Annotated in this window: 52 protein-coding genes (2 of these 52 cut by a window edge); 25 read left to right on the top strand and 27 right to left on the bottom strand. The window is 71.3% G+C overall.

Features of this window, described 5'->3' with window-relative positions; all coding sequences use genetic code 11:
- The 6 genes in view from ABD793_RS17765 to cbiE are tightly spaced (at most 32 nt apart) and all read right to left on the bottom strand, a layout consistent with a single transcriptional unit that may run on beyond the window.
- Positions 1-857, bottom strand: the beginning of a protein-coding gene (locus tag ABD793_RS17765) for an arabinosyltransferase domain-containing protein (RefSeq protein ID WP_344861246.1). The gene continues 2,230 nt to the left of window position 1, outside the view; only the first 857 of its 3,087 coding nucleotides appear in the window; it begins with the start codon at positions 855-857; the stop codon falls past the left edge of the window.
- A 32-nt stretch (positions 858-889) separates the two neighbouring features.
- The gene (gene bluB, locus ABD793_RS17760) at positions 890-1,534 is read right to left on the bottom strand and encodes a 5,6-dimethylbenzimidazole synthase (RefSeq protein WP_344861244.1); all 645 of its coding nucleotides are present in this window, start codon (positions 1,532-1,534) and stop codon (positions 890-892) included.
- Complete coding sequence (locus ABD793_RS17755) at positions 1,531-2,259, bottom strand: cobalt-precorrin-6A reductase (RefSeq protein ID WP_344861242.1); 729 nt, start codon at positions 2,257-2,259, stop codon at positions 1,531-1,533. The genes bluB and ABD793_RS17755 overlap by 4 nt, the downstream gene beginning before the upstream one ends.
- Entirely contained in the window at positions 2,256-3,266 is a 1,011-nt protein-coding gene (locus ABD793_RS17750; RefSeq protein ID WP_344861240.1) for a Gfo/Idh/MocA family protein, read from the bottom strand. The genes ABD793_RS17755 and ABD793_RS17750 overlap by 4 nt, the downstream gene beginning before the upstream one ends.
- Entirely contained in the window at positions 3,263-4,024 is a 762-nt protein-coding gene (gene cobM, locus ABD793_RS17745; RefSeq protein ID WP_344861238.1) for a precorrin-4 C(11)-methyltransferase, read from the bottom strand. Before cobM ends, ABD793_RS17750 begins: the two co-directional genes overlap by 4 nt.
- Positions 4,021-5,175: a precorrin-6y C5,15-methyltransferase (decarboxylating) subunit CbiE gene (gene cbiE / locus ABD793_RS17740; RefSeq protein ID WP_344861236.1), complete on the bottom strand. Its 1,155-nt coding sequence runs from the start codon at positions 5,173-5,175 to the stop codon at positions 4,021-4,023. Before cbiE ends, cobM begins: the two co-directional genes overlap by 4 nt.
- 69 nt (positions 5,176-5,244) lie before the next feature.
- Between cbiE and ABD793_RS17735 the strand changes: the two genes are divergently transcribed.
- Genes ABD793_RS17735 through cobC form a run of 4 tightly spaced genes read left to right on the top strand, consistent with a single transcriptional unit; the run spans position 5,245 to position 10,253 of the window.
- Positions 5,245-7,287, top strand: coding sequence for a putative cobaltochelatase (locus ABD793_RS17735; RefSeq protein WP_344861234.1), 2,043 nt, complete (start codon positions 5,245-5,247; stop codon positions 7,285-7,287).
- Positions 7,287-7,901, top strand: coding sequence for a cob(I)yrinic acid a,c-diamide adenosyltransferase (cobO, locus tag ABD793_RS17730; RefSeq protein WP_344861232.1), 615 nt, complete (start codon positions 7,287-7,289; stop codon positions 7,899-7,901). The genes ABD793_RS17735 and cobO overlap by 1 nt, the downstream gene beginning before the upstream one ends.
- Positions 7,895-9,238: a cobyrinic acid a,c-diamide synthase CobB gene (locus ABD793_RS17725; protein ID WP_344861230.1), complete on the top strand. Its 1,344-nt coding sequence runs from the start codon at positions 7,895-7,897 to the stop codon at positions 9,236-9,238. The genes cobO and ABD793_RS17725 overlap by 7 nt, the downstream gene beginning before the upstream one ends.
- Positions 9,231-10,253, top strand: a complete 1,023-nt coding sequence (gene cobC / locus ABD793_RS17720; protein ID WP_344861228.1) for an Rv2231c family histidinol phosphate aminotransferase CobC — start codon at positions 9,231-9,233, stop codon at positions 10,251-10,253. Before ABD793_RS17725 ends, cobC begins: the two co-directional genes overlap by 8 nt.
- Before the next feature lie 16 nt (positions 10,254-10,269).
- Here the strand turns inward: cobC and ABD793_RS17715 are convergent, their stop codons facing one another.
- Positions 10,270-11,019 carry an adenosylcobinamide-GDP ribazoletransferase gene (locus ABD793_RS17715; protein WP_344861773.1) on the bottom strand — a complete coding sequence of 250 codons (750 nt, stop codon included), beginning with the start codon at positions 11,017-11,019 and terminating at the stop codon, positions 10,270-10,272.
- Positions 11,020-11,189: 170 nt separating this feature from the next.
- Here ABD793_RS17715 and ABD793_RS17710 point away from each other — a divergent pair, with 170 nt between their 5' ends.
- The gene (locus tag ABD793_RS17710; RefSeq protein WP_344861226.1) at positions 11,190-11,426 is read left to right on the top strand and encodes a hypothetical protein; all 237 of its coding nucleotides are present in this window, start codon (positions 11,190-11,192) and stop codon (positions 11,424-11,426) included.
- A 470-nt stretch (positions 11,427-11,896) separates the two neighbouring features.
- On the opposite strand, the gene cobT is transcribed toward ABD793_RS17710, so the two are convergent.
- Together cobT and ABD793_RS17700 are read right to left on the bottom strand one after the other, a co-directional pair.
- Positions 11,897-12,916 carry a nicotinate-nucleotide--dimethylbenzimidazole phosphoribosyltransferase gene (cobT, locus tag ABD793_RS17705; RefSeq protein ID WP_344861224.1) on the bottom strand — a complete coding sequence of 340 codons (1,020 nt, stop codon included), beginning with the start codon at positions 12,914-12,916 and terminating at the stop codon, positions 11,897-11,899.
- Between the two features lie 10 nt (positions 12,917-12,926).
- Positions 12,927-13,532, bottom strand: a complete 606-nt coding sequence (locus ABD793_RS17700; protein WP_344861222.1) for a bifunctional adenosylcobinamide kinase/adenosylcobinamide-phosphate guanylyltransferase — start codon at positions 13,530-13,532, stop codon at positions 12,927-12,929.
- A 36-nt stretch (positions 13,533-13,568) separates the two neighbouring features.
- Here ABD793_RS17700 and ABD793_RS17695 point away from each other — a divergent pair, with 36 nt between their 5' ends.
- A complete protein-coding gene (locus ABD793_RS17695; protein WP_344861220.1) occupies positions 13,569-14,507 on the top strand; it encodes a cobalamin biosynthesis protein in 939 nt (312 codons plus the stop codon).
- Positions 14,504-15,985: a cobyric acid synthase gene (locus ABD793_RS17690; RefSeq protein WP_344861218.1), complete on the top strand. Its 1,482-nt coding sequence runs from the start codon at positions 14,504-14,506 to the stop codon at positions 15,983-15,985. Before ABD793_RS17695 ends, ABD793_RS17690 begins: the two co-directional genes overlap by 4 nt.
- A 4-nt stretch (positions 15,986-15,989) precedes the next feature.
- Here the strand turns inward: ABD793_RS17690 and ABD793_RS17685 are convergent, their stop codons facing one another.
- Positions 15,990-16,631, bottom strand: a complete 642-nt coding sequence (locus tag ABD793_RS17685; RefSeq protein WP_344861216.1) for a response regulator — start codon at positions 16,629-16,631, stop codon at positions 15,990-15,992.
- Positions 16,625-17,722: a sensor histidine kinase gene (locus ABD793_RS17680; RefSeq protein ID WP_344861214.1), complete on the bottom strand. Its 1,098-nt coding sequence runs from the start codon at positions 17,720-17,722 to the stop codon at positions 16,625-16,627. Before ABD793_RS17680 ends, ABD793_RS17685 begins: the two co-directional genes overlap by 7 nt.
- Before the next feature lie 65 nt (positions 17,723-17,787).
- Here ABD793_RS17680 and ABD793_RS17675 point away from each other — a divergent pair, with 65 nt between their 5' ends.
- Positions 17,788-18,717: an ROK family protein gene (locus ABD793_RS17675; RefSeq protein WP_344861212.1), complete on the top strand. Its 930-nt coding sequence runs from the start codon at positions 17,788-17,790 to the stop codon at positions 18,715-18,717.
- A complete protein-coding gene (locus ABD793_RS17670) occupies positions 18,714-19,238 on the top strand; it encodes a P-loop nucleotide/nucleoside kinase family protein (protein WP_344861210.1) in 525 nt (174 codons plus the stop codon). The genes ABD793_RS17675 and ABD793_RS17670 overlap by 4 nt, the downstream gene beginning before the upstream one ends.
- Positions 19,239-19,344: 106 nt before the next feature.
- Here the strand turns inward: ABD793_RS17670 and ABD793_RS17665 are convergent, their stop codons facing one another.
- Positions 19,345-20,796 (bottom strand): glutamate synthase subunit beta, encoded by a 1,452-nt coding sequence (locus ABD793_RS17665; RefSeq protein WP_344861208.1) that lies wholly within the window; start codon positions 20,794-20,796, stop codon positions 19,345-19,347.
- Positions 20,789-25,321, bottom strand: a complete 4,533-nt coding sequence (gltB, locus tag ABD793_RS17660; protein WP_344861206.1) for a glutamate synthase large subunit — start codon at positions 25,319-25,321, stop codon at positions 20,789-20,791. Before gltB ends, ABD793_RS17665 begins: the two co-directional genes overlap by 8 nt.
- Before the next feature lie 493 nt (positions 25,322-25,814).
- Between gltB and ABD793_RS17655 the strand changes: the two genes are divergently transcribed.
- From ABD793_RS17655 to ABD793_RS17645, 3 genes are read left to right on the top strand one after another with little or no spacing between them, the layout of a single operon-like run.
- Positions 25,815-26,447 carry a YigZ family protein gene (locus tag ABD793_RS17655; protein ID WP_344861204.1) on the top strand — a complete coding sequence of 211 codons (633 nt, stop codon included), beginning with the start codon at positions 25,815-25,817 and terminating at the stop codon, positions 26,445-26,447.
- A 45-nt stretch (positions 26,448-26,492) separates the two neighbouring features.
- Positions 26,493-26,990 (top strand): hypothetical protein, encoded by a 498-nt coding sequence (locus tag ABD793_RS17650; RefSeq protein ID WP_344861202.1) that lies wholly within the window; start codon positions 26,493-26,495, stop codon positions 26,988-26,990.
- Positions 26,987-27,877 carry an SDR family oxidoreductase gene (locus ABD793_RS17645; RefSeq protein WP_344861200.1) on the top strand — a complete coding sequence of 297 codons (891 nt, stop codon included), beginning with the start codon at positions 26,987-26,989 and terminating at the stop codon, positions 27,875-27,877. Before ABD793_RS17650 ends, ABD793_RS17645 begins: the two co-directional genes overlap by 4 nt.
- Positions 27,878-28,357: 480 nt before the next feature.
- Here ABD793_RS17645 and ABD793_RS17640 read toward each other — a convergent pair whose 3' ends face one another.
- Together ABD793_RS17640 and ABD793_RS17635 are read right to left on the bottom strand one after the other, a co-directional pair.
- Positions 28,358-28,621 carry a hypothetical protein gene (locus ABD793_RS17640; protein WP_344861198.1) on the bottom strand — a complete coding sequence of 88 codons (264 nt, stop codon included), beginning with the start codon at positions 28,619-28,621 and terminating at the stop codon, positions 28,358-28,360.
- A gap of 117 nt (positions 28,622-28,738) precedes the next feature.
- Positions 28,739-29,227: an Lrp/AsnC family transcriptional regulator gene (locus ABD793_RS17635; RefSeq protein WP_344861771.1), complete on the bottom strand. Its 489-nt coding sequence runs from the start codon at positions 29,225-29,227 to the stop codon at positions 28,739-28,741.
- Between the two features lie 111 nt (positions 29,228-29,338).
- Between ABD793_RS17635 and ABD793_RS17630 the strand changes: the two genes are divergently transcribed.
- Positions 29,339-30,394, top strand: coding sequence for a Glu/Leu/Phe/Val dehydrogenase dimerization domain-containing protein (locus ABD793_RS17630; RefSeq protein ID WP_344861196.1), 1,056 nt, complete (start codon positions 29,339-29,341; stop codon positions 30,392-30,394).
- Between the two features lie 21 nt (positions 30,395-30,415).
- A complete protein-coding gene (locus tag ABD793_RS17625; RefSeq protein WP_344861194.1) occupies positions 30,416-33,223 on the top strand; it encodes an FAD-binding and (Fe-S)-binding domain-containing protein in 2,808 nt (935 codons plus the stop codon).
- A gap of 1 nt (position 33,224) precedes the next feature.
- Here ABD793_RS17625 and ABD793_RS17620 read toward each other — a convergent pair whose 3' ends face one another.
- Complete coding sequence (locus ABD793_RS17620; protein ID WP_344861192.1) at positions 33,225-33,800, bottom strand: TetR/AcrR family transcriptional regulator; 576 nt, start codon at positions 33,798-33,800, stop codon at positions 33,225-33,227.
- Positions 33,801-34,571: 771 nt separating this feature from the next.
- On the opposite strand from ABD793_RS17620, the gene ABD793_RS17615 reads away from it, so the two are divergent.
- The 3 genes from ABD793_RS17615 (at position 34,572) to ABD793_RS17605 (ending at position 37,613) form a co-directional block, all read left to right on the top strand.
- A complete protein-coding gene (locus ABD793_RS17615; protein ID WP_344861190.1) occupies positions 34,572-36,023 on the top strand; it encodes an MFS transporter in 1,452 nt (483 codons plus the stop codon).
- Between the two features lie 181 nt (positions 36,024-36,204).
- The gene (locus ABD793_RS17610; RefSeq protein WP_344861188.1) at positions 36,205-37,395 is read left to right on the top strand and encodes a cytochrome P450; all 1,191 of its coding nucleotides are present in this window, start codon (positions 36,205-36,207) and stop codon (positions 37,393-37,395) included.
- A gap of 2 nt (positions 37,396-37,397) precedes the next feature.
- Positions 37,398-37,613, top strand: coding sequence for a ferredoxin (locus ABD793_RS17605; protein WP_344861186.1), 216 nt, complete (start codon positions 37,398-37,400; stop codon positions 37,611-37,613).
- A gap of 89 nt (positions 37,614-37,702) precedes the next feature.
- Here the strand turns inward: ABD793_RS17605 and mtnA are convergent, their stop codons facing one another.
- Positions 37,703-38,668, bottom strand: a complete 966-nt coding sequence (mtnA, locus tag ABD793_RS17600) for an S-methyl-5-thioribose-1-phosphate isomerase (RefSeq protein ID WP_344861184.1) — start codon at positions 38,666-38,668, stop codon at positions 37,703-37,705.
- 119 nt (positions 38,669-38,787) lie between these two features.
- On the opposite strand from mtnA, the gene ABD793_RS17595 reads away from it, so the two are divergent.
- Positions 38,788-38,961, top strand: coding sequence for a hypothetical protein (locus tag ABD793_RS17595; protein WP_344861182.1), 174 nt, complete (start codon positions 38,788-38,790; stop codon positions 38,959-38,961).
- A 423-nt stretch (positions 38,962-39,384) separates the two neighbouring features.
- Here the strand turns inward: ABD793_RS17595 and ABD793_RS17590 are convergent, their stop codons facing one another.
- The 4 genes from ABD793_RS17590 to ABD793_RS17575 all read right to left on the bottom strand — a co-directional run bounded on the left by ABD793_RS17590 (position 39,385) and on the right by ABD793_RS17575 (position 43,377).
- The gene (locus ABD793_RS17590; protein ID WP_344861180.1) at positions 39,385-40,179 is read right to left on the bottom strand and encodes a PIG-L family deacetylase; all 795 of its coding nucleotides are present in this window, start codon (positions 40,177-40,179) and stop codon (positions 39,385-39,387) included.
- Positions 40,180-40,429: 250 nt separating this feature from the next.
- The gene (locus tag ABD793_RS17585; protein WP_344861178.1) at positions 40,430-42,016 is read right to left on the bottom strand and encodes a hypothetical protein; all 1,587 of its coding nucleotides are present in this window, start codon (positions 42,014-42,016) and stop codon (positions 40,430-40,432) included.
- Positions 41,992-42,762, bottom strand: coding sequence for an ABC transporter ATP-binding protein (locus ABD793_RS17580; RefSeq protein ID WP_344861176.1), 771 nt, complete (start codon positions 42,760-42,762; stop codon positions 41,992-41,994). Before ABD793_RS17580 ends, ABD793_RS17585 begins: the two co-directional genes overlap by 25 nt.
- 51 nt (positions 42,763-42,813) lie before the next feature.
- On the bottom strand, positions 42,814-43,377 hold the full coding sequence (locus tag ABD793_RS17575) for an ester cyclase (RefSeq protein WP_344861174.1): 564 nt from the start codon (positions 43,375-43,377) through the stop codon (positions 42,814-42,816).
- A gap of 74 nt (positions 43,378-43,451) precedes the next feature.
- Here ABD793_RS17575 and ABD793_RS17570 point away from each other — a divergent pair, with 74 nt between their 5' ends.
- Positions 43,452-44,108 carry a TetR/AcrR family transcriptional regulator C-terminal domain-containing protein gene (locus tag ABD793_RS17570; RefSeq protein ID WP_344861172.1) on the top strand — a complete coding sequence of 219 codons (657 nt, stop codon included), beginning with the start codon at positions 43,452-43,454 and terminating at the stop codon, positions 44,106-44,108.
- Positions 44,109-44,113: 5 nt separating this feature from the next.
- Here ABD793_RS17570 and ABD793_RS17565 read toward each other — a convergent pair whose 3' ends face one another.
- The gene (locus tag ABD793_RS17565; protein ID WP_344861170.1) at positions 44,114-45,886 is read right to left on the bottom strand and encodes a VanW family protein; all 1,773 of its coding nucleotides are present in this window, start codon (positions 45,884-45,886) and stop codon (positions 44,114-44,116) included.
- A gap of 92 nt (positions 45,887-45,978) precedes the next feature.
- Complete coding sequence (gene araD / locus ABD793_RS17560) at positions 45,979-47,697, bottom strand: L-arabinonate dehydratase (protein ID WP_344861769.1); 1,719 nt, start codon at positions 47,695-47,697, stop codon at positions 45,979-45,981.
- A gap of 134 nt (positions 47,698-47,831) precedes the next feature.
- Between araD and ABD793_RS17555 the strand changes: the two genes are divergently transcribed.
- From ABD793_RS17555 to ABD793_RS17545, 3 genes are read left to right on the top strand one after another with little or no spacing between them, the layout of a single operon-like run.
- Complete coding sequence (locus ABD793_RS17555) at positions 47,832-48,497, top strand: GntR family transcriptional regulator (protein WP_344861168.1); 666 nt, start codon at positions 47,832-47,834, stop codon at positions 48,495-48,497.
- Position 48,498: 1 nt separating this feature from the next.
- Positions 48,499-49,002 (top strand): metallophosphoesterase family protein, encoded by a 504-nt coding sequence (locus ABD793_RS17550; protein WP_344861166.1) that lies wholly within the window; start codon positions 48,499-48,501, stop codon positions 49,000-49,002.
- A gap of 18 nt (positions 49,003-49,020) precedes the next feature.
- Entirely contained in the window at positions 49,021-50,007 is a 987-nt protein-coding gene (locus ABD793_RS17545; RefSeq protein WP_344861164.1) for a PHP domain-containing protein, read from the top strand.
- A 39-nt stretch (positions 50,008-50,046) separates the two neighbouring features.
- Here ABD793_RS17545 and ABD793_RS17540 read toward each other — a convergent pair whose 3' ends face one another.
- Complete coding sequence (locus tag ABD793_RS17540; protein WP_344861162.1) at positions 50,047-51,111, bottom strand: aldo/keto reductase; 1,065 nt, start codon at positions 51,109-51,111, stop codon at positions 50,047-50,049.
- Between the two features lie 118 nt (positions 51,112-51,229).
- Here ABD793_RS17540 and ABD793_RS17535 point away from each other — a divergent pair, with 118 nt between their 5' ends.
- Positions 51,230-52,060 (top strand): helix-turn-helix transcriptional regulator, encoded by an 831-nt coding sequence (locus ABD793_RS17535; protein WP_344861160.1) that lies wholly within the window; start codon positions 51,230-51,232, stop codon positions 52,058-52,060.
- A 174-nt stretch (positions 52,061-52,234) separates the two neighbouring features.
- Here the strand turns inward: ABD793_RS17535 and ABD793_RS17530 are convergent, their stop codons facing one another.
- The gene (locus ABD793_RS17530) at positions 52,235-53,083 is read right to left on the bottom strand and encodes a chitosanase (RefSeq protein ID WP_344861158.1); all 849 of its coding nucleotides are present in this window, start codon (positions 53,081-53,083) and stop codon (positions 52,235-52,237) included.
- A 194-nt stretch (positions 53,084-53,277) separates the two neighbouring features.
- On the bottom strand, positions 53,278-54,450 hold the full coding sequence (locus ABD793_RS17525; RefSeq protein WP_344861156.1) for an epoxide hydrolase family protein: 1,173 nt from the start codon (positions 54,448-54,450) through the stop codon (positions 53,278-53,280).
- Positions 54,451-54,547: 97 nt separating this feature from the next.
- Between ABD793_RS17525 and ABD793_RS17520 the strand changes: the two genes are divergently transcribed.
- Positions 54,548-55,123, top strand: a complete 576-nt coding sequence (locus ABD793_RS17520; protein WP_344861154.1) for a CGNR zinc finger domain-containing protein — start codon at positions 54,548-54,550, stop codon at positions 55,121-55,123.
- 161 nt (positions 55,124-55,284) lie between these two features.
- Positions 55,285-56,151, top strand: coding sequence for a DsbA family oxidoreductase (locus tag ABD793_RS17515; protein ID WP_344861152.1), 867 nt, complete (start codon positions 55,285-55,287; stop codon positions 56,149-56,151).
- Here the strand turns inward: ABD793_RS17515 and ABD793_RS17510 are convergent.
- Positions 56,132-56,357, bottom strand: partial view of a winged helix-turn-helix transcriptional regulator gene (locus ABD793_RS17510; protein ID WP_344861150.1) — the 3' portion only. The gene runs 197 nt beyond the window's last position; the window shows 226 of its 423 coding nt (coding positions 198-423); its start codon lies beyond the right edge, outside the window — the gene reads right to left on this strand; it ends in the stop codon at positions 56,132-56,134. The two genes, ABD793_RS17515 and ABD793_RS17510, sit on opposite strands and share 20 nt — an antisense overlap.

The following is a 56,357-nucleotide window of genomic DNA, read 5'->3' as shown; positions in this document are numbered from 1 at the left end:
AACCAGCCGAACGGGGCCTCCGCGACACCGAACCAGCGGTGGTAGTTCGTCAGGAAGCCGGTGTGCTCGGTGACTCTGGCCATGGTCAGGATGTAGCCGTCGTCGGAGGTCACCGGACCGATGAACACCCATGCGCCGAGCGCGACGATCACCGCCGCGTCGCGGCCGGTCAGCCGCCACCAGCCGACCGGTGCCCAGCGGGGTGCGCGCCGGGCGAAGCCGGCGTCCATCCGCCACACCGCGATCAGGCAGCCGAGGAACGACAGCGCGGCGAGGATCCCGATGGTGAGCTTCAGCGCGGTCGGCGAGGTCTGGTAGCGGGTGTCCGGGGTGACCGAAACGTGCAGTCCGTCGATCGGGTCCCGCGCGGAGCTGATCGACGAATAGATGCCGACCACCCGTGGCCGCACGTCGCCGGTGGTGTGGAAGACCGTGGTGCCGCCGACGGCGAGGGTCATCTGGCTCGCGTCCGAGGTGAGGGTGACCGTGCAGCCCTCCTGCGGCAGCGGCTGCTGCGCGATCTGCTGTCCCTGGCTGGAGGCCAGCAGCACACCGTTGTCCACGCGCAGCTGCAGTCCGACGCCGTTGCCCGCGCGCGGGCCGGTGCGTTCGTCCGGGACGGTCGCGAAGAGCAGCGCCGGTCCGTTCGCGCGCGCGTCCAGCGAACGGACCGTGGCGCAGGGCAGATCGGCCCGCATCTCCTGTGCCCAGTACCCGGTCAAGGGCGCGTTGACGGACCGGGTGTCGGACGCGTTCGGCCAGACGACCTCGGCGGTGTCCTGCACGACCGGCAGGAACGGGTAGGCCAGGGCACACAGCGCCGAAAGCAACCCCAGCAGTACGGCAATCGGACGCATCAGAGGAAAACTAATGGGTGCTGACTTCGCGCTTACTTCGGCCCCTGGTCACGCTGGGTGAAACGGTCGTGGTGCACGACCTCGGGCAGCGGGACCCGGCGGCGCCAGCCGTGCCGTTCCAGGTCGGGCGTACCGGCGAGGGTGCGCACCGGGCCGACGCACAGCCAGGCGACCGGCCGGATCCCGTCCGGGATGCCGAGCAGCCCGGCCAGCACCGGTTCCCGGTAGAAACTCACCCAGCCCACGCCGAGTCCTTCCGCGGTCGCGGCCAGCCAGAGGTTCTGGATCGCCAGGCACACCGAGTACAGCCCGGCGTCCGCGATCGCATGCCTGCCGAGTACCGCCGGGGCACCGCGCTGCTCGTCGTAGGTGACCACGATGCCGAGCCCGGCTTCGCGGATACCCTCGATCTTGATCCGCGAGAACGTCTCCGCCCGCTCGCCCTCCAGCGACGCGGCGAACACGGCACGTTCCTCGTGCACGTGCCGGGCGAACGTCTCGCGCGTCCGGGCGTCCCGTACCAGGACGAAGTCCCACGGCTGGCTCAGCCCGACGCTCGGCGCGGCGTGCGCGGCGCCGAGCACCCGCGCGAGCACCTCCTCGGCCACCGGTTCGCCGGTGAACTCGCCACGCACGTCGCGGCGCCGGTGCAGGATTTCGTAAAACTGCTCGTTCATCGGTTCAGTGCCCATTTCACGGCTTCGGTCACTTCGGCGGTTTCGGTGGTGGACGGCCGGGGCGGACGGCGCACCACGAGCACCGGCAGGCCGAGTTCCCGCGCGGCGGTGAGCTTCGCGACGGTCATCGTGCCGCCACTGTCTTTGGTGACCAGCACGTCGATGCCGCGGCCGGTGATCAGGTCGCGCTCGGCGGGCACTTCGTACGGGCCTCGGGCGAGCAGCACTTCGTGGTGCCGCGGCAGTGGCGGACCGGGCGGGTCGACGCACCGGATCAGGAACCACAACGCGTCGAGTCCGGCGAACGCGGCGAGCCCCTGCCGTCCGCTGGTGAGGAACGCACGGGTGCCGAGGCCGGGCAGCACGGCGGCCGCCTCGGCGAGATCGGCGGCCCAGTGCCAGCGGTCGCCCGCACCGGGCTGCCAGCCGGGCCGGGCGAGCCGCAGCAACGGCACGTCCGCCGCGTGGGCTGCGTGGAAAGCGTTGGTGGCAATGCGTTCGGCGAACGGATGGGTGGCGTCCACGATCGCGCGCACCTCGTGCTCCCGCAGCCACGCGGTAAGGCCTTCGACGCCGCCGAAGCCACCCACGCGCACGTCGCCGACGGGCAGCCGTGGCTGTGCGACGCGGCCGGCGAGCGAGGAGACCACCGCGGCGCCGTGCTCGTGCAGTTGCGCGGCGAGCGCGCGGGCCTCGGCGGTGCCACCCAGGACGAGGACGGTCATCCGCCGTACCCGACAGCCGCCCGCCAGCGGTCGAGCGTGCGCATGTTCGCGATCGTCTCGGCCCAGGTCAGTTCCGGTGCCTGCCGGTCGGCCACGTGCCGGGCGACGTGGTCGGCCTCGCGGGCGAACACGTCTTCGGTGGCCTCGATCTCGATCACCTCGGACTCGCCGGTCTCGGGCGTCAGCACGATGGTGGACACGCCGGGCGGGCGCATTTCGTGGGTCCACGCGGGTTTCGGCACGGAGAGGCGGCCGGTCGTGCCGTAGACGCGGATGTGGTCGTCCTGGCTGAGCCGGTAGCCGCAGGACAGCTGCGCGATGATCCCGCCGGGCAGCCGCAGCAGGCCCATCGCGAACTCGTCCACGCCACGGCCGGTCAGCCGGGCCATCCCGGTCACGCTCGTCGGCTCGGCCGCCGCGGTGCCGGTGGCGGCCTGCGCGACCAGCCGGGCCAGCGACGTGCAGTAGCAGCCGACGTCGAGGATCCCGCCACCGCCGAGCGCCGGATCGGCCAGCCGTGCTGCGTCGTTCGCGCCGGAGTCGAAGCTGAACGTGACGTCCACGGCGCGGACTTCGCCGATCGCACCGGATTCGATCAGTTCGACCAGCCGCCGCGTCTGCGGGTGCAGCCGGTACATGAACGCTTCCATGAGGAAGACGTCGTTGCGGCGCGCGGCATCGATCACCTTTTCCGCCTCGGCCGCGTTCACCGTGAGCGGTTTCTCGCACAGCACGTGCTTTCCGGCCTCGGCGGCGCGGATGGCCCATTCGGCGTGCAGCGCATGCGGAGTGGCGATGTAGATCGCGTCGACTTCCGGATCGGCGAGCAGGTTTTCGTAGCTGTCATAGGCTTTCGGGAGGTCGAAGCGGGTTGCGAAATCCCGCGCGCGCTCGGCTGTGCGCGCGGCGACCGCAGTGAGCACACCATGGCGGCTTCGCTCGACGCCCTTGGCGAACTCGGCGGCGATCGTCCCGGCGGCCAGCAGGCCCCAGCGCAGGTTCGTCACAGTGACTCCGGTTGGCTCGCGCGGTCACGGGCGCCCGAATACAGGAAACTGTCCGGAAATCCGGCCGCGGCGAGCACCCGGCCGACGAAAATCGTGGCGGCGCGGGTCATTCCGGCCGCCCGCGCCTGTCCGGCGAGGTCGGCGAGCGTGCCGCGCACCACGGTCTCCCCGGGCTGGCTGGCCAGCGCCACTACGGCGGCGGGGCAGTCCTCGCCGTAGTGGGAGGCGAGTTCCGCGGTGACGCGTTCGATGTGGTTGATCGCCAGATGCACTGCGAGTGTGGCACCGCTGCGGGCGAAGTTCGCCAGGGTTTCGCCCGCCGGCATGGTGGTGGAACGGGCCTGCGCGCGGGTGATCACCAGGCTTTGCCCGATCCCCGGCACGGTCAGCTCCCGGCCGAGCACCGCGGCGGAAGCGGCGAACGCGGGCACGCCCGGCACCATCTCGTACGGCACGCCTGCGGTTTCGAGCCGGCGAGCCTGTTCGGCGACCGCGCTGTAGAGGGACGGGTCGCCGGAACACAACCGTGCGACGTCATGGCCGTCTCGGTGCGCCGACACCAGCTTCGCGGCTATTTCGTCGAGGCTCAGGTTCGCCGTGTCGACGCGTTCGGCCTCCGGCGCGCAGTACGTGAGCAGATCGGTGGGCGTCATGCTCCCCGGGTACAGGCAGACGCCGCAGCGCTCAAGCAGATCCCGGCCGCGAACAGTGATCAGGTCCGCTGCACCGGGCCCGGCGCCGATGAAGTAGACAGTCATTCCCTGCTCCATTGGGTCACAGTGCGCGACGGGGTCCAGCCAGTGAACCCGCCGAGCGGATTCGCGTGCTCGACGCTGATTCGTTGCAGCTCGCCGCCGTGCTGTGCGTACGCGGCCGCGAGGGCCTGCTCTGCCTCCATCGTGACGCCGTGGGCGACGATGCGCGCGCCGGTGCTGAGACACGCGTCGAGCACGCCGGGCACGGACAGTCCACCGCCGAGGAACACCGCGTCCGGCTGCGGAAGCCCAGCCAGCACCTCGGGTGCAGCGCCGGTGACCACCTGCAGCTCCGGGACTCCGAGGGCGTCCGCGTTGCGCGCGATCCGTTCTGCCCGGGAGGAAGCACGCTCGATCGCGACGGCCCGGTTCAGCGGGTGTACGCGGGACCACTCGATGCCGACGCTGCCCGCGCCGGCACCGACGTCCCACAGCAGTTCCCCGGGCGCAGGAGCGAGCCTGGCGAGTGCGGAGACACGAAGGTCACGTTTGGTGAGCTGACCGTCGTGCTCGTACGCGTCGTCGGGCAGTCCGGTGAGGGGCAGCCGGGGACCGCGGCAGATCAGGGCGAACACCGTCAGCGGACCGGGCTCGTGCGTCCAGCCGTCGGCGATCCGCTCGTCTTCGGCGCCGAGGTTTTCCAGTGTGGTCAACGTCGACTGAGCGTAGCCACGTACGGTGAGCAGGTCCCGAAGCTCGGTCACGCTGCCGCCGAGTACGAGCACCTTGCGGTGGGGCGCGAGCGCCCGCGTGACCCTGTGCACCGCGCGGCCGACCACCGTGACGACCTCGGTTTCCTCGAAGGACCAGCCGAGCCGTGCGCGAGCCAGCGTGGCCGAGGACAACGCAGGCAGTACCTCGATCTCGTGCCCACGCTCGCGCAGTGTGGTGGCGATGCCGGACAGCAGGGGGTCACCGCTGGCGAGTACACAGATTCGGCGACCGTCGTATTCGCCGAGCACGCCGTCGAGCGCGGGCAGCAACGGGCTGGGCCACGGCCGCGTACGCACCTCCGCGGGCAGGTACGCGAGCTGACGCGCCGCGCCGAGCACGACGTCGGCGTACAGCACCGCTTCGCGGGCCCTCGCGGACAGCCCGGACCAGCCGTCCGCCCCGATGCCGACCACGGTCAGGCTGCGTGATTTTTCGCGCACGTCCGCCCACGCTAGACGACGTGTTTCCTGTGCGATGATCGGCCGGACGCCGACCACGAGGGAGTGCTCTTGAAGCCCTATCCGTTCACCGCCGTCGTCGGGATGCCGGACCTGCGCCTGGCGCTCGTGCTGTCCTCGATTTCCCCCGCTGTGGGCGGAGTGCTGGTGCGGGGCGAGAAGGGCACCGCGAAGTCGACCATGGTGCGGGCGCTGGCCGGTCTGCTGCCCGGGGCCGACGTGGTGGACGGCTGCCGCTTCTCGTGTGACCCGGCCACGCCCGACCCGCAGTGCCCGGACGGACCGCACGCGCCGGGCGCGCCAGCGCACCGGCGCCCGGCCCGGCTGGTCGAGCTGCCCGTCGGTGCGGCCGAGGACCGGGTCGTCGGCTCGCTGAACCTGGAGAAAGCGCTGTCCGAGGGCGTCACCGACTACCAGCCCGGCCTGCTCGCTGCCGCGCACCGCGGCCTGCTGTACGTGGACGAAGTCAACCTGCTGCACGACCACCTCGTGGACACCCTGCTGGACGCGGCCGCGATGGGCAGGGCGACCGTGGAGCGCGAAGGCGTCTCGGTCTCGCACGCCGCGCGGTTCGTGCTGATCGGCACGATGAACCCGGAGGAGGGTGAGCTGCGCCCGCAGCTGCTCGACCGGTTCGGGCTCACCGTGGAGGTCGCCTCCAGCCGGGACCCGGACCAGCGCGTGGAGGTCGTCCGGCGGCGGCTGGCCTACGAGGCGGATCCGGACGGCTTCGCCGCCGCCTATGCCGGGGCCGATGCCGAACTCGCGGCGGAAATCGAAGCGGCGCAACGGCTTTTGCCCGCGGTGAAGCTGCCGGACGAGGCGTTGCGGCAGATCGCCGAGGTGTGTGCCTCGTTCGAGGTCGACGGGATGCGCGCGGACATCGTCACGGCGCGGACCGCGGTCGCGCACGCCGCGTGGGCCGGACGCGACGAGGTCACCACCGACGACATCCGCGTCGCCGCGCGGCTCGCGCTGCCGCACCGGCGCAGGCGGAACCCGTTCGACGCGCCGGGAATCTCCGAAGAACAGCTCGACCAGGCACTGGAGAACGCCCAGCCGCCGGACGGCCCGGACGGCCCGGACGACGACGGTCCCGGCCCGGGCGACAGTGACCCCGGTCCCGACGACAGCGGACCCGGCCCCGACGACGACGGCGGCCCGGCGCCGGACGACGACGGTCCCGGTGGCAGCCCGCCTCCGCCCGGAAGCGGTGCCCCGTCCCCGCAGTCCGGGGAGGGCAACGGCTCGGCGTCGCAGAAATCGGCACCGGAGAAGACCGTCGGTGCCGGAGATACCTTCCGTGCCAGGGTGTTCCGGGTGCACGGTACCGGCGAGGGGGAGCGCGGCCGCCGGTCGCGGGCGATCACCGACACCGGCCGGACGATCGGCGTGCAGCCACCCGGGGTGCGCGAAGGCCGCCCGCACCTGGTCGCGACCATTCGCGCCGCGGCGCCGCACCAGCAGGCCCGCGGCCGCAGCGGAACCGGGCTCGAAGTGCGGCCGGGGGATCTGCGGTTCGCGCTGCGCGAAGGCCGTGAAGGCAATCTGGTGCTGTTCTGCGTGGACGCCTCCGGCTCGATGGGTGCGCGAGCGCGGATGCGTGCGGTGAAAACGGCGGTGCTTTCGCTGCTGCTCGACGCTTACCAGCGGCGGGACAAGGTCGGTCTGGTCACCTTCCGTGGTGATTCGGCCGAGCTGGCGCTCCCGCCGACGATCAGTGTCGAGGCCGCCGCGGCCCGGCTGGACGGGCTGCCCACGGGCGGGCGCACCCCGCTCGCCGAGGGGCTGCTGGAGGTCGTGCGCGTACTGCGGGTGGAGGCCGTCCGGGATCCGCGGCGGCGGCCGCTGCTGGTGCTCGTGACCGACGGCCGGGCGACGAGCGGCACCGACGCGGTGGCACGGGCGCACGCCGCCGCCGGACTGCTGGCAGGCGTGACGACGGTCGTGATGGACTGCGAGACCGGCCGGATGCGGCTGGGGCTGGCCGCGGAACTGGCCGGGCAGCTCGGTGCCGAACACGTGCCGCTGGCCGATGTCGCCGCCGAGTCACTGGCCTCGGCGGTCCGCGAGCGGACCGGGAGGGCTGCCTGATGCCACAAGGGAAACCCGAGGTCGTGCCGCAGGACGGGCTCACCACCCGGCAGCGCCGGAACCGGCCGCTGCTTGCGGTGCACACCGGGGAAATGAAGGGCAAGTCCACCGCGGCGTTCGGAATGGCCTTGCGGGCGTGGAACCAGGGCTGGTCGATCGGCGTGTTCCAGTTCGTGAAGTCGGCGAAGTGGCGGGTGGGCGAGGAGGCTGCGTTCCGCGCGCTGGGCAAGCTGCACGAGGACACCGGACAGGGCGGCCCGGTCGAATGGCACAAGATGGGCGAAGGCTGGAGCTGGGCGCGCAAACCGGGCAGCGAGGAAGACCACGCGGCCGGTGCCCGGGAGGGCTGGGCGGAGATCAAGCGCCGGCTGGCCGCCGAAACCCACGACTTCTACGTGCTGGACGAGTTCAGCTACCTGTTCAAATGGGGCTGGCTCGAACCGGCCGACGTGGTGTCCGCTCTGGTCTCCCGGCCGGGGCACCAGCACGTGGTGATCACCGGCCGCTACGCCCCGCCGGAGCTGATCGAGGCCGCCGACCTGGTCACCGAGATGACCAAGGTCAAGCATCCGATGGACGCCGGGCAGAAGGGCCAGCGGGGGATCGAGTGGTAGCCAGGGTGGTGGTCGCCGCGCCCGGCTCCGGGCACGGCAAGACCACCGTCGCGGCCGGGCTGATGGCCGCCCTGCGCGCGGCCGGGCACGCGGTGTCCGGGCACAAGGTGGGGCCGGACTTCATCGACCCCGGCTACCACGCACTGGCCACCGGACGGCCTGCCCGCAACCTGGACCCGTTCCTGCAGGGCGAGGACACGCTCATCCCGTTGCTGCGGCACGGTTCCGCCGGTGCGGACATCGCGGTGATCGAGGGCGTCATGGGCCTGTTCGACGGTGCGCTCGGCACCGAGGGGTACGCCTCCACCGCCCACGTCGCCCGGCTGCTCGACGCGCCGGTGCTCCTGGTGGTCGACGCTTCGGCCGCCTCGCGCAGTGTCGCGGCCACGGTGCTGGGCTTCGCGCAGTACGACACCCGTGTGCGGCTGGCCGGGGTGATTCTCAACAAACTCGGTTCGCAACGGCACGAGGACGAGATCGCCGCCGCGCTGGAGGCCACCGGGGTGCCGCTGGTGGGTGCGTTGCGGCGCAACGAAAACGTGCACGCGCCGAGCCGTCATCTCGGGCTCGTCCCGGCCGCCGAGCGTGCTGCGGACTCGCGGCAGGTGTTGCCGGAGCTGGCCTCGTGGGTCGCCGGTGGGGTGGACCTGGCGGAAGTGGTGCGGATCGCCCGCACTGCGCCGGCGTTGTCCGGTCCGGAGTGGACACCGCCGTCCGGACACGACGGCCCGCGCGCGGTGGTGGCCGCGGCGGCGGGGCCGGCGTTCACGTTCCGCTACACCGAGAACATCGAACTGCTGGCCGCGTACGGAGCGGACGTGGTCGAGGTGGACCCGTTGCGGGACAAGGAGCTGCCGGAGGGCTGCGCCGGACTGTACTTCGGCGGCGGCTTCCCGGAAGTGCATGCCGCCGAGCTGTCTGCGAACGTGCCGCTGCGCACCGCGGTGGCCGAGGCGATCGACCGGGGAATGCCGGTGAGCGCGGAATGCGCGGGGCTGCTCTACCTCTGCCGGGAGCTGGACGGGCAGCCGATGGTCGGCGCGCTCGACGCGACCGCGACCATGACCGCGCGGGGCAAACTCGGCTACCGGAGCGCCGTTTCGCTGGCGGACAACGTGCTCGCGACTGCCGGGCAGCGAGTGCACGGCCACGAGTTCCACCGTACCGAGGTGTCCCCGGCGGCAGGCCCGTCCGCGGCATGGGGCTGGGACCGGACCGTCGACGGATTCGCCGCCGCCTCGGTGCACGCCTCCTACCTGCACGTGCACTGGGCCGGATATCCCGCGCTGGCCGAGCGGTTCGCCACGCACGTAAGGGAATTCGCCGCCGGTGGCTGATTACGACCTGGCGCACCACGGGGACCGCGAAGTCGGTCCGGGGCTGGTGGACCTCGCGGTGAACGTGCGGCTCGCCCGGCCCCCGGAGTGGCTTCGGCAGGAGCTGGCGTCCGCTTTGGACGATCTGGCCGCATACCCCGACCCGTCCACGGCGCAGCGCGCAGTGGCGGCACGGCACGGCCGTCCGGTGGACGAGGTGCTGGTGACCGCCGGCGCGGCGGAGGCGTTCACCTTGCTGGCTTCGGCGTTGCGGCCACGGCAGGCGGTGGTGGTGCATCCGCAGTTCACCGAGCCTGAGGCGGCGTTGCGTGCGGCCGGACACGCGGTGACCCGGGTCGTGCTGTCCTCTTCGGACGGTTACCGGCTGGACACCACGTTGGTTCCGGAGTCCGCGGATCTGGTGTTCGTGGGCAACCCGACGAACCCGACGTCCGTGCTGCATCCGGCGGCCGTGCTGGGTTCGCTCGCCCGGCCGGGGCGGGTGCTGGTGGTGGACGAGGCCTTCCTCGACGCGGTGCCCGGTGAGGTGGAAAGCCTTGCGGGTCAACGATTGTCCGGAGTGGTGGTGCTGCGGAGCCTGACCAAGACGTGGGGGCTGGCCGGGCTGCGGGCCGGATACGTGCTCGGCCCGGCGGAGCTGCTCGACCGGTTGCGTCGCGTGCAGCCGCCGTGGTCGGTGTCCACTTTGGCCGCGGTCGCGACCGCGGCGTGCTGCCGTCCGGAGGCGCTGGAAGAGGCGGCGAAACAGGCCATCGTCGCGGAAACCGACCGGGAGCACCTGGTGTCCGGCCTCGCCGCGTGCGGGATCACCGTACTGGGCAAGCCGCGCGGCCCGTTCGTGCTGGTGCAGACCCCCGGAGCGGCCCGGCTGCGGGTCCGGCTGCGGGAGGCGGGCTACGCCGTGCGCCGAGGCGACACGTTTCCCGGACTGGGCCCGGACCACCTGCGACTGGCGGTGCGGGCCCCTGCGGTGACGGACGGATTCCTGACCGCCCTGCGGCGGGTCAAGGGGTGAGAAGTGCCGCGGCGGGTCAGGGAGCGAGCGTGAGGAGCACGGTCGCGGTTGCTGTTTCGACGCCTGCGCCGAGGACGTCGCCGGTGATTCCGCCGAGCCGGCGGGTGCAGCGGATCAGCAGGAGCGCGACCACGAGGTAGCCCAGTGCGATGGCGAGCGGTCCTCGCCACCAGGCGATCCCGGGCGCGAGTGTGGTGAGCGCGGCTGCCACCGCGGCGACCACCACGGTGGCAGGGATCGGGACGGAACCGGCCACCGTCGCGCCGAGGCCCTCGTCACGGGCCGAGGGGACCCCTCGTGCGCAGGCCAGTGACAGCGTGCAGCGCCCGGCCAGCACACCGGCCACTGCGGCGGCCGCACCGTGTCCGGCGGAGATCGCCCCCGCCAGCGCACCGACCTGTACCAGCAGCACGAACACGAGCGTGGCGACGCCGGTCGGACCGGAATCGCCGCGGCGCATCACGTCGAGGGCTTTCGCGCGGTCGTAGGAGGCGCCGAGTCCGTCGGCGGTGTCGGCGAGCCCGTCGAGATGCAGCCCACGACTGCCGAGGGCGACCACCCCGAGCGTCAGCGCGGCCACCGCGAGCGCGGGCAGTCCCACCGCGGCACCGCCGACCACGACGAGTCCCGCCGCCGCCGCGAGCGGGACCACCGCGACCGGCCCGAGCACCATCGCCACTGCCGCAACCCCACGATCGATCCGCCGCGGCGCCGGAACCGGCACCGCAGTGAGCGTCCCGACCCCGAGCCGAAGCCCGTCGACCAGACCCCGCGCACGTCCTCCACCGAGGCGGTTCACCGCCGACCACCCGACCGCACCGTACGGAACCGGCGATCCAACCGCGACCGGCCGGCGTGGCGGTGCGGTCGTCCGAGGCGGCGCTGGGAGGGCCGGCCGGCGCAATACGGAGGCCAGCCGGGCCGGGGTGGCGATTGGTGAGGCCGGGCGGGATGCTGCCCCGGCGACCGGCCGGTGTGGTGCTGCCGTCCGACGGCCCGATGTGGCGAGCGGTCGGGCTGGCGTTGCGGACAGCCGGGATGCCGGTGCCTACCGGAGCGCAACGACCAGCTGCGGTACCGCACAAGGTGCGGGCGGCCGGGGTGCTGGGGCCTGCCGGGGTGTTGCTGCAGCTGGCCAGGACGCTCGCGCGGCCGGTCGGGGTGCCGTGGTGACCGGGTGAGGTGCTGGGGCGACCGGGTGAGGTGCTGGGGCCTGCCGGGGTGTTGCTGCAGCTGGCCAGGACGCTCGCGCGGCCGGTCGGGGTGCCGTGGTGACCGGGTGAGGTGCTGCGGCGGTCGGGTGAGGTGCGGCGGCCTGCGGGGGTGTTGCTGCAGCTGGCCAGGACGCTCGCGCGGCCGGTCGGGGTGCCGTGGCAACCGGGTGAGGTGCTGGGGCGACCGGGTGAGGTGCTGGGGCGGTCGGCTGGGGTGCGGCGGCTCGAACGGATGCCATGGCCCGCTGGAACGCTGTGGCCCGAAGGGATGCCGCGGCCTGCCGGAGAGTTGCGCAACGTGCGGGTGGCCAGTGCGTCGCAGTCGGTGTGGGTGGTCCTGCGGGTGCGGACGCCCGGAGCGCGGCGCGCGGGTCAGGCGCCTGCCCGGGGCGTGCCCTGGCCGGGCGGGTGGGCGCTGTCGGTTCCGGGTCATTCGAGGTCTGCCAGCCGGCCCATGTTCGCGATGATCGTCTGTGCTGCACGCAGGGTCGGGACTGCCTGGACTGCGCCGCTGCCCTCGCCCAAGCGCAGGCCCAGGTCGAGGATCGGGGTGAGGCCCAATGCCTTGAGCGCGAACGCTTGCGCCGGTTCGGTCGAGCGGTGCCCGGCCAGCCACCACCGTTCCGCGCCCGGGGCCAGGTCCCGGGCGAGCACCGCGGCGGTCGCGGAGAAGATGCCGTCCAGCAGGACCGGGATCCCGCGCGTCGCTGCTTCCACCAGGAATCCGGTCGTCGCCGCGAGGCAGGCGCTGCCCACCGCGGTCAGCCGCTCGAACGGGTCGGCGCTCCGGCCGGCCGCACGGTCCAGCGCCGCCGCGACCACCGCCGTCTTGCGGTCCAGCGCCTCGCCGGACACGCCGGTGCCGGTGCCCACCACCTCGGCCGCGGGCAGGCCCAGCGAAGAGGCCACGACGGCCGCGCACACCGTGGTGTTGCCGATGCCCATGTCTCCCGGGACCAGCACGTCCGCGCCGGACTCCTCGGCCGCGATCGCCCGCCCGGCTTCGAATGCCTGCCGTGCTTCGCCGGGGGCCAGTGCGTCCTCGACATCGATTGCGCCCGAACCGCGGCGGACCTTGTGCGCGGTGACTTCGTCCGGAACGCCCGCGCCGTCCCAGTCCACCGCGATGTCGGCCACCCGCACCCGGGCGCCGACCTGTGCGGCGAGCACGGTCACCCCGCTGCGGCCCGCCAGGAACACCCGGACCATCGCCGCGGTCACCTCGCGCGGGTAGGCCGACTGCGCGGAAACACCGTGGTCACCGGCGAACACGACCACCCGCACGTCGTCCAGCGGACGCGGCGGGACCACCCCGTGCGCCGCGCTCAGCCAGGCGGCCAGCTCCTCCAGCCGTCCGAGCGAGCCGAGCGGCTTGACCAGGCCGTCGAGCCGTGCCAGCGCGGCCGCGTGCGCGGCGGCGTCGGGCACGGGGATGGCGAAACTCGGCACGGCGATCTCCTCACGGCAGGTCGAGCACCCGTCCGGCGACGATCAGCGCCACCCGGTCGCAGTCGGCGGACACCCGGTTGTTCAGTGCGCCCAGCACATCACGGAACAGCCGTCCGGACACCGTTGCGGGCACCACACCGCTGCCGACCTCGTTGCTCACCGCCACGACCGGCACGGTGGCCTGGTTCCATGCGGCGAGGAAGTCCTCCAGCCGTTCGTCCAGCCGCTGCTCCCAGCCTGCCTGCCCGGTCCACGCGCCGACCTCGTCGAGCACCCTGGACAGCCAGGTGCCGAGGCAGTCGATGAGCAACGGGCTGGTCGCGGTGCGCAGCACGCGCGCGAGATCGGTGGTCTCCACGGTGCTCCAGTGGTGCGGCCGGCGGGCCCGGTGCGCCTCGACGCGGGCGGCCCAGTCCGGGTCGTCGGCCGAGGGCGGCAGCCCCGGCGCGACGTAGACGAGATGCGGGTGGTGGGCGACGAGCCGTTCCGCGTGCCTCGATTTCCCCGAGCGGACCCCGCCGAGGACCAGCACCTTGCCGTCGTCGCGTCCGTACCGGGCCACAGCCCGTGCCAGGGTTTCCAGAGACCTGGCGAGCCGGTGCGTCAGCTTGGTCATACCCGGCATTCTCTCCCGCGCGCTACGGTGCGCCACGTGCCACTCCGACAAGCCGCCACCGCGGCCGGGCTGATCACCGGATATGCCGCCGACAGCTGGTTCGGCGACCCTCGCCGGCGGCATCCCGTCGCCGGCTTCGGCACCGTCGCCGCCGCACTCGAACGGCGGTGCTGGGCCGACTCGAAAATCCGTGGTGCTGGGTACGCCGGGGTGTGCGCAGGCGCGGTCACCGGGCTCGGGGTGGCCGCGGAAGCGGTGACCCGGCGGCGTCCGGTTACCCGGTTCGCACTCACCGCGGTGGCGACCTGGGTGGTACTCGGCGGCCGCGGGCTGGCCGGCGAGGGACGGGAGATGGCGCGGCTGCTCGAAGCGGGCGAACTGCCCGCTGCGCGACAGCGTCTCGGCCACCTCTGCGCCCGGGACGCGACCGGACTCGACGCAGCCGAACTGAGCCGCGCGGCCACCGAATCGATCGCGGAGAACACATCCGACGCCGTCGTCGCGCCGTTGCTGTGGGGTGCCGTGGCCGGGATTCCCGGACTGGTCGGCTATCGCGCGGTGAACACGCTCGACGCAATGGTCGGCTACCGCTCGCCCCGGCACCGGAACTTCGGCTGGTTCGCGGCACGAGCCGACGACCTCGTGAACCTCGTGCCGGCCAGGGCGGGGGCCCTGCTCACCGCGGCGTCCGCTCCGCTGGCCGGAGGACGGGCCGGTACCGCGTGGCGCACCTGGCGGCGAGACGGTTCGGCGCACCCGAGCCCGAACGCGGGGCAGGTCGAGGCCGCGTTCGCCGGGGCATTGGGCATCCGGCTGGGCGGCACGAACACCTACCACGGCGAGGCGGAGCGGCGCGGCACGCTCGGCGACGGGCGTCCGCCCGCGCCGACGGATCTGCGTCGTGCGGTCCGGCTGTCCCGGATCGTGGGCGCGGCCGCGCTCGCCGTGGCGGCCGCGGTGGCGGTGGCGCGATGAGCGGGCTGCTGATCGCCGGCACCACGTCGGATGCGGGCAAAAGCCTGGTCACCGCGGGGATCTGCCGGTGGCTGGCGCGGCGTGGGGTACGGGTGGCGCCGTTCAAGGCACAGAACATGTCCAACAACTCCATGGTGTGCGCGGACGGCGCCGAGATCGGCCGTGCGCAGTGGCTGCAGGCGCGCGCCGCGCGAGTGGAGCCGGAAGCCGCGATGAACCCGGTGCTGCTCAAACCGGGCAGCGACCGGCGCAGTCACGTCGTTGCGCTCGGCAAGCCGTTCGGCACGCTCGACGCCGGCGAATACGCGACCGGCCGGGCAGGGCTCGCCGAGATCGCCTTCGCCGCGTTCGCCGGGTTGCGCGAGCGGTTCGACGTGGTGGTCTGCGAGGGCGCGGGCAGCCCGGCGGAGATCAACCTGCGTCGCGGCGATTACGTCAACCTCGGCCTGGCGCGGCGGTTTTCACTGCCGGTGCTGGTGGTCGGCGACATCGACCGCGGCGGGGTGCTGGCCGCGATGTTCGGCACGCTCGCGCTGCTTTCGGCCGAGGATCAGGCGCTCGTCGCGGGCTGGGTGGTGAACAAGTTCCGCGGGGACGTCGGCCTGCTGCGGCCGGGCTTGGCCGGGCTGGAAAAGGCCACCGGACGTCCGGTACTCGGCGTGCTGCCGTGGCTGGACCGGGTCTGGATCGACTCGGAAGACGCACTGGCCGCGGCCGGCTGGCGGTACGAGGCCTCCTCCGGCGGCGGGCTGCGGGTCGCCGTGATCGGCTTCCCGCGTGCGTCGAACGCCACGGACGTCGATGCGCTCGCCGCGGAACCCGGTGTCACGGTGAACCTCACCGCCGACCCGGACACCGTTGCCGCGGCGGATCTGGTGGTGCTGCCCGGATCACGGGCCACTGTGGACGATCTGCGCTGGCTGCGCGAAAACGGCCTGGCCGAAGCGGTGACCGCACGAGCCGCGGCAGCACGGCCGGTACTGGGTATCTGCGGCGGCTACCAGATGCTCGCGGAGTCCATTGAGGACGAAATCGAATCCGGTGCCGGAGTGGTGCCGGGGCTGGGTTTGCTGCCCACTCGGGTGCGCTTCACCGGGGAAAAGGTGCTCGGCCGTCCGGCCGGGAACTGGCGCGGTCACCCCGTGCACGCGTACGAAATCCACCACGGCAGCGCCGGGCCGGCGGCCGCAGAGTCCTTTCTGGACGGTTACCGGGTCGGTGCGGTCTGGGGCACGACCTGGCACGGTGCACTGGAGAACGACGGGTTCCGCCGGGCTTGGCTGACCGAGGTGGCCGCGCAGGCAGGCCTCGCCTGGGCGCCGGTTGCGGGGGCGCCCGGGTTTGCCGCATTGCGCGAAGAGATGCTGGAGCGGCTCGCGGATGCCGTGGAGTCCGAACTGGACACCGCGCGGCTGCTCGACCTGCTGGCTTCCGGTGCACCGGAGGGACAGGTGTTCGTCCCGCCCGGCGCGCCGTGACGGGTCAGGCCAGTCCTGCGTCGTGCACCAGAATCGCCACCTGAGTCCGGTTCACCGCCTCCGTCTTGGCCATGATCCGTCCCAAGTGGACTTTCACGGTGGCCTCGCTCAGTCCCAGCCCGCGGGCGATCTCGGCGTTGCTCGAGCCATGGCCGACGGCCACCGCCACCTCACGTTCGCGCGGGGTGAGGGGATCCAGCCTGCTGCGGGCGGACGTGCTCGCTTCACCGGAGGCGAACCGGGTGAGCAGCCGCCGGGTGATCGACGGCGACAGCATCGCCTCGCCGCCGCCGACCACGTGCATCGCCTGCACCAGCTCACGCGGCGGGGTGTCCTTGAGCAGGAAACCGGTCGCGCCGTGGCGCAGCGCGGTGTGCACGTAGTCCTCGAGGTCGAATGTGGTCAGCACGACCACCGCGGGCGGATCCGGTTCGGCGGTCACCAGGCGGACCACCTCGAGGCCGTCGACACCGGGCATCTGGATGTCGGTGAGCACGACCTCCGGCCGGTGCCGGCGCACCAGGCCCAGCACACCGCTGCCGTCGGCCGCCTCGGCGACCACCTCGATGTCCGGATCGGACTCCAGGATCAGCCGGATTCCGCTGCGCACCAGGGTCTCGTCGTCGATCAAGAGGACTTTCAGCATTCCGCGCCCCCTGCGTGCGGGAAGACCGCCCGTACCCGGTAGCTGCCCGCACCGTCCGGTCCCGCCCGCAACGAACCGCCTGCCAGCGTGACCCGTTCGCGCATGCCGATCACGCCGTAACCGGCGCCGGGCAGCCCGGACGAACCGGCGAGCGGATTGGCGACCTCCACCACCAGTGCCTCTTCTTCGGTACCCAGCCGCACGTCGATCGGCGTGCCGGGAGCGTGCTTGGCGGCGTTGGTGAGTGCCTCCTGCACGATCCGGTACGCCGCCCGGCCGACCTGGTCCGAGACCTCCGGCAGCGGATCGGGCAGCTCGGCACGCACCGGCGAGCCCGCCGCGGCGAGGTCCGTGGTGAGCTCCCGCACGCCGGTCAGCGTCGGTGCCGGGAGCGCGCGCGATTCCGGGCTGTCGTCGCGCAGCACCTGGAGGATGTCGCGAAGTTCGGTCAGCGCGGCCGAACTGGACTCGCGGATCACTTCGGCCAGCTGCCCGGTCGCCTCGTCCGGCGCTCGCACGGACAGCGCCCCCGCCTGCAGCGCGACGATGCTGACCCGGTGTGCGACCACGTCGTGCATTTCCCGGGCGATCCGGCGCCGTTCGGCGGTCACCGCTCGGTCGGCGAGCAGGTCCCGCTCGCGTTCGGCCTGGTCCGCGCGGTCCCGCAGGGCGCCGAGCAGCGCCGCCCGCTGGTACATCCACAGTCCGGCCAGCGCCGGGACGATCACCATCAGCACGATCTCGAACCCGGCGACCCGCCAGCCCTGAAGGTCGTGCGGCGGTGCGAAGCCGAACATGAGGACGAGTTCGGCGAGCACCGCGACCGCGGTCGGCCACTTCGGACCCCGCAGCGCGGCGACGGTGTAGAGCGTGAAGAACGGCGGGAAGAGCGGGGTCGGCGTGAACACCGCGACCGCCGTCACGACCAGCATGGTGCCCAGCGGGTAACGCCGGCGCAGCAACAGCGCCACGAAGACGATGCCGACCGCCACCGGCCAGAACGGCGTGTGCCGGACGCCGTTGAGCCCCTCGGCCACGAGGAGCCCGGTCACTCCGAGCGCGAGGGCCACGTCGATCAGGTGGTTCCGCACCCGCTCACCGTAGGCCCTCACGGAGACCGCACGCGGGCACCCCGCCAGGTGGAAGAATCGCAGGCATGGCTGAACTGGTGGCGGCACTGGACGTCGGCGGCACGACGGTGAAGGCGGCTCTGCTCGACGGTGACCTGAACGTTCTCGCGACCCGCCGCGAACGCACCGCACGCGGCGCGGACGGCACGGCACTGGCCGAGCAGACGGCTTCGGTGGTCGCCGCGCTGATCGGGGAGGCCGGTACCGCCGCGCCGGACGCGGTCGGCGTCGTGGTCCCCGGGATCGTGGACGAGCAGGACCGGGTGGCGAGGTTCTCGGCGAACCTCGACTGGCGGGACGTCCCGTTCGGCGATCTGCTGGAACGCAGGCTGGGCCTGCCGGTGGCCTTCGGGCACGACGTGCGTGCGGGCGGGGTTGCCGAGTTCCGCGTGGGGGCGGGCCAGGGCTGCCGGGACGCGGCGTTCGTCGCGGTCGGCACCGGTATCGCCGCGGCACTGCAACTCGACGGCAGGCTTTACCGGGCGCACGGGCTGGCCGGCGAGGTCGGGCACATCGACGTGGGCCACCCCGGCCGGTGCGGCTGCGGCGCGACCGGGTGCCTGGAGGCGATCGCGTCGGCGTCGTCGATCGCGCGCCGCTACACCGAACGGACCGGCCGCCCGGCGGACGGTGCGCAGCCGGTGGTCGACGCAGCCCGCCAAGGCGACGAGGCAGCACAGATCGTGGTGTCCGAAGCACTCGACGCACTCGCGCACGGCCTGCGCACCCTGCTCACCTTGCTGGCGCCGGAGGTGATCGTCCTGGGCGGCGGCCTGTTCACCGCGACCGAGTACGTCCTCGACCCGATCCGTGACTGGCTCGGCTCGGCCCTGACCTTCCAGCGCATGCCGGAGCTGCGCATCGCGAAACTGGGCGACGAGGCGGGCCGGCTGGGCGCCGGGCTGCTGGCGCTGGATGTGCTGCGCGAGCGGCATTCCGCGGAGGAAGGCCGGTGACCCGGCCCGGATTGGTCCTCCTCGGCGGCCTGCCCGGCACCGGCAAGTCGACGGTGGCAGTCCCGCTGGCGCGCGAGCTGCGTGCTGCCTACTTGCGGATCGACAGCATCGAGCAGGCACTGCTCGACTCCGGTGAACTGCCGGAACCGCCGAGGGCCGCCGGTTACCTGGCCGGCTACGCACTGGCCCGCGACCAGCTCGCGATCGGTCTCCCGGTGGTCGCCGAATGCGTCAATCCGCTGAAAATCACCAGGGATGCCTGGAAAAACCTCGGCGACCGGTACGGCGAGTGGACGCTCGAAGTCGAACTCGTCTGCTCCCGCCCGGACGAGCACCGTGCCCGCGTGGAGAACCGGACCGCCGACATCGACGGTCTGGAACTGCCGACCTGGCAGCAGGTGCTCGAACGGCATTACGAGCCGTGGGAACGGGAACACCTGGTGATCGACACCGCGGCGTCGAGCGTCGCGGAAAGCGTCGAGGTCATCCTCGGGCACACGGCCGCGCTCGCGGACCGGTGAGCTGTCCGGGCTCGTCCGGACGAAGAAGAAGGCGGGTGCGACCACGCTGTCGCACCCGCCCGGAAGGCGGGGTGGACGCGGCGACGGTGACGCATCCACCCCGAGCTCAGGAGATCGGCCGGTCGGTCGGCGCGATCGGGGCCGGGAGCACGTCCCGGCCGCTCAGGTAGGCGTCCACCCCGGCCGCGCACGAGCGGCCCTCGGCGATCGCCCACACGATCAGGGACTGGCCGCGGCCCATGTCGCCGGCCACGAAGACGTTGTCCAGGCTGGTGCGGAAATCCTTGCCGCGCGCGACGTTGCCGCGCTGGTCGAGGTCCACGCCGAGCTCGGTGAGCAGGCCTTCGCGCTGCGGGCCGACGAAGCCCATCGCCAGCAGCACCAGCTGGGCGGGCAGTTCGCGTTCGGTGCCTTCGACCGGGACGAACTTCCCGTCCTCGTTACGCACCTCGACCAGCTGCAGCGCGCGCACCCGGCCGTTGTCGTCACTGAGGAACTGCTGCGTGTTGACCGAGTACAGCCGCTCGCCGCCTTCCTCGTGCGCGGAGGAGACCCGGTAGATCATCGGGTACGTCGGCCACGGGTGCGCGTCCGAACGCGACTCCGGCGGCTTCGGCATGATCTCCAGCTGGGTCACCGATTTCGCGCCCTGCCGGTGCGAGGTGCCGACGCAGTCCGCGCCGGTGTCACCGCCGCCGATCACGACCACGTCCAGCCCGGCCGCGGAGTACGGCGAGGAGTCCAGCTCGCCGGAGGCCACCCGGTTGGCCGGCGGCAGGAACTCCATCGCCTGGTGGATGCCGTCCAGCTCGCGGCCGTCGATCGGCAGATCACGCCAGGCGGTCGCCCCGCCCGCCAGCACCACCGCGTCGTGGTTCTCGCGCAGTTCCCCGGTGGACACGTCCACCCCGACGTTCACCGACGTGCGGAATTCCGTGCCCTCCGCGCGCATCTGCTCGATCCGGCGGTCCAGCCGGGACTTTTCCATCTTGAACTCGGGGATGCCGTAGCGCAGCAGCCCGCCGATCTTGTCCGCTCGCTCGTACACCACGACGCTGTGCCCGGCGCGGGTCAGCTGCTGCGCTGCGGCCAGCCCGGAGGGCCCGGAACCGACCACGGCCACCTTCTTGCCGGTCTGCACGAGCGGCACCTGCGGTTCGACCCAGCCCTCGGCGAACGCCCGGTCGATGATCGAGATCTCGACCCGCTTGATGGTCACCGGATCGTCGTTGATGCCGAGCACGCACGCGGTCTCGCACGGTGCCGGGCAGAGCGTGCCGGTGAATTCCGGGAAGTTGTTGGTCGCGTGCAGCCGTTCGCTCGCCTCGCGCCAATCTTCCCGCCACACCAGCGTGTTCCACTCCGGGATCAGGTTCCCGAGCGGACAGCCCTGGTGGCAGAACGGGATGCCGCAGTCCATGCACCGGCCCGCCTGCTTCTCCAGCCGGGTGGTCGCGAAGTCCTCGTAGACCTCACGCCAGTCCATCAGCCGCAGATCCACCGGACGCCGCTTCGGCTCTTCGCGAGTGGTGGTCAGAAAGCCCTTGGGGTCAGCCATGAGCGGCCTCCATGATCGCCTCGTTCACGTCTCGCCCGTCGCGTTCTGCCTGCACCTGGGCGGCGAGCACGCGCTTGTAGTCCTTCGGCATCACCTTGCCGAACCGGTCGACGGCCGCGTCCCAGTCCGCCAGCAGGTCCCGTGCGACGGCGGATTCCGTTTCGTTGTAATGCTTTTCCACGGTCTCGCGGAGGAAGTCGGTGTCCTCGGTGTCGAGTGGATCGAGGTCCACCATCTCCGGGTTCACCCGGTGCGCGGGCAGGTCCAGCACGTAGGCGACGCCGCCGGACATGCCGGCCGCGAAGTTGCGCCCGATCCCGCCGAGCACCACGATCCGGCCGCCGGTCATGTATTCGCCGCCGTGGTCGCCCACGCCCTCGACGACCGCAAGCGCGCCGGAATTGCGCACGCAGAAGCGTTCCCCGACCTGGCCGCGGATGAAGATCTCACCGCTGGTGGCGCCGTAGCCGATCACGTTGCCGGCGATGATGTGCTCCTCGGCGACGATCGGCGAGTCCTTCGGCGGACGGACCACGATCCGGCCGCCGGAGAGGCCCTTGCCGACGTAGTCGTTGCCGTCGCCGTAGAGCCGCAGCGTGATGCCCTTCGGCACGAACGCGCCGAACGACTGGCCCGCGGTGCCGGTGAAGGTGACGTCGATGGTGTCGTCGGGCAGGCCTTCGCCGCCCCACTTCTTCGTCAGCTCCGAACCGAGCATGGTGCCCACGGTGCGGTTGACGTTGCGCACCGGCAGTTCCAGCCGCACCTTGTCGCCGGAGGCCAATGCGCCCTCGGCGAGCTGGATCAGCGTGTTGTCCAGTGCCTTGTCCAGCCCGTGATCCTGGGCCACGACCTGGTGCCTGCTGGCGCGCGGGGCCAGCTCGGGCACGTGGAAGATCGGCGACAGGTCGAGCCCCGCGGCCTTCCAGTGCTCCACCGCCTTGCGCTTGTCCAGCAGCTCGGCGTGCCCGACCGCCTCGGCGATCGACCGGAAACCCAGCTCCGCCAGGTACTCCCGGACCTCGTGGGCGATGAACTCGAAGAAGTTCACCACGTATTCGGCCTTGCCGCTGAACTTCTCCCGCAGCTTCGGGTTCTGCGTCGCGACGCCCACCGGGCAGGTGTCCAGATGGCACACGCGCATCATGATGCAGCCGGACACCACCAGCGGCGCGGTCGCGAAGCCGAACTCCTCGGCGCCGAGCAGCGCGGCGATCACCACGTCGCGGCCGGTCTTGAGCTGCCCGTCGGTCTGCACCACGATCCGGTCGCGCAGCCGGTTGGCCAGCAGCGTCTGCTGCGTTTCGGCCAGCCCCAGCTCCCACGGGCCGCCGGCGTGCTTGATCGACGACAGCGGGGAGGCGCCGGTACCGCCGTCGTGTCCGGAGATCAGCACCACGTCGGCGTGCGCTTTGGACACTCCGGCGGCGACCGTGCCGACGCCGACCTCGGACACGAGCTTCACGTGGACGCGCGCGTCCGGGTTGGCGTTCTTGAGGTCGTGGATCAGCTGGGCCAGATCCTCGATGGAGTAGATGTCGTGGTGCGGCGGCGGCGAAATGAGGCCGACGCCGGGCGTGGAGAACCGCGTCTTGGCGATCCACGGGTACACCTTCGCGCCGGGCAGCTGCCCGCCTTCGCCGGGCTTCGCGCCCTGCGCCATCTTGATCTGGATGTCGTCGGCGTTGACCAGGTACTCGCTCGTCACACCGAACCGGCCGCTCGCGACCTGCTTCACCGCGGAGCGGCGCTCGGGGTCGTAGAGCCGTTCCGCGTCTTCACCGCCTTCACCGGTGTTCGACTTGCCGCCGAGGCGGTTCATCGCGATGGCGAGGGTCTGGTGCATCTCCATCGAGATCGAACCGTAGGAGATGGCCCCGGTGGCGAACCGCTTCACGATCTCCGAAACCGGCTCGACCTCCTCGATCGGCACCGGCGTGCGCGCACCGTGGTCGAAGTCGAACAGCCCGCGCAGCGTCAGCAGCTTCTCGGCCTGGTCGTCGACCGCCTTGGTGTATTCCTTGAAGATCTCGTACTTCCCGCTGCGCGTGGAGTGCTGCAGCTTGAACACGGTCTGCGGATTGAACAGATGGGGCTCGCCTTCGCGGCGCCACTGGTAGTCCGCGCCGGTTTCCAGCTCACGGTGGTTCGCGCGGACGCCGTCGGCGGGGAAGGCACGCACGTGCCGTTGCGTGACCTCCTCGGCGATAGTGTCGAAGCCGACGCCGCCGAGCCGCGAGGTGGTACCGGTGAAGCAGGTGTCGACCACCTCGGCCCCGAGCCCGACCGCCTCGAAGATCTGCGCCCCGGTGTAGGAGGCCACAGTGGACACACCCATCTTCGACATGGTCTTGCGCACGCCCTTGCCGAGCGCCTTGATCAGGTTCGTGGTCGCCTGCTTCGGCGTCACGCCCGGGATCAGGCCCTGGTGCGCCATCTCCTCGACGGTGGCCATCGCGAGGTACGGGTTCACCGCGGCCACACCGTAGCCGATGAGCAGCGCGATGTGGTGCACCTCGCGTGCGTCGCCCGCCTCCACGATGAGGCCGACCTGGGTGCGGGTCTTCTCCCGGACCAGGTGGTGGTGCACCGCTCCGGTGAGCAGCAGCGACGGGATCGGCGCGTGGTCCTGGTCGATCCCGCGGTCGGACAGCACGATCAGCCGCGCACCGTCTTCGATCGCCTCGGACACCTCGGTGCGGATCTCGTCCAGCCGCTGCACGAGGGCTTCGCCGCCGCCGTGCACGTTGTACCGGCCGAGCACGGTGACCGCCTGGAACTCCGGCAGGTCACCGTCGTCGTTGACGTGCACCAGTTTCGCCAGCTGGTCGTTGTCCAGCACCGGGAACGGCAGCACGATCCGGCGACAGGAGGAGGCATCCGAGGCCAGCAGGTTCGGCTCCGCGCCGAGCTGGGTGCCGAGCGCGGTCACCAGCTCCTCCCGGATCGCGTCCAGCGGCGGGTTGGTGACCTGCGCGAACAGCTGGATGAAGTAGTCGAACAACGGCCGCGACCGCGACGAGAGCGAGGCGAGTGGTGAATCGTTGCCCATCGAACCGATCGGCTCCGCGCCGGCGCGCGCCATCGGTTCGAGCAGCGTGTCCAGTTCTTCTTCGGTGTAGCCGAAAGCCTGCTGCCTGCGCACGAGCGCCGCGTGCAGCGGTACTTCGCGGTCGCGCTCGGGCAGGTCCTCCAGGCGCAGCAGCCCGGCTTCCACCCACTCGTCGTAGGGATGCGCGGTGGCCAGCCCGCCCTTGATCTCCTCGTCCTCGACGATCCGGCCCTCGGCGGTGTCCACCAGGAACATCCGGCCCGGCTCGAGCCGGCCCTTGCGCACGATCGTGGACTGGTCCAGCTCCAGCACGCCGACCTCACTGGCGAGCACGACCAGTCCGTCGTCGGTGACCCAGTACCGGCCGGGGCGCAGGCCGTTGCGGTCGAGCACCGCGCCGATCTGCGTGCCGTCGGTGAACGCGACCAGCGCCGGACCGTCCCACGGCTCCATCAGCGTGGAGTGGAACTCGTAGAACGCCCGCCGTGCGGGGTCCATCTCCTGGTGGTTCTCCCAGGCCTCCGGGATCATCATGAGCACCGAGTGCGGCAGCGAACGCCCGCCGAGGTGCAGCATCTCCAGCACCTCGTCGAAGGAGGCGGAGTCGCTCGCGCCACGGGTGATGACCGGGTAGATGCGCTTGAGCTCACCGGGGACGAGGTCGGTCTCCAGCAGGGCCTCGCGGGCGTCCATCCAGTTGCGGTTGCCCTTGAGCGTGTTGATCTCGCCGTTGTGCGCCACGTACCGGTACGGGTGCGCCAGCGGCCACGACGGGAAGGTGTTGGTGGAGAACCGCGAGTGCACCAGCCCGATCGCGCTCGTCACGCGTTCGTCGGTGAGGTCCGGGAAGAACCGCGCCACCTGTGGCTCGGTGAGCATTCCCTTGTAGACGATCGTGCGCGAGGAGAGCGACGGGAAGTAGACGTCGTCCTCGGCCAGCTCGTGCTCGGCGCGCTTGCGCACGCAGAACGCGGCGCGCTCCAGCGGCAGGCCTTCGCGGTTGTTGCGGCGCCCGGCGAGGAAGAGCTGGACGAAATGCGGCATGGTCTCGGCCGCGGTCGGCCCGCAGTGCGCGGCGTCCACCGGCAGCTCGCGCCAGCCCACCACGCGCATGTCCTCCTCGGCGGCGATCCGCTCGATTGTGGTCATGGCCCGGCCGCGGCGTTTCTCGTCGCGCGGCAGGAAGGCGGTGCCCACGGCGTAGCGGCCCGCGCGCGGCAGTTCGAAGCCGACCACCTCGCGGTAGAACTCGTCCGGGACCTGGATCAGCAGGCCGGCGCCGTCCCCGGTTTCCGGTTCGGCCCCGCGCGCACCGCGATGCTCCAGATTCCGCAGCGCGATCAAGGCTTTCGCCACGATCTGATGGTCTCGGCGGCCGGTCAGGTCCGCGACGAACGCGACCCCGCACGCGTCGTGCTCGGTCTCGGGGTCGTACAGGCCACCAGTGGCCGGGGTGCTGGAACTGTGGGTCACGGCTGGCCGCCTCCCAGGGCGTCGGCGCGGTTCTGCTCACTCCATCGGAGGGTTCGTCACTGAACCGGTTAACGAAGTGGTTCGGAACCGCGATGGTCAGTCGAGAAGGAAACCAGGTCCCTGCCCGGGACCGGGCAGGGTGGTTCCGGCCGCACGGCGGTGGGCGGCGGTAGTGGTCCTGCACGTCGCTGTACAGGCACACCTGCGCGTCGGTCGGCCTTTGTGGTGGGGGGCCGGCCGGGCGCGTGGTGATCACCCCGGGTTCGCCGGGTCTTATGACGATAGTGTGAAATCGTAGTTATCGACATACGTCGCGGTGCGTGGGTGGGAAATGCCACGGTTGCGTTGACGGCCCTCCGGGTACTCCCATATGCCGGACCGGGTCTCCCGGCACCCGGGCGGCAGCGGTGCTGACCTGTGCAAACAGTCTCGTGGCCGGGGGTTCTCGCGGCTGCGGCGCCCGGTTGACCTGGCGGTGTGAGGTGCAGTGCCGATGACTGATCGTTATCTGTCCGTGGTGGCCAGGGGACTGCACGAGATCGAGATCCGCCGTTCGCGGTTCCTCTGCGCCCTCGCTCCCGCGGGGGAGGAAGCGACCGCGCGCGAGGTGATCGCCGCCCGGCGCCGGGCCGAACCCGCGGCGCGCCACCACTGTCACGCCTTCGTTCTCGGCCCGGACGGCCGTACCCAGCGTTCCAGCGACGACGGCGAACCCGCGGGCACGGCAGGCGTGCCGATGCTGGAAGTCCTGCGGCGCCGTGCGGTGACCGACACGGTCGCGGTGGTGTCCCGGCACTTCGGCGGTGTGCTTCTCGGCGCGGGCGGTCTGATCCGGGCGTACGGGCAGGCGGTGTCGGAAGCGCTGGACGCGGTGGGCGTGGTGGAGTACCGGCGCTTGCGCCTGTTCGACATCGAGGTGGACTACACCCGCTCCGGCCGCCTGGAGAACGATTTGCGGGCGTCGCCATATGCCCTGCACGAGACCCGCTTCGAGGCCGCGGCCCACTTCGAGGTGGGCGTGCCGCCGGACGAGGAACCCCGCTTCACGGCCTGGCTGGCCGACACGACCGGCGGTACGGCCGAAGCGGTGGGGCTGGGGGAGAAGTGGATCCGCGGCGGCGGATGACGGTGTGTTGACTTCAAGTGCGGTTCAAGTATCACGGTGTGGGCCATGCACACGGGAACGGAACAGAGCGACGGGCAGACCCCGGCGCAACGGCTGGCACATCTGGTGCCGATCGGCGTGGCGGCCAAGCGGCTTCAGGACGGCCTGACGGCGTTCGTCGACGGCCTGTTCGAGGAGCGCTTCGGGCTGCGGCGGCGGCATTGGCAATTGCTGCGCTGGGTCCATGAGCACGACGAGCCGGCACTGGAAACCTTCGTCGCCGAAGCGGCGTTGTTCTACACCGCTGAGGAAACCCGGAAGGTGGCCGACGATCTGCTCACGCGGGGATGGCTCGGACGTCGCGCCGGATCCGGTGAAGCCGTGCTGGAGCTGACGGCCGAGGGCGAGCGAGGGTTTCGCGCCATGGCGGCGGCCCAGGACACCACGTGGCAGGTGGTGCTGCAGGGCCAGACCGAGCAGGACTACGTCCACGCGGTGCACGCGATGACGGTGATGGCCGACAATCTCGATCGGGCGCTCACCGAACGGGAGACGCTGCGATGACCGTGCTGGTCACCGGCGCGACGGGGCTGATCGGGTCGGAGGTCGTCGACGCGCTGCTCACCGCGGGGGCGCCGGTCCGGGTGGTGACGCGGCAGCCGGACCGGGTGGCGTTCGACCCGCGGGTGGAGGTCTTCGCGGGCGACCTCTCCCGGCCCGGGGATCTCACGCCGGTGTTCGCCGGGGTCGACCGGATGTTTCTCTTCCCGATGGCAGCGCCCGAGCTGGCCGGTGTGGCGCGTGCTGCCGGCGTCGAGCGGATCGTGCTGCTGTCGTCGATGAACGCGGCGGTGGAGCAGCTGCGTGATCCGCTGCACGCGCCGATGGAGGCCGCGGTCGAGGCGTCCGGAGCGCGCTGGACGCACCTGCGACCCGGCGAGTTCGCGCACAACAAGCTGCGGCTGTGGGGCGAGTCGATCCGCCGCCGTCGCGAAGTCTCGTGGCCGGATCTGCCGGCGCTGGCCTCGGCTCCGGTGCACGAGCGCGACGTGGCCGACCTGGCGGCCGCCGCACTGCTGGAGGACGGCCACGACCGGCAGGCCTACGTCGTGACGGGGCCGGCGAAGCTGAGCGTGCGGGACCAGATCGACGCGATCGGGGAGGTACTGGGCGAACGGCTTGCCCACCACGTGCTCGACCTCCGCACCGCGGAGGCGGCACTTCAGGCGAGGGGCGGCTGGCCCGCGGCCGCCGGGCGGGCCGTGCTGCACCTGGACCGGCCCGACGGCGCCGGCCCCGGCGACTGGCTGGCCGACCCCCGGTTCGCCTGGATGCTCGAGGCCTCCGGCGACGTCGAGCGAGCCCTGGGCCGTCCCGGACGGACGTTCACGCAATGGGTGCGCGACCACGCCGCGGATTTCTCCCCGGCAGGCAATCCACACCCCAGGTAAAGCGCCGGGGACAGCGCCCTGCCGAACGGCTGATCATTCCGGCCGAAATGATCAGCCGCCGGGTGACCGAGCCGCATCGGCGGGGTTCGCACGCTCCACGGACAAGAGGGTCGCCGTCGCGTGGGATTGCCCGGTGAGTGGGGTTCGGGTCTCTGCGGGGTGTCAGGCTGGTGGGCCGCGGGTTGCCCGGTGAGTGGGGTTCGGGTCTCTGCGGGGTGTCAGGCTGGTGGGCCGCGGGTTGCCCGGTGAGTGGGGTTCGGGTCTCTGCGGGGTGTCAGGCTGGTGGGCCGCGGGTTGCCCGGCGAGTGAGATTCGGGCCTCCGCGGGTGTCAGGCGGGTGGGCCGCGGGGCGCCCGGTGGGTGGGGCTGCTGCCGCGGGTGGCCACGGTGCACCCGGCGAGTGGAGTTCGGGCCGCCGCCCCAGGGGAGGTTTCGGGCCGCTCTGGGGTGCGCGGCGGCGGGGTTCAGGCCACCACGGGTTCAGGCTGCCGCGGCGGTTTCCGCTCCCTGCAGGGCTTTGGTGCCTGCCGAGGTCAGGGTTGCCGGGACGCGTTCTCCGCACGGGCGGCCGGTTGCGGCGGGTTCGATCAGGCCACGGCGGACCAGCGCGCGGGTGGTCGACTGGTCGCAGCAGCTCAGACCGTCCACGAAGAGGTCGGGTTCGCAGCTGCAGCTGATCTCCGCGTGGCCGGCGGCCACCGCGGCGAGGGTGGCCCGTTCACGGTGGTTCAGTGCGGTCGCCATGCCGGTGCCTCCTTTCGGTCCTCGGTTCAAGACAAACTCAGACCACCGACAGTTTCCGTCGCGAGGATCACGTTGTCGCGTATTTCACGCGTTCTCTGGGGGCATGTCGCGGCAATTTCAGGGGTGCCTCCCGCCACCGCGGGTGATCGGTTCCGGCAATTCCTCCACGGTCGTCTTGCGGAAGTGCCGGAAAATGATCGAACTGCGGAACCCGACCACCTCCTTGCGCAACGCCAGCCGGTCGGTGAGGAATGCGTGCAGGTGTTCGTTGTCACGCACGGCCACGTGGATCAGGAAGTCGTCACTGCCCGCCGCGACGTACACCGACAGCACCTCGGGCAGTTCCACCATCGACCGCTGGAACGCGTCGATCACCGCCCGGCTCAGCGGGCGGACCTGCGCGGACACCATGGCCTGCACGCCGCGGCCGAGGCTCGGCAGGTCGACGTCCGCGTGGTAGCCGCGCAGCACGCCCCGCTCCCGCAGCAGCCGCGTCCGTTCCAGGCAGGTCGACGGTGCGACGCCGACCTTCCGTGCGACGTCGCGGTTGGTCTGCCGTGCGTCCTCCTGCAGGTGACGCACGATCGCCGAATCAAGTTCGTCCAGCATGCTCTGTGCTCCTCCGCTACCGAATTTTGTTCGCCGTTTCCCGATGAACGGCGCTTGTGAGTCTAACTTCGGCCGTATCGACCAGTGGAAGTACAGAAGGAGTGCTGAATGACCGACCGAAACCTGCCCTGGGCACACGACCGGCTGGTGGTCCGCCGCGGCCGCCGGTCGGGGATCACCACGATGGTCGCGGTGCACTCGAGGGCACTGGGCCCCGCGGTAGGTGGTTGCCGGATGAAGCAGTATCGGGGGTTCGCCGAGGCCGAGCGGGACGTGCTGCGGCTTTCGGCCGCGATGACGGACAAACTGGCCATCGCCGGGTTGCGCGCGGGCGGCGGGAAGAGCGTCATCGCGCTCGCGCCGGGACAGCAGCTCACCCCCGCCGAACGACGTGCGGTCCTGCTCGACCACGCGGACCTCATCGCTTCGTTCGGCGGCGACTACCTGGCAGGCCCGGACGTCGGAACCGGGCCCGAAGACATGCTCGTACTCCGGGAAACCGGCCCGCACGCGTTCTGCGTACCCGCCTCGGCCGGCGGCATCGGCTCGTCCAGCGGTCCCACCGCACAAGGGGTGCTGGCGGCGTTGCGCTCCGCGTCCGCCGCGGTGTTCGGCAGCCCGGACCCGGCCGGCCGCCGGATCGTGGTCAGCGGACACGGTGCGGTGGGCGGCCTGGTCGCGCAGGCCGTGGCCGCCGCGGGTGCCGAGGTCGTGGTTTCCGACGTCGACCCGGCCACCCGGGCGGTGGCGCGCCGGCTCGGCTACGAGTGGGTCGAGCCGGAGGCCGCGATCGCCACCGAAGCGGACATCCTCGTGCCCTCGGCCGTCGGCGGCGTCCTCGGCGACGACACCGAGGTGGGTGCCCGGCTCGTCGTCGGCCCGGCGAACAACCAGCTCGTGGACGACCGGGCGGCGGAAGCACTGGCCGCGCGTGGCGTGGTGTGGGTGCCGGACTACGTCGCGAGCGCAGGAGGCGTGGTCTACGCACTGGCCAGGGAGATCGACGGGGTGGACCATCCGGTGGCCGCGGCCCGGGTGGACCGGATCGGCGACGTCGTCTCGCGCTTGCTGGCCGATGCGCGCGTGCACGGCAGGACCCCGCACGCCGAGGCAGCAGAGCAGGTGCGGCAACGGCTCGCCGCACCCCGCCCGGCGGTCGTCTGACGGGGTGTCTTGAATAGGGGGGTGGAGATCCGGACCGACCCCGCGACGCTGGCCCTCTACACGACCGACGCGTCGAACTACCGGCACGTGCCGCTCGGCGTCGTGCTGCCCGAGACGGTGGACGACGTGGTCGCGGCGGTGACCGCGGCGCGCGAACGCGGCGTGCCGGTGGTCGCGCGTGGCGGCGGGACGAGCGTGGCAGGCAACGCATGCGGGCCGGGGCTCGTGGTCGACACCTCCCGGCACGTGCGTGGTGTGCGGTGGCTCGATCCGCAGGCCCGGCTCGCGCGCGTCGCGCCCGGCACGGTGCTCGACGACCTCCAGGGGCTCGCCGCGCCGCACGGACTGCGGTTCGGGCCCGATCCCTCCACACACAGCCGGTGCACGATCGGCGGGATGATCGGCAACAACGCCTGCGGTTCGCATTCGGTGGCCTGGGGCCGCACCGTCGACGTGGTACGTGAGCTGGACGTCCTGCTGTATGACGGCACCCGGTTGACCGTCGGCCCGGCCGATCCGTCCGAAGTGGACCGCAGGGCGGCGCTGCCGGGCACCGAGGGCCGGGTCTTCAGCGAGCTGCGGTCTTTGGTGCGGGACAATCTCGCGTTGCTGCGCACCGAGCTTTCCACCTGGCCACGCCGGGTCTCCGGCTACGGACTGGAGCACCTGTTGCCGGAGAACGGCTTCGACGTCGCCAAGGCACTCGTCGGCAGTGAGGGCACCTGCGTCACGGTGCTGGAGGCGACGGTCGGGCTCGCTGCCCTGCCTGCCCACCGGGTGCTGGCCGTACTGGGGTTCGATTCGGACATCGCCGCGGCCGACGTGGTGCCGGAGATCCTGCCGTGGTCGCCGCTGACCGTGGAAGGAGTCGACGCGGAACTCGTCGGGCTCCTCGAACCGGGCGGCGACCGCGGGCTGCCGCCGGGCGGCGCCTGGCTGTTCGTGGAACTGGCCGGCGATTCGCCGGCGGAGGCGGCCGCGCGGGCGCACGATGTGGCGGCCTCGCTCGGCAGTGCGCTGACCGGTTCGGTGGTGCTCGACGATCCGGTCGCGCAACGCCGGTTGTGGCGCATCCGGGAGGAAGGCGCGGGCCTGGCGACGCGCCTGGCCGACGGTTGCGAGGCCTGGCCCGGCTGGGAAGACGCCGCGGTACCGCCCGAACGGCTGGGTTCCTACCTGCGCGGGTTCAAGGAGCTGATGCGCAGGCACGGGCGCCGCAGCGTCGTCTACGGCCACTACGGCGAGGGCTGCCTGCACCTGCGGCTCGACTTCGACCTGCTGTCCACGCCGGGGCAGGCGCAGTTCCGCCGGTTCCTGGAAGAAGCGGCGGATCTGGTCGCCGCACACGGCGGTTCGCTGTCCGGGGAGCACGGCGACGGCCAGGCGCGTTCGGAGCTGCTTTCGCGGATGTACAGCCCGGAGATGATGGCGTTGTTCGCCCGGTTCAAGGGGATCTTCGACCCGGACGGGCGGATGAACCCGGGGATCATCGTCGATCCGCGGCCGGTGGACGCCGATCTGCGGGTGCGCCGGGCGCCGCTGGAGATCGAGGACGTCACGGTGCTCGGCTATCCGGACGACCAGGGCAGCTTCGGGCAGGCGATGCGGCGGTGCGTCGGGGTCGGCAAATGCCGCAACACCGGCGGTGGCGGCGTGATGTGCCCGAGTTACCGGGTGACCCGCGAGGAGCAGCACTCCACCCGCGGGCGTGCGCACCTGCTGGCGGAAATGATCAACGGCGAGGTGATCAGGGACGGCTGGCGCTCCCAAGAGGTCGCGGACGCCCTCGATTTGTGCTTGTCCTGCAAGGGATGTCTCTCCGACTGCCCGGTGGACGTCGACATGGCCACGTACAAGGCCGAGTTCCTGCACCAGCACTACCGCGGACGGGTGCGTCCGGCCTCGCACTACTCGATGGGCTGGCTGCCGATGTGGTTGCGCGGGGTCGCGCTGGCCCCCCGCGTGGCGAACTTCTTCGCGCGCCGCCGCTGGGCGGCCACGGCGCTGAAGCGGCTCGGCGGCCTCGCCGAGGAACGCGACCTGCCGGAATTCGCCGCCGCGCCGTTCACCCGGACCCGCGCCGATCTGCGCCGCTGGGCGAGCGGCCCGCGGCGGCTGGTGCTGTGGCCGGATTCGTTCAACAACTACCTCACCCCGGACGTCCTCGACGCCGCGGCCGAGGTGCTCACCGCGGCGGGCTACGACGTGGTGCTGCCGGACCGGGGTGTCTGTTGTGGACTGACGTGGGTTTCCACCGGACAGCTGGACGTCGCCCGGCGGGTGCTGCGTCGCACGCTTTCCGTGCTGGAGCCCTATCTTGCCGCCGGGTACGAGGTGGCCGGTCTGGAACCGAGCTGTACCGCGCTGTTCCGCGGAGATCTGCCCGCGCTGCTGCCCGGTGACCCGACGGCCGCGCTGCTGGCCACCCGGACCCGCACGTTCGCCGAACTACTGGCCGACGCACCCGAACCGCTTTCGGCGGAGCTGGACGTGGAGACGATCACCCAGGTGCACTGCCACCAGCACGCCGTGCTCGGTTTCGCGGCGGACGAGGCTGCGCTCGCCGCGGCAGGTGTGCGCAACACGACGCTCGACTCCGGCTGCTGTGGCCTTGCCGGCAACTTCGGTTTCGAACGCGGCCACTACGACGTTTCGCTCGCCTGTGCCGAAGACCGGCTGCTGCCCGCGGTACGGGCGGCCGAGGAGTCCACTGTGGTCCTTTCCGACGGGTTCAGCTGCCGCACCCAGATCGAACAGGAGTCCGGACGGCGGGCACTGCACCTGGCCCAGCTGCTGCGGCAGGCCTTGCGGGCACGATCGGCGTGGTGACTCACCCGCCGGCCGGCCCGTTGCGTTCCAGCAGGCTCCGCACTGCCGGCCCGACCAGCCGTTCGATGTCGTCGGGGGCCGCGGTGGCCAGGGGATCCTTGCGGGTGACCGAGCGGACCAGCCCGATGCCCAGCAGCCACGCGAGGGCGAGGTCGGCGCGGAGTTCGGCGTCCGGCTCGTCGGTGAGGGTGGCCAGCGTGCGCGCGTACTCCTGGCCGAGCTGCTGACGCAGTGCGGCGCCGGCGCCGTCGGTACCACTGGAGCGCAGGTACGTTTCGAGCGAGCGGTGCCGGTGATCGGGCGCGAGCAGCGCGCGCAGGGCTTCCCCGAAGAGGTGCTCGGGTGGGGTCGCCTTGAGGTGCGCGAAACTGTCCCGCGTCATCACCAGCTCGAACAAGGCTTCTTTGCTGCCGAAATACCGGAAGAGCAGTGCCTGGTTTACGCCGGCGAGGTTCGCGATCTCGCGCACCGTGGTGCGGTCGAAACCCCGTTCGGCGAAGAGTTCGGCCGCGGCGTCCAGCAACGCAGCCTTCGTGGCGGCGGCGTCACGCCGGCGCGGCGGCTGCTCGGCGGTCATCCGGCCTCCTGTGCTCACGCGTGCGTTCGCCGATGTTAAACGCTTGCCGCCGAAGCCGCGGACAAGGCAGCAAACGTCCGCCGAACCGGCCCGTTGCGCAGGTAGGTGTGTGGCTTGGCCGCCTGGCGACGTTGGGAGTCGGGTGGCCTGGGTGGTTTGGTTGCCTGGCGACGTTGGGAGTCGGGTGGCCTGGGTGGTTTGGTTGCCTGGATATGCCTGTGCCCCAGCCGCTTCGCGACTTCGGCAGCCCGGTGACCTCGGCGACCTGTCTGCGCCGTTGCTCCGGCGACCTGGCTGACCTGCACCGTGCTCGGCCGCTCGCGGCCCGATCCGATCCAGCCCGAGCCGCCCGATTCGCCCCAACTCGCCCCAACCCAACCCAACTCGCCCCACCCGGCCCAACCCAACCCGGCCCAACCCGGCCCAGCCCGGCCCGGCCCAACCCAACCCGGCCCAGCCCGGCCCAGCCCGGCCCGGCCCGGCCCAACCCAACCCGGCCCAGCCCGGCCCAGCTCAACCCGGCCCACCCGGCCCGGCCCAACCCGGCTCGGCCCAACTCGCCCCAACCCGGCCCGCCCGGCCCAGCCCAACTCGCCCCACCCGGCCCGGCCCAACTCGCCCCAACCCGATCCAGCCCAGCCCAACCCGCCTCAGTGCAAGCCTCCCCGTCTGTTTGAGGTGGCCTTTATGTGTCCTCCTGTCCGATACCGGTAGACTCTTGTTAAGTCAGGTGATTGAATCACGCTGACGTGCTGGCGAGGAGGGTGTCGAATGTCTGCTGTCGCCGAAGTGCGGTCCGGCCGGGGTGGGGTGATCGTGGCGGTGCTGGCGCTGGCCGGGGTGGTCGTCTCGTTGATGCAGACGCTGATCATCCCGCTCGTGCCGAAACTGCCGTCGTTGCTGCACGCGTCCGCGGCGGACGCTGCCTGGGCGGTCACCGCGACGTTGCTGGCCGCGGCGGTGGCGACGCCTACGGTCGGGCGGCTCGGTGACATGTACGGCAAGCGGCGGATGTTGCTGGTGAGCGTGCTGATGCTGATCGCGGGGTCGGTGATCGGGGCGACCAGCGACAGTCTGGTGCCGATGATCACCGGACGCGCGTTGCAGGGGCTTTCGGCCGGTGTGATCGCGCTGGGGATCAGCATCATGCGCGACGAGCTCCCGGCCGAGCGGCTCGGCGCGGCCACCGCGCTGATGAGCGCCTCCCTCGGGATCGGTGGTGCGCTGGGGCTTCCGCTGGCGGCGTTGCTGGCCGAGCGTGCCGACTGGCACCTGCTCTTCTGGACCTCGGCGGTACTGGGCGCGGTGGTACTGGTGCTGGTGTGGGTGCTGGTGCCGGAATCGCGGGTCCGCGCGGGCGGCCGGTTCGACTTCGTCGGCGCGGCGGGACTGTCCGTGGTGCTGGTGGCGTTGCTGCTGGCGGTGTCGAAGGGCTCGGACTGGGGCTGGGGCAGCGGGCTGACGCTCGGGCTGGTGGCAGGCGCGGTCGTGGTCGCGCTGGTCTGGGGCCGGTGGGAGCTGCGCACCCGACGGCCGCTGGTGGACCTGCGGGTCACCGCCCGGCGGCAGGTGCTGCTGACCAACGTCGCCTCCGCGGTGTTCGGGTTCGCGATGTTCGCCATGTCGCTGGTGCTGCCCCAGCTGTTGCAGCTGCCTGCGGAAACCGGGTACGGGCTCGGGCAGTCGCTGCTCGTGGTCGGCCTGGTGATGGCGCCGAGCGGGCTGGTGATGATGGCGGTCGCCCCGGTCTCGGCCCGGATTTCCGCGGCCCGTGGACCGAAGGTGACCCTGATGGCCGGCGCGCTGGTGGTCGCCGTCGGCTACGCGTTGGCGATCGTGCTGATGTCCGCGGTGTGGCAGCTGGTGCTCACCTCGTGCGTGATCAGCGCGGGCATCGGACTGGCCTACGGTGCGATGCCGGCGCTGGTGATGGGTGCGGTGCCGGTGTCCGAAACCGCCGCGGCCAACAGCCTGAACACCCTGATGCGCTCGATCGGCACCTCGGTCTCCAGTGCGGCGGCCGGGGTGATCCTCGCCCGGCTGACCACCTCGGCCGGTCCGGTGCAGTTGCCGTCGCAGGATGCGTTCCGGGTGGTGCTGGCGATCGGTTCGGCGGCGGCGATCGTGGCACTGTGTGTCGCAGCGTTCATCCCCGGCCGGTCGCCTGCCGGTCCGGACGACCGGGTGAAGCCCGAGCCGGTGAGCCGGATCCCCAGCGCCTGACCGGCACCGCGGTCCGCCTGGGTGCACTGTGGATGGATCACGTCCGGTCACCGGATTGGTCGCAGCGGGTGGTCGGCCGGGGCAGGACTGGACAACCGTGCCGTCTGGGGAGTATCACCGGAGTAAGCATGTAAGCAGGTGCTTACACACCGGACTGTCCAGGAGATCGGGAGCTGCCCGCATGACCACCACGCACACCGAGCCGCTCGCCTACCCGTTCAACGAGGAGGAGGGGCTCGCCCTCAACGAGGCGTATGCGGCGGCCCGCGAGGCCGAGGGCATGATCCGCGTCCGCATGCGGCACGGGGAGCCCGCCTGGCTCGCCACGCGCTACGCCGACGCCCGGCTCGTGCTCGGCGACCGGCGCTTCTCGCGGGCGATGTCGCTGGAGAAGGACGAGCCGCGGATGTCCGAGTTCCGTCGCAACGGGGGCATCCTGACCATGGACCCACCCGATCACACCCGGCTGCGCACGCTCGTGGCGAAGGCGTTCACCATGCGCCGCGTCGAGCTGCTCCGGCCGCGGGTGGCCGAGCTGGCGGACGAGTTCATCGGGGACCTCAAGCGCCATGGGCAGCCAGCGGACCTGGTCGACCTGTACGCCTTGCCGATCCCGGTCGCGGTGATCTGCGAGCTGCTCGGCGTCCCGGTGGCGGACCGGCCGAAGTTCCGGGCGTGGAGTGACGCCTCCCTGTCCACCAGCGGGCTCACCGCGCAGGAGTCCGAGCGCAACCGCGAGGAGCTGCGCGAGTACATGGCAGGCCTGATCGCCGAGCACCGCGCCGAACCCCGCGACGACCTGATGACCGCGCTGATCGAGGCACGCGACGTGCGGGACCGGCTCACCGAACTGGAGCTGGTGGACCTGTGCGTCGGCATCCTGGTGGCCGGGCACGAGACCACCGCGAGCCAGATCCCGAACTTCGTCTACGCCCTGCTCGACCAGCACGAGCAGTGGGAACGGCTGTGCGCGGACCCGTCGTTGATCCCGGCCGCGGTGGAGGAGCTGCTGCGCTTCGTGCCGCTCGGCGCCGGCGCCGGGTTCGCCCGCTACGCCACCGAAGACGTGCAGGTCGGCGACGTGCTGGTGAGGGCGGGCGAGCCGGTGCTCGTTGCGGTCGGCGCGGCCAACCGCGACCGGCTGCAGTTCGGCGAGCCGGACCGGATCGTGCTCGATCGCGAGGACAGCCACCACCTCGGGTTCGGCCACGGCGTGCACCACTGCCTCGGCGCCCCGCTCGCCCGGCTCGAACTGCAGGAGGCGCTCAAGGCGCTCACCCGCGAGCTGCCCGGCCTGCACCTGGCGGGCGATATCGTGTGGAAGACGCAGATGCTGGTCCGCGGACCACGCGCGATGCCGATCGGATGGTGACGATGAGCTGGCAGGTCGAGGTCGATCAACACACCTGTATCGGGTCGGGGATGTGCGCATCCCTGATGCCCGAAGTGTTCGAATTGGACGGTGCGGTCGCCCGCCCGCTCGCGGACGAGGTGGAGCCGGACGAGACGGTGCTCGACGCCGCCGATTCGTGCCCGGCGATGGCAATCACGGTCACCGACGGTTCCGAGGTGGTCGGGCCACGCCCCTGAGCGTTCCAGGCGCCGGACCGGGTGCCGCGCTGCGGTGCCCGGCTCGGCGCCGGCCGGAATACCTTGGTGGGCAAGGCAACTGTGGTGCATCACCGCGCCAGCACACCGTGTTCGGTGACCACCGCGGTGATCAGCTCGGCAGGGGTGACGTCGAACGCCGGATTGAACGCGGGCGCGCCTGCCGGGGCCACCGGCCGCCCGTGGAGTTCGGTGAGTTCGGTGGCAGAGCGTTCTTCGATCACGATGCCCGCGCCGGTCGCGATGCTCTCGTCCACAGTGGACTCCGGGGCGACGACCACGAACGGCACCCGGTGGTGTGCCGCAGCGAGCGCGAGACCGTAGGTGCCGATCTTGTTGGCGACGTCACCGTTGGCAGCGATGCGGTCGGCACCGACGAGGACGCAGTCGACGAGCCCGCGTGCCATTGCGAAGGCGGCCGCACCGTCGGCCTGCACCCGGTAGGGCACCCCGGCCATCGCCAGTTCCCACGCGGTGAGCCGGGAACCCTGCAGCAGCGGCCGGGTTTCGTTCACCAGCACCGATTCCACGAGACCCCGTTCGCGCAGGTGCCACACGACGCCGAGTGCGGTGCCCCAGGCGACTGCGGCGAGGTGGCCGGTGTTGCAGTGGCTCAGCAATCGCAGCGGACGGCGGGCACACGAGCGCAGCACCACCTCCGCCGCGTGCCCGGAAGCGGTGCGGCAGATCCGTTCGTCCTCGTCGAGCATCGCCTGCCCGAGTGCCAGTACGGCTTCCGGGCCCGCGTCGAGCCTGCCGAGCGCCTGCGTGACGCCCCAGCGGAGGTTGACCGCGGTCGGCCGGGCGGCGGCGACGCGTTCGGCCTCGGCCCGGACGTCCCCGCCCGCGAACGCCGCCAGCGCGACACCCAGTGCTCCTGCGGCGCCCAGCGCGGGTGCACCGCGCACCGCGAGCCGCCGGATCGCGTCGACCAGCTCGTCCACCGTGCGCAGCCGGCACGTGCGGTACCGTCCGGGCAGCGCGACCTGGTCGATGATCACGACCGCGCCGTCCGCCCAGTCCACTGTCCGGTCCATCCGCCCTCCCGCTGCGATAACCGCCGGCCCCCGCGTGGTGCGGGCGCCATGATGCGGCCGGTGACCATTGAACGGCAGAATCCGCCCGCCCTGCACCCCGCTACCCCCACGTGACCACCGTGTCCGCGCGGACGGCCGTGCACCTCGCCGGCCAGTGCCCGCTGGACCTGGCCCGGTTCACCACCTCGGGACTGCAAACGGCCTTCCGCACGGCGAGCACACTGGCGGGCGTGACCTGCCTCGGCTACCCGGACCAGCCAGCGGAGCTGGACGTGACCGCTGCCGTGTCGTAGCCGGGCTCGCCGTTACGGCGGCGCAGCCGGACGTGACCGTTGTGATGGCGCAGTCGGACTGGGTCGTCGTGGTGGCGGACCGGCGCGGCCGCTGCGACGGCGTCGCCGCCCCCAGAGCGACTCCGCCTCTGAGACTCTGCCCCCCGAGCGACTCTTCCTCCGGTGCGACTCCGCGTCCGGTGCGACTCTGCCCCCGAGCGACTCCGCCTCCGGTGGGACTCTGCCCATCGAGCGTCGCCGCTCGCCCTCGGGTGAACTCCGTGTCAGGCCCGCTCTCGAGTGACTCTGCGCCATGGCTGGGTCCGTCCGCTGCTTTGGCGTGGCCGGAGGTGATCGTTGCGCGTGGTGTCGCCGCTGGTCGCCTCCGTGCCGTGGCCGGGTTCGGCCGGTGCGGTGTCTTGGGTGGATTTGACCGCGATCGGCTCACAGCCCGGCCATCAGGTCCTTCTCGGTGATTCCCGGGCCGTGGCCCGGCCGGAGGAACCATTCGGTGCCGAACATCCGGCGGAATCCTTCCTCCGGCATCGTGAGGAAGAAGGTGTCCTCGCTGATCTGGCTGGGGTGCGCGCGCATCGCGGCGCGTTTCGCGCTGAGATACGGCGTGACGTCCACCGCGGCGGTGATCTCCGATTCGGGGGTGCCCATCGGATCCGCCGCGTCCGGATCGGGGAGGGCCTCACGCGGGATCAGGTCGTCCTGCACGGCCTGGCGGAGCCCGCGGCGCAGCTGGTCGCGGTTGGTGGTGGCCTGGTAGACGCGCGGCGTGCCGGCCAGTTCGGCGGCCCGCATGCCGACCCGGTGCACCTGGATGTGGTCGGGATGGCCGTAGTTGCCGTGGTCGTCGTAGACGGTGACCACGTCGGCGGACTCCTCGCGCAGGATCTCCGCCAGCCGGGCCGCGGCCTCCTCGACCGGGGCGGTCCAGAACGTGCCGGGCTCGTCGTTCGTGGCCTCGCCCATCATCCCGGAATCCCGGTAGCCCAGGAACTCCACCCGCGCCACGCCGAGCGCCTCGCCCGCCGCCCGGACCTCGTGCACCCGGCGTTCCCAGAGCTGTTCGCCCTCCGCGAGGAAACCCTCCGGTACCTCGCCCAGCTCGCCGCGCGTGGCCACCACGAGCACCACCCGATGGCCCTCGTCGGCCGCCTTGCGCATCACGCCGCCGGTGAGGATACACTCGTCGTCCGGGTGGGCGTGGAACGTCACCAATGTCGCCATTACTCGAACCTACCGCTGCCCACCGACAAAACCAGTCGCTCGGCGCCGCTGCCCGAAGTGGTGCACGACGTCGCTCGGGCACGGCACGCGTGCCAGGTGGCAGCCGCCGGGGCATGGTCGTCCTTCCCGGAAACGGCTTGTCCTGACCCGGTGGTCGGGAGCGCCGACGCCGAGCCGGGCACAGCAGTCCGGAAAAACTTCGCCGTCGTCCGAGCAACGGCGGAGCCGAGACGGGCGGGCGGGGCTTGCCTCAGCGTTCCTTGCCGACCGTCGCCAGCAGCTCCGGGCCGTGCGTCGCGAGGCGGCGCTGCGCGATCGTGCCCCACCACCAGGCCAGGCCGATGCCGGTGGCGATCCCGGCCGGAACGCCGAGCCACTGCAGCACCGGCAGGTCCGCGAGCGCGCCCGCGACGCACAGCGCCAGCACCGGCAGCGCGCCGACGACGAGCAGCAGCATGGTGGCGAACATCAGCAGCACCCGGGTGCAGCCGGGGCGTCCGCCGGACGACCACGGGCTTCCGTTGCGCCGCTGGTCGGGCAGCGGGAACGCGAGGAACACCGACTGCAGCATGAGCAGCCCGGCCCCGGCGCCCAGCAGCGCGGGCAGGAGACCGAACAGCCACGGGTACGCCCAGGCCCGGCCCAGCGGACCGGGCAGCGCCGCGGTGAGCACCAGTGCGATCGGTGTGACGAGCACCAGCCACGCGAGCTGCCTGCCCCGCACGTCGGCACGCGTGGCGCCGGGCACCACGAGCGTGTGCCACAGTGCGCTGCCGTCGAGCCCGTACAGATTTCCCGCCTGCAGGCACGCGAAAACCACCACCGCCACGCCGAAGTACGGCAGTAGCACCGACTTTCCGCCGGACAGCGTGGGCACGACGGTGACCACGACCCCGATCAGCAACGTCGAGAGCAGCGCGACCCGCCGCCGGGCGTCGCGCCACCAGGTGTGCAATTCCTTGCGTGCCACGGCTCCCACCGGAGTCTGCGGCAGCAGGCCACGGCGTGTGCGCCGGTCTGCGGACTTCGTGCGGGTGCGCGAGGCGCCTTGGAACGAGGGCGTGCTCACCTGTCGTGCGAGCAGTGCACCCCACGCGGCCACCAGCACCGCGAGCACCGCGAGCATGGCCACGAACAGCCCACCGACGGTGCCCCACGCGCCGTCTCCGGCCGCGTGCACGGCGAGCGTGCCCCAGCCCGAGGGCAGCACGTGCACCACGTTCACGAATCCGGGCAGTCTGCCGTTCACGATCGCCGGCCCGAGGCTGTTGATCGCGTAGTTCACCAGCACCCCGGACAACCCGGTGAGCGCGACCAGGACGATGCCGAGTTCCTTGCCCTTGCGGGAGGTCAGCAGCGCGCCGAGCGCGGCGATCACCACGCGGTAGAGCAGCACCACGAAAGCCAGCTGCAGCACCGTGAACACCAGCCCGACGAACGCCGCGCCGGCACCGAGCCGGAGGCCGTAGGCGAACAGGCCGAAGAACGCCAGCAGGCTGATCAGTGCGGTCACGCCGACGAAACTCGCCGCCAGCAGGCCGATCGCGAGCCGTCGCCGGGGGATCGGCAGCAGCGCGAAGTGTTCCGGCCGCAGGGTGTCGTCACCGCCGCCGGTCGCGATCGGCGCCAGGATCCAGCCCGCGGCCCACACCGCGTACACCGAGGTGAGCAGGTCGACGGTGATCCGCGCCTGCGGCACCGGGAACACCGCGATGCCGATCGTGAACGCGGCTCCCAGCAGGCCGAACAAGCCGCCGACGACCATGCCGGCGATCTGCCGCCCGTGCAGCGAATTGCGCAGTACGCGCAGTTTCAGTCGGACGAGGACGCCAACCACGACAATCCCTCCGTCCCACCGGTCCGTCCGCCGACGATGTGCACGAAAGCCTCTTCCAGACTGCCCTGGCCGCGCACGTCGGCCACCGCGCCCGCGGCCATCACCCGGCCGTGGGTGATCACCGCGACGTGGCTGCACAGCTGCTCGACCAGTGCCATCACGTGACTCGACAGCACCACCGCGCCGCCGGAGGAGACGAACCGCTGCAGGATCGTGCGGATGGTGGAGGCGGACACCGGGTCCACCGCTTCGAACGGTTCGTCGAGCACCAGCAGCCGGGGCCCGTGCAGCAGTGCCATCGCGAGGCCGATCTTCTTGCGCATGCCCGCGGAGTAGTCGATCACCAGGGTGCGTTCGGCGCCGGTCAGCTCCAGCACACCCAGCAGCTCCTGGGTGCGTTCGGCGACCGTGTCCGGGGCGAGACCGCGCAGCTGTCCCATGTAGGTCAGCAGTTCCCGGCCGGTCAGCCGTTCCGGAATGGACAGTCCGTCGGGCAGCACGCCGATCAGGCTCTTCGCCCGTTCCGGCTCGCGCCACACGTCGACGCCGAACACCCGCGCCTGCCCCGCGTCCGGCCGCAGCAGGCCGACCGCCATGGACAGCGAGGTCGTCTTGCCGGCGCCGTTCGGCCCGACCAGGCCGAAGAACGATCCGCGGGGCACCTCCAGCTGGACGTTGTCCACCGCGACGGTGGTCCCGAATCGTTTCGTGAGCCCGTAGAGCCCCATTGCCGCGTCGTCGGCCACCAGCTACCCCCTTCTCCGTGCGCTGGGGGCCGACCCTACCGTCCGCCTCGGTCAGGCTCGTTCGGGTAGATCCGGCGGGCTGGTGCGGGTCAGCCGCGGGTCGGGATCGCTGCTCATGGCGAGCAGCCCGCGGACCGCTTTGGCCAGTTTCGGCCAGGTGCGCGGATCGCGCAGGTTCAGTCCGCCGATCAGCTGCCGGAGCATGCTCAGCGTGTCGAAGTAGACCCGTTCGCAGACCAGGTTCTCCTGGTCGTCGAAGACGAAGTAGGCGGTCATCCGGACCCGGAAGCGCTGTCCGGTCGGCGGGATCCGGCCGAGCGGGCCGAGGTGCGTGCCCAGCAGCCAGAACTCCACGATGACCGCGTCCGCACTGTGCCGCAGCGCGATGATCTCGTGGTCCTGGTCGGGGAACGCCAGCCGGGTTTCGTCGTAGTACCCGCGCACCGCCGCGTCCCCGTCGTGCACCGTCATCGTCGGCACGATTTCGTAGTGCGGGTGCGGGAAGGTGGCCAGCACGTCGTCCCAGTCCTGCCGGACCTCGTCGTGGAAGTGGTCGAGCACGACCTTCTGCCGGGCGCTGAGCACCTCGGCGTCCGGAATGGCGAACTGGTTCACAGGGGCTCCCGGCGGCTAGGGTGGGTTTCCAGGCAATTTAATCCACGACGTGGGTTTTCAGCAAGGTGGTGACGATGGCGGAACGGGGGAGACCACGCAAGGGGGCCGCCCGGCTTTCGCCGGAGTCGATCCGGGCGGCTGCGCTGGCGGTGACCGACGCCGAAGGCGTGGCGGCGATCAGCATGCGGGCGGTCGCGCGCAGGCTCGGCGTCGACGCGAAAAGCCTCTACAACCACGTCGACGGCAAGGACGGCCTGCTCGACGCGGTCGCCGAGCACGTGCTGGCCGGGATCGTGCTGCCGGATCCCACCGGTTCGCTCGAGGACGACCTGCACGCCGTCGCCCACGCGTTCCGGCGTGCCGCGCTCGCTCATCCGCAGGCGGCCACCCTGGTGCTCACCCGGCAGCTGCCGTCCCCGGCGGCGCTCGCGCCGGTCGGTGCGGTGCTTTCGGTGCTGTGCGCGGCGGGTGCGTCGCCGGAGGAAGCGGTGCACCTGCTGCGCGCGCTGCTGGCGTTGGTCGTCGGCACGTTGCTGCGCGAGACGGGCGCCGGCCCGGCGTTCGGTGCCGGTGACACCGACGCCGTCGCACACCGCCAGGCGGAACTGGAGCAGAGCGGGCTGAGCGCAACCGCGCCGTTCCTCGCCCGGTGCGATCACGAGGCGGAATTCGCCTTCACCGTGGACTTCGCCGTGGCGGCGGTCGCGGCCCGGTTGCGCCGGGACCGCTGAGCAGCTCAGTCGCAGACGATCTTCGGCTGCGGGTTGTAGCGGACCGTGCGGGTGTCCCGGGAAACCTCGCGGCCGCTGGCGGCATCGCGCAGGATCCGGGTGTCGCTGGTGGTGAAGCCTTCCGCGCCCGCCGAGGGGTGACAGTTCTCCGCCGGGCCCGGTTTGGTCGGCGCCGGTTTCCGGCCGGTGCGCCCGCCGGTCACCGATTCCACCGTGTAACGCTTGGTACCCCACAGTTTCACGGTGATCGACGACGGTGTCCAGATCGTCTGGATCGCGATCCCGTGGCCGGAGTCGTTGGTGAACTTCAGGTCGATCACACTGGAGCCGTTGGGGTTCTGGAACACGGTGGCCTCGCGCGCGGGCGGGTACCGGCTGATGTAGTAGCTGTGTTCCCGGTGCCCGGCGTCCTTCACCCCGGCGAAGTAGGCCGCGTTGTACAAGGTGGTCGCGAACTGCGAGATGCCGCCGCCGACCTCGCGGGCCGGTGCGCCGTTCTCGATCACGCCCGCTTCCACGTAGCCCTGCGCCGTTCCGCGTGGCCCGGTGAATCCGTTGAGGCTGAAGGTTTCCCCCGGTTTCACGATGGCGCCGTTGACCTTGTCCGCGACCACCCGGATGTTGGCCCCGGAATCGGCGGCGAACCCGCGCGTGCTGAACTCGCCGACGACCTCCTGCACCCCGAGCTGGTTCGCCTGCTCGGTGGTGACCTTCGCGGGTGTCTTCCGGTAATGCGCCTTCAGCTCCCGCTCGCCGGTCTGCTTGAGCGTGTCCGGCAGTGGTTTGAGGCTCTGGTCCCAGTCCACCGCGCTGCCGTCGGTCGAGGGTTCGACCACCGGTTTGCCGCCGGCGAACTCGATGCTCGCGTCCTTGCCCTCCTGCTCGGTGGATTTCAGCTGGGGGCCCAGCGCATCGGTGATCTTCTTCGGGTCGAGCTTCGGGGTGAGACCACCGCCGTCGGCAGGCACGAAGGTGAGTGCCGCGGCGATGTCGGCAGGCTGCAGCGTGGCGTCCTTGCCTTCGCCCTTGACCGTCACCGGACCGGAGACGGCCGGCCGGGCGAAGTCCGCCAGCGCCGCCTGCACACCCTTTGCGGTGGTGGACACCGGTGCGGGCACGACCGGCAGCGAGAGCGCCTGATCCTTCGCCCAGCCGGTCAGTACTGCCTTCCGTGCCGCTTCGAGGTCGAGTTTCTGGCCTGCCTTCGGTTCCACCGCGACCGGGGTGGTGCCGTCGAACCGCACGGTGCCCTCCACCGGCGCACGGTCGACGCGGCCGCGCAGGTCCTCCAGCGCGGCACCGAGCTTGGCGTCCTCGGCGAGCGACACCACGCCGATCTCCTGGCTGGAGAAGAACGACGCGAGCCGGGTGAACGGGTTCAGCGGCTGGTCGCCTGCCTGCTCCAGGGTCGCGCTCCAGTCGAGCCGCAGCCCGGCCGCCTCCGGCGACAGGGTGGTGCGTGCCTCGCCCGCGGTGACCGTGACCGGCTGCGCGAGCCGCGGTTCGATGCTGCCGCGCAGCTCGCGTTCGGCCACCGGCGTCTCCAGCCCGCCGACGTCGACGCCGGCCACCACGACTCCGCGCGGCACCCGGCCCTGGCTGGTCAGCAGGTCGATCAGATAGGCCACGACCAGTACCGCGAGCACGCCGCCGGAGATCCAGCCTGCCCGGCGCAGCCCACGGCGCCGGGCCGGCCGCTCCGGCTCGCCCGGGGGCACGACCGGCAGGATGTCGGTCTGCTCGCCGTGGGATTCCGGCCAGCGCGGTTCGTACGCCACCTTGTTCGACCCTCCACTCGCTGGGTGCCGATGCACAGCGTACGGGCAGAGCCGGACATGCCGGACTACTGCCCCCAGCCGACACAAACCGGTCAGCGCGCGTCGGGCTCCGCGGTGCCACCCGCGCGGGCGAGGAAGTCGAAGTCGCAACCCTCGTCGGCCTGGGTGATGTGCGCGGAGTAGAGCGCACCGTAGCCGCGTTCGAACCGCGGCGGGGGAGCGGTCCAGGCGGCCCGCCGGTCCGCCAGTTCGGCGTCGTCCACCTCCAGCCGCAGGGTGCGGCCGGGGACGTCGAGCGTGACCGGATCGCCGTCGCGGACCAGTGCGAGCGGACCGCCGACGTGCGATTCCGGTGCCACGTGCAGGACGCAGGCGCCGTAGCTGGTGCCGCTCATCCGGGCGTCGGAGATCCGCACCATGTCACGCACTCCCTCGGCGAGCAGGTACTTCGGGATCGGCAGCATGCCGTACTCCGGCATCCCCGGCCCGCCGAGCGGTCCGGAGCCACGCAGTACGAGCACCGAATCCGCGGTGATGCCCAGTGCCGGGTCGTCGATGCGGGCCTGCAGGTCGCGGTAGTCGTCGAACACCACGGCCGGGCCGGTGTGCGTGAGCAGCCGAGATTCCGCCGCGATGTGCTTGATCACCGCGCCGCCGGGCGCGAGGTTGCCGCGCAGCACGGCCACGCCGCCTTCGGCGGCCACCGGGTTGCCGCGCGGGCGGATCACATCGTCGTCGTGCACCCGCGCCCCGGCCAGCGACTCCGCGAGCGGCCGTCCGGTGACCGTGATCCGGTCCGGATGCAGCAGGTCGGTCAGCCGGGACAGCAGTCCCGGCAGGCCCCCGGCGTAGTAGAAGTCCTCCATCAGCCAGTCCCCGCCGGGCCGGATGTTCGCCAGTACGGGCACCTGGCGGGCGATCGCGTCGAAGTCCGCGAGCGACAGGGAGATGCCGCTGCGTCCGGCCATCGCGATCAGGTGGATGACCGCGTTGGTCGAGCCGCCGAGCGCGAGCACGGTGGTGATCGCGTCGGCGTAGGCACGCTCGTCGAGGATCTTCGTGATCGTCAGGTCCTCCCACACCATGTCCACGATCCGCGCCCCGCTGGCCGCAGCCATCCGGTGGTGCGCGGAGTCGACCGCCGGGATCGACGCGGCACCGGGCAGGGTCACGCCCAGCACCTCGGCCGCCGAGGTCATGGTGGACGCGGTGCCCATCGTCATGCAGTGCCCGGGGGAGCGGGCCAGCCCGCGTTCCAGTTCGGACAGCTCCTGGTCACCGATCCGGCCTGCCCGCCGTTCGTCCCAGTACTTCCACATGTCGGTGCCGCTGCCGAGCACCTCGCCGCGCCAGTGCCCGCGCAGCATCGGCCCGGCAGGCACGAAGATCGACGGCAGGCCCGCGCTCGCCGCGCCCATCAGCAGCGCCGGCGTCGTCTTGTCGCAGCCGCCCATCAGCACCGCGCCGTCGACCGGGTAGGACCGCAGCAGCTCCTCGGTCTCCATCGCGAGCAGATTGCGGTACAGCATGGGCGTGGGCTTCTGGTAGGTCTCCGAGAGCGTCGCCACCGGGAACTCCAGCGGGAACCCGCCTGCCTGCCACACACCGCGCTTGACCTGTTCGGCGCGCTCACGCAGGTGCATGTGACACGGGTTGATGTCGCTCCAGGTGTTGAGGATGCCGATCACCGGCTTGCCGAGGTGTTCGTCGGCCGCATAGCCCAGCTGGCGCGCGCGGGCGCGGTGGCTGAAGTTCCGCAGTTCTCCGCCGCCGAACCAGCGGTGGCTGCGCAGGTCCTCGGGTGCCTTCATGACCACCTCGCCTTTCGTCCCGGTCGCCGCATACGGCATCTGATATATGATTGCATTTCCGCTGTACCGCCGAGCGCCGGGCATCCGCCTGGTTGAATGAACGCGCACGCGTGCGCGAGAGCCAGGAGTGTCCGATGCCGTCGACGTTCAGCCTCCCCGCCTCCCGCACCGAGGTGGTGCTGGCGGAGATCCGCCGTGGCATCCTCACCCGCGAGCTGCGGCCCGGCCAGCAGCTGGTGGAAGCCGAGCTGGCGGCCCGGCTGGGGGTGTCGAAGACCCCGGTGCGCGAGGCGCTCAAAGTGCTGTCGAACACCGGGCTGGTCACCTTCAGCCCGTACAAGGGCGCGTCGGTGTGCGTGGTCGACGCCGAACTGGCGCGGTCGGTCTACGACGTGCGCATGGTGCTGGAGCCGGAGGCGCTGCGCCGGGCGGTGCTGGCACAGGATCCGGCGCTGTCCGAGGACGCGGCCGGCGCGCTGCAGGAGGCGTCCGCCGCACTGGCCGATTCCGACCACGCCACGCTGAGCCTGCTGAACCGGCGGTTCCACCGTGCGCTCTACGCCGGTTGCGGCAACCCGCTGATGGTGTCCATGCTGGACGATCTGCGGGACCGGGCGGCGCTGATCACCGTGGTCGGCTGGGATTCCAGCCCGAGCTGGCGTACCGAGTGGAGCGAGCACAAGGCGGTGCTCGCCGCGGCAGGCAAGGGCGACGCGGACGGCGCGGCCGCGTTGCTGCGCGACCACATCGCGGGGTTCCTTGACCGGGTGCTCGCGGCGATCGGAGAACAGGAGGGCTGACGTGCGCTTGCTGCTCGTCGCGGACACGCACCTGCCGAAGCGGGCGAAGGAGCTGCCCGAACCGGTGTGGGACGAGGTGGCGAGAGCGGACGTCGTGGTGCACGCGGGCGACTGGGTCGACCTCGGCACCTTCGACGCCCTCGCGGCAGGCAGCAAACGGCTGGTCGGTGTGTACGGCAACAACGACGGCCCGGAGCTGCGGGAGTGGCTTCCCGAGGTCGAGCGGGTGACGCTCGGCGGCGTCCGGCTGGCCGTGGTGCACGAAACCGGCGACGCGAAGGGCCGGGAGTCCCGGTGCGAGCAGCAGTACCCGGACGCCGACGTGCTCGTCTTCGGGCACAGCCACATCCCGTGGGATTCGGTGACGCCGGGCGGGTTGCGGCTGCTCAACCCCGGTTCGCCCACCGACCGGCGCCGGCAGCCGTTCTGCACCTACCAGACTGCGGAGATCGTGGACGGCCGTCTCGAGGACGTCGAGCTGCACGAGCTGCCGCTTCGCAGTTGAGCGAGTACACAGGTGGTCATGGATCCGGCACGCGCTTTGCGTGACATCGCTTTCCGGCTCGAACGCTCGGGAGAGCCGACCTATCGGGTGCGCGCGTTCCGTCAAGCGGCCGCAGTCGTCGACGGTCTGTCCTCGAAAGAGCTGGAGTCCCGTGTACAGGCGGGTACCTTGCAAGCGCTCAAAGGCATCGGCAAAGCAACCGCGGGTGTGATCGAGGATGCGCTACAGGGGCGTACGCCTGCGTACGCGGCGAAGCTGGACGAAGCAGCGTTGCCGGACGGCGGTCCGTTGCGTGCCGCGCTTCGCGGGGATTGCCACACACACTCCGAATGGTCCGACGGCGGAAGCCCGATCCGCGAAATGGCTGAAGCGGCACGTTCGCTGGGGCACGAATGGATTGTGCTCACCGATCATTCACCGCGCCTGACGGTGGCCCGCGGATTGTCCGCCGAGCGGCTGCGGGACCAGATGATCGAGGTGGCGCAAGTGAACGAGGCCCTCGCGCCGTTCCGCGTGCTGCACGGGATCGAGGTGGACATCCTCGACGACGGCGCGCTCGACCAGACCGAAGAACTGTTGGCCCAGCTCGATTTCGTGGTGGCCAGCGTGCATTCGAAACTGCGCATGCCGGCACCGGAGATGACCCCGCGGCTGCTCGCCGCCGTCGCGAACCCGCACGTGCGCGTGCTGGGCCACTGCACCGGCAGGCTGGTCGGCGGGCGCGGCAGGCCGGAGTCGGAATTCGACGCGGAAAAGGTGTTCACCGCCTGCCGCGAGCACGGCGTGGCGGTGGAGATCAACGCCCGCCCGGAGCGGCTCGACCCGCCGATGCGGTTGCTGCGCCGGGCCGCGGCACTGGGTTGCGATTTCGCCATCGACAGCGACGCGCACGCACCCGGACAGCTGGATTGGCAGGTCTACGGCTGTGTACGCGCACACGAAGCCGGGCTCGGCCCGGACCGGATCGTGAACACCCGGTCGGCGGAGGCGGTGCTCGCGGGCTGACGACGTGCGCCGAGGGCGGTGACGCCCTCGGCGCCGGGATCAACGGCGGGCCCGGATCTTCAGGTCGCCGCTGGTCTCGCTGCGGATGTGGTCGCTGGCGAGCAGATCGTGCGGGTTGCCGAGGGAGATCGCGCTGACCTCGGCAAGGCGGGCCAGCCGGCCGTCGGTGAGGTCGAGCTCCAGCGCGCCCAGGTTGTTCTCCAGCTGCGCCGGGGTGCGGGCGCCGATGATCGACGCCGTGACGGCCGGGTTCTGCAGGGTCCAGGCCAGCGCGACCTGTGCGGGCGGGCGGTCCAGCTCGGCGGCGACCTCCCGCACGACCTCGGCGATGGCGAGGCTCCGTTCGGTGAGCCAGCCCAGGGCCAGATTGGCGTCCTTGCGCCGGCCGGCCCCGGCCGCGGCGCCCGTCGTGGTCAGGTCGGCCCTGCGGTACTTGCCGCTGAGTACCCCGCCTGCCAGCGGCGAGTACGGCACCACCCCCAGCCCCATCTCGCGGGCCATCGGGATCAGATCGCGTTCCCCGGTGCGCTCGGCCAGGTTGTACTCGATCTCCAGCGCGATCAGCGGAGACCAGCCACGCAGTTCGGCGATCGCCTGCATGCGCGACACCTGCCAGGCGGGCACGTTGGACATCGCCACGTACAGGACCTTGCCCTGGCGGACCAGATCGTCCAGCCCGCGCAGAACCTCCTCGACCGGTGTCGTGTCATCCCACACGTGCAGGTAGAGCAGATCGAGATAGTCGGTGTTCAGCCGGCGCAGGCTGGACTCCACCGAGGAGAACATGCTCTTGCGGTGCGCTCCCCCGGAGTTCGGGTCGCCGGAGCGGCGCAGTGTCGTGTACTTCGTCGCCAGCACCAGGCTTTCCCGGTTGTCGCGGGTGAATTCGCCCAGCATGCGCTCGGCGCTGCCGTTGGTGTAGGTCGGCGCGGTGTCGATGAAATTGCCGCCACGCTCGACGTAGCGGTCGAACAGCTTGCGCGCGTCGTCCTGTTCGGCGCCCCAGCCCCACTCGGTGCCGAAGGTCGCGGTGCCCAGCGCCAGCGGGGAGACGCGCAGCCCGGAGCGGCCCAGCAGCCGGTAGGTGTCGAGGGTCAGGGACATCGTTTTCCTCCTGTGCCGGTGATCGGTCGGGACCGAGTCTGTGCCGGACGCGAACAGCGGGTAAGGGAGCGATCTTCCTGGGAATGCCACTCCTACCCTGCCGCTACACTCGGCCGCGATGACCCGCACTGTCGACACCGCCCAGGAGCTGGCCGCGTTCCTGCGGACCCGGCGCGAACGCCTTGATCCACAGGATTTCGGCCTGCCCGTGCGCCGGCAGTCCCGGCGCACCCCGGGACTGCGCCGCGAGGAGGTCGCCGAACTGGCCGGGGTCAGCATCGACTACATCGTGCGGCTGGAACAGGCCCGCGGGCTGCGGCCGTCGGCAGACGTGGTGGAGGCGCTGGCCGGGGCGCTTCGCCTCGATCCCGGCGAGCGCGCCTATCTGTTCGACCTGGCCGCACAGCGCCCCCGGACCGCAGGAAAGGCCGCCACCGTGGCCGCGCCTTCGCTGGTCCGGCTGGTCGACGACCTGTCGCCGCTGCCGGTGATGCTGATGAACCACCGTTACGACATCCTGGCCTGGAACCGGGAAATGGCCAACCTGCTGGTGGATTTCGGCACTCTGCCGCCGCCGCAGCGCAATTCCATGTGGCTGTGCCTGCGGCACCCGCAGATCCGGGAACGCTACGTGGACCGCGAACTCGTCGTGCGGGAGGGGATCGCGCACCTGCGCGCCGCGTGGGCCGCGCATCCCGACGATCGGCTGCTGGCCGAACTCATCGCCGAATTCACCAGTGGTGACGAGGAATTCGCGCGATTGTGGGCCGAGCGGGACGTCAAGGTCACCGGCCGCGGGCGCAAGGTGATGCGGCATCCGGAGGCCGGGCCGCTCGTTCTGCAGTACGAAACACTCGCCCCGCTCGAGGATCCGGACCAGCTGCTGGTGATCAACCGCGCCGCGGACGAGGAGAGCCAGTCGGCACTGGACCGGCTGAACGCACGCTGAGGCCGTTCGGGCATCGGCGGGTCAGTGCCGGGGAGACGGCGGGCCGCGAGCGGTTCCGCCGGGTGGCGGGGGAGACGGCGCGAGCGGTTCCGCCGCGGCGCGGCAGTGTGGTGCGGTTCGCTGTGCCAGGGCGCCTCCGACCGCCGTCGACGGACGGCCGGAGGTGCCGGCGGTTCAGCTGATTTCGTACTGCTCGCCGTAGACACTCCACTTCAGCGGAGTGTGCAGGTCGAGGTTGCCGTCGTCGAGGAACACCAGTTGCTCGGTGTCGATGCGCGAGGTGTCCGCGTGCGCCTCCTCCTGCTTCATGATCACCTTGCGGGCGTCCAGGAACGCTTTGAGATAGCCGGTTTCGTCGCCGCCCTGGGCCGGGGTCGCTGCGTTCTCCATCGCGGTCTTGCGGATTCCGCCGAAGCTGTCCTGGCTGTCGCCGGGCCCGTGCATCACGATGGCGTCGTAGTAGACGAACTGGCCCAATGCACCGAGGCCGTCGGCTTTCGCCTGGTCGACCGCCGGATCGAAGTACACCCGGTCCCGCTCACCGTCCTGCGCCTGCTGGAACTCGCTCGTGTCGGCGGCCTGCTTCCAGGCCCGTTCGAAGTCCGGGCCGAGGCCCTCGTGCGAATCGCTGCCGTTGACTTTTTCCAGTGCGGGCAGAAAGCCTGCCAACGGGTTGTCCGGCACCGCATCGGTGTAGGCGCGGACCAGTTCGAGCAGGTCGCCGGTGCCCGAGCAGAACCCGATGATGCCCGCGGTGTAGCCGCGGCCGTCGCCGATGTCCTCGATGTAGCGGTACTGCGCTTTCCAGTCGAGCGAGGAGTTCTCCGCGCTCGACACCAGTTGCATGGCGATTTCCTTTTTCTCCGGGGACGACAGATCGCCGCCGGAGTCCCGCACGCTCGCCGGTGCGGCGAACGGATGCGGGGGAGCGGCCGCCGAGGCGACCGGGGTGCCGAGTCCGAGTGCGAGGGCCGAAGCCGCGGTGAGAACGGCGGCGAGCGCCGGCCGCATCGTCTTGCGCATAACGGGGATTCCCTTTCCGCGAAAGGTGGGCAAGGCGGCCGGAACCGGCGCTGCCCAGGCAGGGCCGGGGCACGTCGGCTCCGGGTACTGCTGCGGCGTAGCGCCACCATAGAGGAAGGGGAAACCCCCGGCAAGGGCCGGATCGGGGATTCGAGGAGGCGAACGACCAGCTTTGTCCTTTGTGGACCTTGTGCTCACCGATGCGCGGCGAGCACTGCGGCGAGGCCTGCGCGCAGATCTGCGACAAAATATCCGGGGACCTCCAGCGACGGGAAGTGTCCCCCGGTTTCGGGTGAAGCCCACCGGACGATCTGCCGGTACCGCTCCTGTGCCCAGGCACGCGGATACTTCTCGATATCGCGGGGGTACATCGTGATTGCCGACGGGACGTCGACCCGGAGCCCGGGATCGAGTGAGTTGTGGCTTTCGTGATAAATGCGGGCCGCCGATGCGCCGGTCCGCGTCAGCCAATACAGGGTGACGTCGTCGAGAATCCGGTCCCTGGAAATCGTCTCGAACGGGCTGTCCTCGGTGTCCGACCATTCGGCGAACTTGTCGAGGATCCAGGCGAGCAGCCCGACCGGTGAGTCGACGAGCGAGTAGCCGATGGTCTGCGGCCGGGTCGCCTGCTGTTTTGCGTAGGCCGCGCGGTGGTGCCAGAAATCGTGGGTTTCCTCGGTCCACTTGCGTTCGAGGTCGGTCAGCCCGTCCGTGGTCAACCCGGGAGGCCCCTCCGCGAACGTGGTGTGGATGCCGAGTACGTGTGCCGGGAACCGGCCGCCGAGAACCGTGGTGATATTGCCACCCCAGTCGCCGCCGTGGGCCAGGAACCGGGGGTAGCCGAGCCTGCGCATCAGTTCCACCCATGCGGCCGCGATCTTTTCGGTTCCCCATCCGGTGGTGGCCGGCCGGTCGCTGTACCCGAAGCCCGGCAACGACGGGACCACGACGTGGAACGCCGGTGCGTGCGCATCTTCCGGATCTGCCAGTTCGTCTGCGACATCGATGAACTCGGCAATGCTGCCCGGCCAGCCGTGCGTCATGAGCAGCGGAGTGGCCTCGGCGCGCGCGGACCGGCGGTGCAGGAAATGGATTCCCAGATCGTCAATGGTCGTGCGGAACTGGCCGATCCGGTTGAGGCGGGCCTCGAACGATCGCCAGTCGTACTCGGTGCGCCAGTAGTCCACGACCTCGGCCAGGTCGGCGAGCGGAACGCCCTGGTCCCATCGGTGCGGGCCGGGCCCGGCGGGGTCGACCGTCTCGGCCTCCGGCAGCCGGGCCGCGGCCAGCCGCGCGCGCAGATCGTCGAGGTCGGCGTCAGGTGCGTGGGCTTCGAAAGCTTGCACGTCGCCGGTCGGACGGGGCATGAGACCTCCTGGCCGTCGCGGAACCGGGTGATTGTGAACCGGCTAAGACGGTTCTAACAGACTCCGCGGCTCGCGGGCAACCTGCTAAGCTGGTTCCATGCGTGCCGAGTTCCCCGACTTCCGCCTCGGCACTGTGCTGGCGACCAGCTTCACGGCGACGCTGACGGAGCGTCGGGGCGACGCTGTGGAGCGCATTCCCACGCCGCACCGACTCCTCGACTGGCTGGCGGTGAGCGGCCTCGCCGTGGACTCCTGCACCACTGCCCAGCTCGACCTCGCCCGGGAACTGCGGGAGTCGATTCACGCCGCGGCGACCGCAGCCGCGATCCGGGAGGCACTGCCCGCGCCGGCTGTTCAGGTCCTCAACGACCGCAGCGTCCGGGGGCGGGCCGCGGCGATCCTGACACCCGGCGGCGAGCGGCGATGGCAGCTCAGCTCGGCGTCCTGCGTGGAAGATGCGCTCAGCGTCATCGCCGCGGACGCGATCGCCGTCATCGCAGGCGAACGAGACGGAAAACTGGCCTTGTGCGCCTCGCCGACCTGCCAGGCCGCCTTCTTCGACACCAGCCAGAGCCGCACTCGCAAATGGTGTGACATGAACACCTGCGGGAACCGCCAGAAGAAGGCGCGCTTCAACGCCAGCCGGCGCAAGAACCCCGGATCGGCGGAGTGATCCTCACCTCCGCACTGCCAGGGCCGAAATGCGCACCGGGCAACCGAAAACGCGCTGAGCCGGGTGGTGCGGACCGGCTCTGCGCAGCTGGGGATGCGGTGCCTGCCGGTCGATTCGGACGCACTTCAAAGTGCCTTTTGTAAGCCCTCTCTTTCTCACTCATGATGGTGTTACGCACTACTGGTGAGGTGAGCAAGATGGTTGCGCAGCCAACACAATCCGCGGGATCCCGGGTCGTCATCGAGGTTTGGTCCGACCTGGGCTGCCCGTGGTGCTACGTCGGAAAGCACCGGCTTCAGGCGGCGATCGCGCAGCGCCCGGACGCAGCTCGGTTCGAGCTCGTCATGCGGTCGTTCGAGCTGGACCCGGGCGCACCGCAGGAACCGGAGAAAAACGAGAAGAGCTTCATCCGTGCGCACGGTGGCACCGCCGCCGACGTCCTCCGGGCCGAGCGCCGGATGCAGGCACTCGCACGCGAGGAAGGGCTCGAGTTCTCGCTGGACCGGTTGAACGCCACCACGTTCGACCTGCACCGCGTGGTCCAGTACGCCCACGACCACGGCCGCGGGCTCGAGTTCTTCTCGGACCTCCAGAACGGCTTCTTCGCCGGCGCCCTCAACCCCTACGACCCGGACACGCTCGCCGGTGCCGCGGAGACGATCGGGCTGGACGGGCAGCGAGTCCGCGAGATCCTCGCGGGCAACGAGTACGCCAAGCGTGTACGCGCCGACCGGACCGAGGGCCTGGAGCTGGGCGCGACCGGCGTCCCGTTCGTCGTCCTCGACCGCCGGGTGGCCGTCCCCGGCGCCCAGCAGGTCCCGGTCTACGGCCAGTTGCTGGAGCAGGTAGCGGGCCGGTGCCGGGCGTGTGTCATGAACGAGGCGAAGGACGGGCGGGAGATCGTGCCGATCCCCGCCGGTGGGTGGTGCGATCCTGATACCGGAACGTGCTACGCCGACACCGACGACGACGCAACGACTGTGGAGGCGGGCAATGCGCAGCGACGGCTCAGCCCGCCGACGCGTTGATCCGGGCCCTGCCCCGGCCGACTCCGGTGCGTGCGGTGGCCGCCCGGTTGCCGGCGATCTCACCGTGGTGGGCGGCGGCCCAACCGGCCATCGCCATCACCGCATCCATCAGGGACCGGCCCAGATCCGTCAGCTCGTACTCCACTCGCGGCGGGACCTCGGCGTACGCGGTGCGCGTGAGCAATCCGTCTCGCTCGAGGTTCTTG

It is taken from the genome of Amycolatopsis ultiminotia, assembly GCF_039536925.1.
Classification (GTDB): domain Bacteria; phylum Actinomycetota; class Actinomycetes; order Mycobacteriales; family Pseudonocardiaceae; genus Amycolatopsis; species Amycolatopsis ultiminotia.
Note: the sequence above shows the minus strand (reverse complement) of the source record. Positions and strands in the feature narration are given on the sequence as shown.

What these genes read in the sequence shown, in the direction of transcription:
- ABD793_RS17555 (WP_344861168.1), top strand. Translation starts at nt 47,832, where the DNA reads ATGCCGTCGACGTTCAGCCTCCCCGCCTCCCGCACCGAGGTGGTGCTG.
- ABD793_RS17685 (WP_344861216.1), bottom strand. Translation starts at nt 16,631, where the DNA reads ATGCTGAAAGTCCTCTTGATCGACGACGAGACCCTGGTGCGCAGCGGA.
- ABD793_RS17540 (WP_344861162.1), bottom strand. Translation starts at nt 51,111, where the DNA reads ATGTCCCTGACCCTCGACACCTACCGGCTGCTGGGCCGCTCCGGGCTG.
- cobM (WP_344861238.1), bottom strand. Translation starts at nt 4,024, where the DNA reads ATGACTGTCTACTTCATCGGCGCCGGGCCCGGTGCAGCGGACCTGATC.
- ABD793_RS17605 (WP_344861186.1), top strand. Translation starts at nt 37,398, where the DNA reads ATGAGCTGGCAGGTCGAGGTCGATCAACACACCTGTATCGGGTCGGGG.
- cobO (WP_344861232.1), top strand. Translation starts at nt 7,287, where the DNA reads ATGCCACAAGGGAAACCCGAGGTCGTGCCGCAGGACGGGCTCACCACC.
- ABD793_RS17545 (WP_344861164.1), top strand. Translation starts at nt 49,021, where the DNA reads ATGGATCCGGCACGCGCTTTGCGTGACATCGCTTTCCGGCTCGAACGC.
- ABD793_RS17590 (WP_344861180.1), bottom strand. Translation starts at nt 40,179, where the DNA reads ATGGCGACATTGGTGACGTTCCACGCCCACCCGGACGACGAGTGTATC.
- ABD793_RS17630 (WP_344861196.1), top strand. Translation starts at nt 29,339, where the DNA reads ATGACCGACCGAAACCTGCCCTGGGCACACGACCGGCTGGTGGTCCGC.
- ABD793_RS17570 (WP_344861172.1), top strand. Translation starts at nt 43,452, where the DNA reads ATGGCGGAACGGGGGAGACCACGCAAGGGGGCCGCCCGGCTTTCGCCG.
- ABD793_RS17530 (WP_344861158.1), bottom strand. Translation starts at nt 53,083, where the DNA reads ATGCGCAAGACGATGCGGCCGGCGCTCGCCGCCGTTCTCACCGCGGCT.
- ABD793_RS17535 (WP_344861160.1), top strand. Translation starts at nt 51,230, where the DNA reads ATGACCCGCACTGTCGACACCGCCCAGGAGCTGGCCGCGTTCCTGCGG.
- araD (WP_344861769.1), bottom strand. Translation starts at nt 47,697, where the DNA reads ATGAAGGCACCCGAGGACCTGCGCAGCCACCGCTGGTTCGGCGGCGGA.
- ABD793_RS17655 (WP_344861204.1), top strand. Translation starts at nt 25,815, where the DNA reads ATGACTGATCGTTATCTGTCCGTGGTGGCCAGGGGACTGCACGAGATC.
- ABD793_RS17650 (WP_344861202.1), top strand. Translation starts at nt 26,493, where the DNA reads ATGCACACGGGAACGGAACAGAGCGACGGGCAGACCCCGGCGCAACGG.
- ABD793_RS17645 (WP_344861200.1), top strand. Translation starts at nt 26,987, where the DNA reads ATGACCGTGCTGGTCACCGGCGCGACGGGGCTGATCGGGTCGGAGGTC.
- ABD793_RS17615 (WP_344861190.1), top strand. Translation starts at nt 34,572, where the DNA reads ATGTCTGCTGTCGCCGAAGTGCGGTCCGGCCGGGGTGGGGTGATCGTG.
- ABD793_RS17700 (WP_344861222.1), bottom strand. Translation starts at nt 13,532, where the DNA reads ATGACCAAGCTGACGCACCGGCTCGCCAGGTCTCTGGAAACCCTGGCA.
- ABD793_RS17515 (WP_344861152.1), top strand. Translation starts at nt 55,285, where the DNA reads ATGATGGTGTTACGCACTACTGGTGAGGTGAGCAAGATGGTTGCGCAG.
- ABD793_RS17755 (WP_344861242.1), bottom strand. Translation starts at nt 2,259, where the DNA reads ATGACCGTCCTCGTCCTGGGTGGCACCGCCGAGGCCCGCGCGCTCGCC.
- ABD793_RS17620 (WP_344861192.1), bottom strand. Translation starts at nt 33,800, where the DNA reads ATGACCGCCGAGCAGCCGCCGCGCCGGCGTGACGCCGCCGCCACGAAG.
- ABD793_RS17675 (WP_344861212.1), top strand. Translation starts at nt 17,788, where the DNA reads ATGGCTGAACTGGTGGCGGCACTGGACGTCGGCGGCACGACGGTGAAG.
- ABD793_RS17525 (WP_344861156.1), bottom strand. Translation starts at nt 54,450, where the DNA reads ATGCCCCGTCCGACCGGCGACGTGCAAGCTTTCGAAGCCCACGCACCT.
- ABD793_RS17665 (WP_344861208.1), bottom strand. Translation starts at nt 20,796, where the DNA reads ATGGCTGACCCCAAGGGCTTTCTGACCACCACTCGCGAAGAGCCGAAG.
- ABD793_RS17520 (WP_344861154.1), top strand. Translation starts at nt 54,548, where the DNA reads ATGCGTGCCGAGTTCCCCGACTTCCGCCTCGGCACTGTGCTGGCGACC.
- ABD793_RS17690 (WP_344861218.1), top strand. Translation starts at nt 14,504, where the DNA reads ATGAGCGGGCTGCTGATCGCCGGCACCACGTCGGATGCGGGCAAAAGC.
- bluB (WP_344861244.1), bottom strand. Translation starts at nt 1,534, where the DNA reads ATGAACGAGCAGTTTTACGAAATCCTGCACCGGCGCCGCGACGTGCGT.
- ABD793_RS17640 (WP_344861198.1), bottom strand. Translation starts at nt 28,621, where the DNA reads ATGGCGACCGCACTGAACCACCGTGAACGGGCCACCCTCGCCGCGGTG.
- mtnA (WP_344861184.1), bottom strand. Translation starts at nt 38,668, where the DNA reads ATGGACCGGACAGTGGACTGGGCGGACGGCGCGGTCGTGATCATCGAC.
- ABD793_RS17610 (WP_344861188.1), top strand. Translation starts at nt 36,205, where the DNA reads ATGACCACCACGCACACCGAGCCGCTCGCCTACCCGTTCAACGAGGAG.